Origin of the sequence: Stutzerimonas chloritidismutans AW-1 (assembly GCF_000495915.1) — a bacterium.
In the GTDB taxonomy this organism is placed as follows: Bacteria; Pseudomonadota; Gammaproteobacteria; order Pseudomonadales; family Pseudomonadaceae; genus Stutzerimonas; species Stutzerimonas chloritidismutans.
Genome location: NZ_AOFQ01000056.1, coordinates 57132 through 114300, shown reverse-complemented (window position 1 = coordinate 114300; position 57169 = coordinate 57132). Strand labels below are relative to the sequence as shown.

General features: G+C 62.1%; 49 protein-coding genes, 4 tRNA genes and 2 pseudogenes (2 of these 55 only partly in view). 33 read left to right on the top strand and 22 right to left on the bottom strand.

The annotated features are described in order from the left end of the window. The 12 genes and pseudogenes from F753_RS43070 to F753_RS43015 form a co-directional block, all read right to left on the bottom strand. Window positions 1-723: the 5' portion of a membrane protein gene (locus tag F753_RS43070; RefSeq protein WP_023446374.1), read on the bottom strand. The gene continues 576 nt to the left of window position 1, outside the view; only the first 723 of its 1299 coding nucleotides appear in the window; it begins with the start codon at window positions 721-723; the stop codon falls past the left edge of the window. After that, a complete protein-coding gene (locus F753_RS43065; RefSeq protein WP_023446373.1) occupies window positions 617-1927 on the bottom strand; it encodes a glycosyltransferase family 4 protein in 1311 nt (436 codons plus the stop codon). The genes F753_RS43070 and F753_RS43065 overlap by 107 nt, the downstream gene beginning before the upstream one ends. A 62-nt stretch (window positions 1928-1989) precedes the next feature. After that, on the bottom strand, window positions 1990-2499 hold the full coding sequence (gene rfaH / locus F753_RS43060) for a transcription/translation regulatory transformer protein RfaH (RefSeq protein WP_023446372.1): 510 nt from the start codon (window positions 2497-2499) through the stop codon (window positions 1990-1992). A 55-nt stretch (window positions 2500-2554) separates the two neighbouring features. Further along, a complete protein-coding gene (locus F753_RS43055; protein ID WP_031298148.1) occupies window positions 2555-3298 on the bottom strand; it encodes a WbqC family protein in 744 nt (247 codons plus the stop codon). Window positions 3299-3320: 22 nt separating this feature from the next. Further along, window positions 3321-5535: pseudogene (locus tag F753_RS43050) on the bottom strand (polysaccharide biosynthesis tyrosine autokinase). Between the two features lie 51 nt (window positions 5536-5586). Beyond that, window positions 5587-6519, bottom strand: a complete 933-nt coding sequence (locus F753_RS43045; protein ID WP_031298155.1) for a glycosyltransferase family 2 protein — start codon at window positions 6517-6519, stop codon at window positions 5587-5589. After that, complete coding sequence (locus F753_RS43040) at window positions 6488-8050, bottom strand: lipopolysaccharide biosynthesis protein (protein ID WP_023446367.1); 1563 nt, start codon at window positions 8048-8050, stop codon at window positions 6488-6490. Before F753_RS43040 ends, F753_RS43045 begins: the two co-directional genes overlap by 32 nt. A 3-nt stretch (window positions 8051-8053) precedes the next feature. Next, window positions 8054-9256 (bottom strand): DegT/DnrJ/EryC1/StrS family aminotransferase, encoded by a 1203-nt coding sequence (locus tag F753_RS43035; protein WP_023446366.1) that lies wholly within the window; start codon window positions 9254-9256, stop codon window positions 8054-8056. Window positions 9257-9331: 75 nt separating this feature from the next. Further along, entirely contained in the window at window positions 9332-10105 is a 774-nt protein-coding gene (locus F753_RS43030) for a hypothetical protein (RefSeq protein WP_023446365.1), read from the bottom strand. A gap of 869 nt (window positions 10106-10974) precedes the next feature. Beyond that, window positions 10975-11051, bottom strand: a tRNA-Met gene (locus F753_RS43025). Window positions 11052-11220: 169 nt separating this feature from the next. Beyond that, a tRNA-Met gene (locus F753_RS43020) sits at window positions 11221-11297 on the bottom strand. A 65-nt stretch (window positions 11298-11362) separates the two neighbouring features. Further along, window positions 11363-11545: a hypothetical protein gene (locus tag F753_RS43015; RefSeq protein ID WP_023446364.1), complete on the bottom strand. Its 183-nt coding sequence runs from the start codon at window positions 11543-11545 to the stop codon at window positions 11363-11365. Between the two features lie 151 nt (window positions 11546-11696). Between F753_RS43015 and F753_RS43010 the strand changes: the two genes are divergently transcribed. The 3 genes from F753_RS43010 (at window position 11697) to F753_RS43000 (ending at window position 13400) form a co-directional block, all read left to right on the top strand. Next, window positions 11697-12017, top strand: a complete 321-nt coding sequence (locus F753_RS43010; protein ID WP_031298146.1) for a hypothetical protein — start codon at window positions 11697-11699, stop codon at window positions 12015-12017. Between the two features lie 28 nt (window positions 12018-12045). Continuing rightward, window positions 12046-12345 carry a hypothetical protein gene (locus tag F753_RS43005; protein ID WP_023446362.1) on the top strand — a complete coding sequence of 100 codons (300 nt, stop codon included), beginning with the start codon at window positions 12046-12048 and terminating at the stop codon, window positions 12343-12345. Between the two features lie 80 nt (window positions 12346-12425). Next, window positions 12426-13400, top strand: a complete 975-nt coding sequence (locus tag F753_RS43000; RefSeq protein ID WP_023446361.1) for a tRNA dihydrouridine synthase — start codon at window positions 12426-12428, stop codon at window positions 13398-13400. 5 nt (window positions 13401-13405) lie between these two features. Here F753_RS43000 and F753_RS42995 read toward each other — a convergent pair. Next, window positions 13406-14171, bottom strand: a pseudogene (locus F753_RS42995) (SDR family oxidoreductase). Between the two features lie 129 nt (window positions 14172-14300). Between F753_RS42995 and F753_RS42990 the strand changes: the two are divergent. After that, window positions 14301-14747, top strand: coding sequence for an Hsp20 family protein (locus F753_RS42990; RefSeq protein ID WP_013982514.1), 447 nt, complete (start codon window positions 14301-14303; stop codon window positions 14745-14747). Between the two features lie 57 nt (window positions 14748-14804). Here the strand turns inward: F753_RS42990 and F753_RS42985 are convergent, their stop codons facing one another. Further along, window positions 14805-15680, bottom strand: coding sequence for a LysR family transcriptional regulator (locus F753_RS42985; RefSeq protein ID WP_023446359.1), 876 nt, complete (start codon window positions 15678-15680; stop codon window positions 14805-14807). A gap of 153 nt (window positions 15681-15833) precedes the next feature. On the opposite strand from F753_RS42985, the gene leuC reads away from it, so the two are divergent. The 14 genes from leuC (at window position 15834) to F753_RS42915 (ending at window position 32378) form a co-directional block, all read left to right on the top strand. Then, a complete protein-coding gene (leuC, locus tag F753_RS42980; RefSeq protein WP_023446358.1) occupies window positions 15834-17261 on the top strand; it encodes a 3-isopropylmalate dehydratase large subunit in 1428 nt (475 codons plus the stop codon). An 11-nt stretch (window positions 17262-17272) separates the two neighbouring features. After that, window positions 17273-17920 (top strand): 3-isopropylmalate dehydratase small subunit, encoded by a 648-nt coding sequence (gene leuD / locus F753_RS42975; protein ID WP_003301356.1) that lies wholly within the window; start codon window positions 17273-17275, stop codon window positions 17918-17920. Between the two features lie 96 nt (window positions 17921-18016). Beyond that, window positions 18017-19099 carry a 3-isopropylmalate dehydrogenase gene (leuB, locus tag F753_RS42970; RefSeq protein WP_023446357.1) on the top strand — a complete coding sequence of 361 codons (1083 nt, stop codon included), beginning with the start codon at window positions 18017-18019 and terminating at the stop codon, window positions 19097-19099. 54 nt (window positions 19100-19153) lie between these two features. Then, window positions 19154-20266, top strand: coding sequence for an aspartate-semialdehyde dehydrogenase (gene asd / locus F753_RS42965; RefSeq protein ID WP_003301359.1), 1113 nt, complete (start codon window positions 19154-19156; stop codon window positions 20264-20266). Window positions 20267-20401: 135 nt separating this feature from the next. Continuing rightward, complete coding sequence (locus F753_RS42960; RefSeq protein ID WP_023446356.1) at window positions 20402-21412, top strand: aspartate-semialdehyde dehydrogenase; 1011 nt, start codon at window positions 20402-20404, stop codon at window positions 21410-21412. A gap of 144 nt (window positions 21413-21556) precedes the next feature. After that, entirely contained in the window at window positions 21557-24319 is a 2763-nt protein-coding gene (locus F753_RS42955) for a motility hub landmark protein FimV (protein ID WP_023446355.1), read from the top strand. 2 nt (window positions 24320-24321) lie between these two features. Further along, window positions 24322-25182: a tRNA pseudouridine(38-40) synthase TruA gene (truA, locus tag F753_RS42950; protein ID WP_031298141.1), complete on the top strand. Its 861-nt coding sequence runs from the start codon at window positions 24322-24324 to the stop codon at window positions 25180-25182. A gap of 89 nt (window positions 25183-25271) precedes the next feature. Then, window positions 25272-25895 carry a phosphoribosylanthranilate isomerase gene (locus F753_RS42945; protein WP_031298139.1) on the top strand — a complete coding sequence of 208 codons (624 nt, stop codon included), beginning with the start codon at window positions 25272-25274 and terminating at the stop codon, window positions 25893-25895. 203 nt (window positions 25896-26098) lie between these two features. Continuing rightward, window positions 26099-26992: an acetyl-CoA carboxylase, carboxyltransferase subunit beta gene (gene accD / locus F753_RS42940; protein WP_014820551.1), complete on the top strand. Its 894-nt coding sequence runs from the start codon at window positions 26099-26101 to the stop codon at window positions 26990-26992. Continuing rightward, the gene (folC, locus tag F753_RS42935; RefSeq protein ID WP_023446352.1) at window positions 26989-28293 is read left to right on the top strand and encodes a bifunctional tetrahydrofolate synthase/dihydrofolate synthase; all 1305 of its coding nucleotides are present in this window, start codon (window positions 26989-26991) and stop codon (window positions 28291-28293) included. Before accD ends, folC begins: the two co-directional genes overlap by 4 nt. Then, window positions 28277-28897 carry an SPOR domain-containing protein gene (locus F753_RS42930; RefSeq protein ID WP_023446351.1) on the top strand — a complete coding sequence of 207 codons (621 nt, stop codon included), beginning with the start codon at window positions 28277-28279 and terminating at the stop codon, window positions 28895-28897. The genes folC and F753_RS42930 overlap by 17 nt, the downstream gene beginning before the upstream one ends. A gap of 98 nt (window positions 28898-28995) precedes the next feature. Continuing rightward, window positions 28996-29541 (top strand): CvpA family protein, encoded by a 546-nt coding sequence (locus F753_RS42925; RefSeq protein ID WP_014820548.1) that lies wholly within the window; start codon window positions 28996-28998, stop codon window positions 29539-29541. Between the two features lie 71 nt (window positions 29542-29612). Further along, window positions 29613-31118 (top strand): amidophosphoribosyltransferase, encoded by a 1506-nt coding sequence (gene purF / locus F753_RS42920; RefSeq protein ID WP_023446350.1) that lies wholly within the window; start codon window positions 29613-29615, stop codon window positions 31116-31118. A 48-nt stretch (window positions 31119-31166) separates the two neighbouring features. Continuing rightward, window positions 31167-32378: an O-succinylhomoserine sulfhydrylase gene (locus F753_RS42915; protein WP_023446349.1), complete on the top strand. Its 1212-nt coding sequence runs from the start codon at window positions 31167-31169 to the stop codon at window positions 32376-32378. A gap of 68 nt (window positions 32379-32446) precedes the next feature. Here F753_RS42915 and gspD read toward each other — a convergent pair whose 3' ends face one another. Together gspD and F753_RS42905 are read right to left on the bottom strand one after the other, a co-directional pair. Then, entirely contained in the window at window positions 32447-34384 is a 1938-nt protein-coding gene (gene gspD / locus F753_RS42910) for a type II secretion system secretin GspD (protein WP_014820546.1), read from the bottom strand. Between the two features lie 3 nt (window positions 34385-34387). Continuing rightward, window positions 34388-35032 carry a type II secretion system protein N gene (locus F753_RS42905; RefSeq protein WP_023446348.1) on the bottom strand — a complete coding sequence of 215 codons (645 nt, stop codon included), beginning with the start codon at window positions 35030-35032 and terminating at the stop codon, window positions 34388-34390. Window positions 35033-35289: 257 nt separating this feature from the next. On the opposite strand from F753_RS42905, the gene F753_RS42900 reads away from it, so the two are divergent. The 3 genes from F753_RS42900 to ltrA all read left to right on the top strand — a co-directional run bounded on the left by F753_RS42900 (window position 35290) and on the right by ltrA (window position 37400). Next, a tRNA-Val gene (locus F753_RS42900) sits at window positions 35290-35365 on the top strand. Window positions 35366-35402: 37 nt separating this feature from the next. Beyond that, window positions 35403-35479: transfer RNA gene (locus tag F753_RS42895), tRNA-Asp, on the top strand. Between the two features lie 499 nt (window positions 35480-35978). After that, on the top strand, window positions 35979-37400 hold the full coding sequence (gene ltrA, locus F753_RS42890) for a group II intron reverse transcriptase/maturase (RefSeq protein WP_017517123.1): 1422 nt from the start codon (window positions 35979-35981) through the stop codon (window positions 37398-37400). Between the two features lie 144 nt (window positions 37401-37544). On the opposite strand, the gene F753_RS42885 is transcribed toward ltrA, so the two are convergent. Then, window positions 37545-38381 carry an isocitrate lyase/PEP mutase family protein gene (locus F753_RS42885; protein ID WP_023446347.1) on the bottom strand — a complete coding sequence of 279 codons (837 nt, stop codon included), beginning with the start codon at window positions 38379-38381 and terminating at the stop codon, window positions 37545-37547. Window positions 38382-38734: 353 nt separating this feature from the next. On the opposite strand from F753_RS42885, the gene F753_RS42880 reads away from it, so the two are divergent. Beyond that, window positions 38735-39781, top strand: a complete 1047-nt coding sequence (locus F753_RS42880) for a threonine aldolase family protein (RefSeq protein WP_023446346.1) — start codon at window positions 38735-38737, stop codon at window positions 39779-39781. Window positions 39782-39882: 101 nt separating this feature from the next. Here the strand turns inward: F753_RS42880 and F753_RS42875 are convergent, their stop codons facing one another. After that, complete coding sequence (locus tag F753_RS42875) at window positions 39883-40791, bottom strand: LysR family transcriptional regulator (RefSeq protein WP_031298137.1); 909 nt, start codon at window positions 40789-40791, stop codon at window positions 39883-39885. A gap of 101 nt (window positions 40792-40892) precedes the next feature. Here F753_RS42875 and wrbA point away from each other — a divergent pair, with 101 nt between their 5' ends. From wrbA to F753_RS42860, 3 genes are all read left to right on the top strand, one after another. Then, a complete protein-coding gene (gene wrbA / locus F753_RS42870) occupies window positions 40893-41519 on the top strand; it encodes an NAD(P)H:quinone oxidoreductase (protein ID WP_023446344.1) in 627 nt (208 codons plus the stop codon). Next, window positions 41516-42745, top strand: coding sequence for an MFS transporter (locus tag F753_RS42865; protein WP_023446343.1), 1230 nt, complete (start codon window positions 41516-41518; stop codon window positions 42743-42745). Before wrbA ends, F753_RS42865 begins: the two co-directional genes overlap by 4 nt. 284 nt (window positions 42746-43029) lie before the next feature. Continuing rightward, entirely contained in the window at window positions 43030-45165 is a 2136-nt protein-coding gene (locus F753_RS42860) for a putative bifunctional diguanylate cyclase/phosphodiesterase (protein ID WP_023446342.1), read from the top strand. On the opposite strand, the gene F753_RS42855 is transcribed toward F753_RS42860, so the two are convergent. Beyond that, window positions 45162-45491: a protealysin inhibitor emfourin gene (locus tag F753_RS42855; RefSeq protein ID WP_023446341.1), complete on the bottom strand. Its 330-nt coding sequence runs from the start codon at window positions 45489-45491 to the stop codon at window positions 45162-45164. The genes F753_RS42860 and F753_RS42855 overlap by 4 nt on opposite strands. 9 nt (window positions 45492-45500) lie before the next feature. After that, entirely contained in the window at window positions 45501-46544 is a 1044-nt protein-coding gene (locus F753_RS42850) for a M4 family metallopeptidase (protein WP_023446340.1), read from the bottom strand. Window positions 46545-46744: 200 nt separating this feature from the next. Here F753_RS42850 and F753_RS42845 point away from each other — a divergent pair, with 200 nt between their 5' ends. From F753_RS42845 to F753_RS42835, 3 genes are read left to right on the top strand one after another with little or no spacing between them, the layout of a single operon-like run. Beyond that, complete coding sequence (locus F753_RS42845) at window positions 46745-48184, top strand: cytochrome ubiquinol oxidase subunit I (RefSeq protein WP_003301388.1); 1440 nt, start codon at window positions 46745-46747, stop codon at window positions 48182-48184. Between the two features lie 3 nt (window positions 48185-48187). Next, window positions 48188-49195 (top strand): cytochrome d ubiquinol oxidase subunit II, encoded by a 1008-nt coding sequence (gene cydB / locus F753_RS42840; protein ID WP_003301390.1) that lies wholly within the window; start codon window positions 48188-48190, stop codon window positions 49193-49195. Next, window positions 49195-49359 (top strand): DUF2474 domain-containing protein, encoded by a 165-nt coding sequence (locus tag F753_RS42835; protein ID WP_023446339.1) that lies wholly within the window; start codon window positions 49195-49197, stop codon window positions 49357-49359. The genes cydB and F753_RS42835 overlap by 1 nt, the downstream gene beginning before the upstream one ends. Window positions 49360-49643: 284 nt before the next feature. On the opposite strand, the gene F753_RS42830 is transcribed toward F753_RS42835, so the two are convergent. After that, window positions 49644-50681 (bottom strand): AraC family transcriptional regulator, encoded by a 1038-nt coding sequence (locus F753_RS42830; protein WP_031298135.1) that lies wholly within the window; start codon window positions 50679-50681, stop codon window positions 49644-49646. After that, a complete protein-coding gene (locus tag F753_RS42825; protein ID WP_023446337.1) occupies window positions 50678-51691 on the bottom strand; it encodes a carbon-nitrogen hydrolase family protein in 1014 nt (337 codons plus the stop codon). Before F753_RS42825 ends, F753_RS42830 begins: the two co-directional genes overlap by 4 nt. Window positions 51692-51878: 187 nt before the next feature. Between F753_RS42825 and F753_RS42820 the strand changes: the two genes are divergently transcribed. The 5 genes from F753_RS42820 to F753_RS42800 all read left to right on the top strand — a co-directional run. Continuing rightward, the gene (locus F753_RS42820; RefSeq protein WP_023446336.1) at window positions 51879-53909 is read left to right on the top strand and encodes an NADPH-dependent 2,4-dienoyl-CoA reductase; all 2031 of its coding nucleotides are present in this window, start codon (window positions 51879-51881) and stop codon (window positions 53907-53909) included. A gap of 31 nt (window positions 53910-53940) precedes the next feature. Beyond that, window positions 53941-54363 carry a nuclear transport factor 2 family protein gene (locus F753_RS42815; protein WP_023446335.1) on the top strand — a complete coding sequence of 141 codons (423 nt, stop codon included), beginning with the start codon at window positions 53941-53943 and terminating at the stop codon, window positions 54361-54363. 196 nt (window positions 54364-54559) lie between these two features. Next, window positions 54560-55918 carry a hypothetical protein gene (locus F753_RS42810; protein WP_023446334.1) on the top strand — a complete coding sequence of 453 codons (1359 nt, stop codon included), beginning with the start codon at window positions 54560-54562 and terminating at the stop codon, window positions 55916-55918. A 73-nt stretch (window positions 55919-55991) separates the two neighbouring features. Then, a complete protein-coding gene (locus F753_RS42805) occupies window positions 55992-56888 on the top strand; it encodes a 1-aminocyclopropane-1-carboxylate deaminase/D-cysteine desulfhydrase (RefSeq protein WP_425337522.1) in 897 nt (298 codons plus the stop codon). Window positions 56889-56906: 18 nt separating this feature from the next. Next, window positions 56907-57169, top strand: the start of a protein-coding gene (locus tag F753_RS42800) for a cyclic nucleotide-binding domain-containing protein (protein WP_023446332.1). Its footprint extends 841 nt past the window's final position; 263 of the gene's 1104 nt are visible here — the first part of the coding sequence; it begins with the start codon at window positions 56907-56909; its stop codon lies beyond the right edge, outside the window.

The window sequence follows — 57169 nt, the reverse complement described above, 5'->3', positions numbered from 1 at the left end:
CATCAGCAGGGTCAGCACGTAGGCCGCCGCGGTGGATTTGTTGGTGGTCAGCACGATGCCGATCAGCGCTGCGATGTAGAGCATCAGGCGTAGCACGCGCGGCTGGATGAATGCGGCGATGAACAGACTGTAGATCGCGATCATCACCGACAGCGCGGTGGACATGCGGGCGAAGCCGCCGATGCGGTCGATGTCGTCGAATGCCCACGAGCGGTTGGCGCTCAGTTCCACCTCGCCGACCATGTAGCTGTAGCCCTTCCACGGCACGCTGGTGAGCATGTCCAGGGCAATGCCGACGAAGCAGGCAATCAGGCAGAAGCCGATGATTCGGCGCAGCAGCCCGAGCCGCAACTCCACATGGCGGCCGCAAATCAGGCCGAACAACAGCGGAATGTAGATGAACAGGCTGAAACCGATATTGGCCAGTTCGGCGCCATGCATCAGCGCCAGTTGGCTGGAAGTCACCAGCCCCAGCAGTACCAGCCAGAAGGCCGGCCAACCGCGGTAGCGCAACAGCTCCAGGCCCAGTGCGATCAGGCAGGCAACCTTGGGCAGGTACAGCAGCCAGGAGACTCCGGCCATGTCGAAGTAGTAGCGCAGGGCGCCGGAGAAGGTTTCAGTCAGCAGCAGCGAGGCGACGACCAGCGTCAACAATGTCGGCTTGTCGAAGGCCAACGGATTCGAGTCGCGTCGCCGCGGGGTAATCAGCAGGCTCTGGTTCATGGTGGATTCTCGTTCCCTGAAGTGTTTCACGCAGGATGGTCTGGTATTGATCCAGCATGCGTTCCATATCCAGCAGCGGCAGCACGCTGTCCCGTGCCTGGCTGGCGAGCCGCTGCCGCAGTGCGCCGTCGATGTAGAGCCAGAGCATGGCGATGCCGAGTGAGTCGGGATCATCGGGCGAGCAGAGCAGGCCGTTGCATTCGTCGCGGATGATCTCCGGCAGCCCGCCCATGTTGCTGGCGATCACCGGCAGGTTGTTGGCGCAGCCTTCGACGGCCACCAGGCCGAACGGCTCGCCCCACAGCGACGGCACTACCAGCACATCGATGCTCTGCATGAACTCGTCGCTGTCGCAGTAGCCGAGAAAGCTGACCTTCTTCGGATCGGCCATGGCCTTCAGCCGGGCTTCGTAGTCCAGCTTGCCGCGCCCGGCGATATCCAGACGCGCATCGATATCCAGCCGCTGGAACTGCTCGATCAGCCAGCCGACGCCCTTGTTCTCCGACAGCGTGCCGATATAGCCGAAGCGCAGTGGATGGTTGCTGCGCTGCCTGGGCTTGCTGCCTTGACCGGGGTTGGCCGGCGTGCAGTTGTGCACCACATGCTGGCGCGCGCCACTGAAATAGCCCTGTGCGGTGATGCGCTCGAGCACGAAGCGGCTGACGCCGATCGCCGTGGCCACTTGCGCTGAGGCGCCGGCGTGGCGGAGACGGAACACCGAACACATACCGCACTGGCGCTGGCAGCTCTTGCCGTGGTTGAACATGGTGTCCTTCGGGCAGAGCAGGTACAGGTCGTGCAGCACCTGGACGATCGGCAGGCCGGCGGCGGTGATTTCGTCCCAGGCGGAAATCGACCAGCCGGTGAGGTTGTTGCAGACCACGATATCCGGCTGCTCCCGCGCGATCACCTCGCGCACGTGACAGCGCATGTCGCGGTTGTAGCGGTCCCGGTAGTGCCAGCCGAGGCGGGCGACGCGACTCGGGCGCTGCTGGGTGTAATGCCAGTAGCTGTTCGCCAGGTTGGCGCGATAGACCCGCACACCGTCCTGAATCTGCATGTTCAGCCCGGCATCCGGGCCGGTCGCCAGCACTGCCACCTCACAACCACGCCGCTGCAACCCTTCGGCCAGGTGCCGGAGGATGACTTCTGCGCCGCCGCCGACATGCGGGGTGTAGAACGCATTGAGGAATAGGATCTTCATCGGTTGGCTCGCTGATTGAACCTGTCAGGCTGCTCGCATGGCCCTACGGGCACTCGCCTGGCTCAGGAGTAGCACTGGAGATAACGGGTGGGTACCCGGACCTTCTGCTCACGCTGCAGCAGGTTGAGCAGGATGACGGAGCGTTCTTCGCCGTCGCTGCTGACGAAGATCGCTTCGATGTCGCTGAAGCTGCCCCCGCTGACCTGGACCCGCTCGCCAGGTGAGAACGGCGCCGCCGCCATGGTCTGCGGCTGGGCCAGGCGCTGTCGCAACTGTTCGATCAGCTCGTCGCGTACCGGCGTCGGCTGGCCGCCGAAGGTCACCACGCGGCTGACACCACGGGTAGAGCGGATCGGGTACCAGTTGTCGTGAATGCAATCGAGGCGGATGAACAGGTAGCCCGGAAACAGCGCCTCGCCGGACTTGGCCCCTTGTGAGCCGCGCAAGGGCGCAGGCGCCTTGAGCGGGCGGTAGCACTCGAAGTGCTGGCGCAGCAGGTGCTCCTCGGCGCGGGCTTCCTGGCGTGGCTTGGTCTGTATCAGGTACCAGCGTGCGGTATTGCTCGATGTCATGGGGATGTCCTTCCCTGATTGGCCTGCCCGAATCCCGATGGCAGGCGGAATGTCGTCACGCCAGTGTCAGCGTTGCCCTTTTTTCCTGTCCCTCGACCACGCTGAAGCGTTGCAGCAGCTCCTTGATCTCTTCGCGGCTGTTGAACATCAGTACGTCTATGATCGACAGCGACGGCACGAACGGATGCTTGAGCTGCGTGTAGGTGACCTCATCCATGCGCAGGAAGCGCAACAGCAGACCGTCGGCGCGGAAGCGGGCAGGGCAGTACAGCTCCATGCCGCCGATGGGGTTGAGGTAGAGCTCGCCGTCCATCCGGTGGGTGATCTGGATGACCCGGTCCTGCATGTCCATCTTCGCTGGCAAATCGAGGCTGGAGCCGCGATAGATCGGCGTGCGGATGTTCAGGTAGGCGCAGAGGCAGCGCAGGGAGTTTTCGGTGAACAGCGCCAGATTGCGCTCCGGGCATTGCAGGATGCTGCGAATCAGCGGCAGCACCGCATCGCGCTGGGGTGCCTTGGCGTAGCAACGCTCGAGGGTCAGCATCAGCCCCGCGGCTTCCTTGTCGAAGTCGTCGCAGAGCCAGCGCTGGTTGATGCGCTCGGTCTGATGGCCCTTCTTCAGCGGGAAGCTGATGAGCTTGGGTTGGCCGTTGACGAGAATCCGGTTGCGGTTCATCCAGGAGCCCCTGACGAATTGCAGGTCGTCACCCAGCACGAATACGTCGCTGAGCGCGATCAGCTGAAAGTAGCCCAGGTACGGAAATAGGTAGGGCTGCATCATCGAGACGGTTCTGAGCACGGTGCACCTCCTTGTCTGGCGATCAGGCTTGCTGGGTGTAGGTGTAATAGCCGTAGGCGCCGCTGTCGTACGGCGAGGTCGAGGCCTTGCGCTTAACGGCATTGAGGATCACGCCTTTGAGCAGCACGCCGTTCTGCGCGAGCCGCCGCTTGGATGCATCGATCTGCGAGCTGGTGCTGAGGCCGAAGCGGGCCACCAACAGGTTGGTGCCCGACTGCTGGGCGACCAGTACGGCGTCGGTCACCGCGAGCACCGGCGGCGTATCGATGATGATGAAGTCGTAGAGCTTTTCCGCTTCACGCAGCAGGCGGGAGAAGTTGTCGTGCATCAGCAGTTCGGACGGATTCGGCGCGGAGAACCCGGCGGAGATGAAGTGCAGGTTTTTCTGCTCGGTGCGGTTGGTGATCTCCGCCAGGTTCAGGCCACTGGCCAGTGCATCCGACAGCCCGTGACGCGGTGCCATGCCGAACAGGGTATGCAGGTAGCCGCGGCGCATGTCGGCATCGATCAGCAGCACGCGCTGGCCGGTCTGCGCGATCACCGCAGCAAGGTTGCTGGACACGAACGACTTGCCAACCGAAGGGGTCGGGCTGGTGATCATCAGCACCTTGTTGCGCGCCTCGAGCATGGCGAACTTGAGGCTGGTACGCAGGCTGCGCAGCGATTCGACCGCCAGATCGGTCGGTTCGGTGAGGCTGAGCAGTCGGGTCTTGCCGTCGCGGCTCTTGCGGCTGCGATTGAGCTGATCCTGAGAGGCGCTGTAGGGCAGGCCGGCATAGACCGGTACGCCAAGCTTCTCGATCACGTCCGGGCTTTCCACACCGCGGTAGAAGGCCTGGCGCAGCAGGATGACTGCCGCCGAGACGAGCAGGCCGACGAAGATCGCGATGGCCACCACCAGCGGTTTGACCGGTTTCGACGGCTTCTCGATCATCGAGTAGGCGTTGTCGATGATGCGCACGTTGCCGATGGTGCCGGCGCGCAGGATGTCCTGCTCCTGCGCCTGGTTCATCAGCAGCGTGTAGGTCTGGGTGGTGACTTCCATGTCACGCTGGAGGCGCAGCAACTCCTGCTGCGTCATGGGAAGGGCGTCGACCTTCTTCAGTAGCTGCGCTTTCTGAGCCTGCAGTTCGTTCATCTGCGTGATCAGGGTGCGATAGGTCGGGTGCTCGCGGGTGTAGAGACGGTCGTATTCGACGCGCTTGAGCGACAGTTCAGAGATCTGCGTTTCCAGGGCGACGATTTGGTCGAGCACGCCCTTGGTTTCGATGCTGATATCCACCGACTTGGAGCTGGTCTGGTAGGCATTCAGCGCCGCCTCGGCCTTTTCCAGTTCCTTGCGCACCTGCGGCAGCTGCGAGCGCAAAAAGTCCAGACGCTGGGCTGCTTCCGCCGAGCTTCGCTGGATGTTCTGGCTGACGTACAGCCGACTGATCTCGTCCAGCACCTGATTGGCCAGTTGCGGGTCCGGGTCTTCCAGTGACATGTAGATGATCCCCGAATCCTTGCCGGCCTCACCGACCTTCAGGCGATTCTGGTAGTCCAGCGCGGTGGTCTGCGGACGGTTGCGGACCAGCGCGAACTCGGTGCCCGGACGCGCGTCCAGCTGGGCGATCTGCACCTTGAAACCCTGGTTCTCCACCGCCTGATTGACCTGGCTGGCCACGCAGGATCGGCTCGTGCTCGTCGTCATGCAGGGTGTAGGCCCCGGCGGTGCCGGCGACCAGTGTCAGCTCCACGCCCAGATAGGCTTCGGGCACATCGAGCTGGAACACTTCGAGCTTTTCCCCGCCCCAGGCGTAGCTGCTCAGGCCGAACAGCGGGGCGGCCAGCGCGCCATCGGTCGCCGGGTCGTGCCGGCGCGCTATGAAGGCGCCGAACACCGGGAAATGACGGGGCTGGGCGACGATGTAGAGCTTGAGCTCCTCGACAGCCTTGCCGAGCACCGCGCGGGATTTCAGCAGGGAGATCTCGGTAACCGCCTGGGACACCGAATCCGGCCGGGCCGATACTTCCGGTACGCCGGTGATGGCGGCTTTTTTCGGTTCGATCTGGATCATCGCCGTCGCCTGGTAGATCGGCGTGGCGATCAGGGCGTAGAGCACGCCCAGCGCAGCGAAGAAGCCGGTGATGGTGATGATCAGCGCCTTGTGATCGTAGGCGGTGCGCATTATTCCGGCGAGGTCGATGCGGTTGTCCGCGTCATATTCCAGCGAAGAGCGGGTCAAGGCAGTCATTGGGAATCCTTCCTCATGGTGCGTTTTTGCAAAGAAGCGGGGTCGGGCTGATCAGCTCCTGGCCAGCCGTGGGCTCAACCGGCGCAGCAGATTGAGGCTGATGTTCTGGGCGATGGTCGAGAGCGCCTGGATCTTGCTGAACGGCGAGATCAGCGAGAGGCACTCGCCGAACACCTGGATCAGGAAGTACTCGTAGAGCGCGTTGTTGCCGATGCGGCTGTAGTAGCGCGCCAGCGAGTAGTGGGCGTGCATGGCCATCTGGATGCGTTGCCGGCTCGGCTGCATGGAGAAGATGCCGCCCTCGTGCACGCGGTAGGCGGCCGGGCTGATGGTTTCCAGGAACTTGCCTTTGCCGTAGGCGCCGAGCAGCGACCACCAGCAGATATCCAGCACTTTTACGCCCAGCAGTTCCGGCGGCAGCTCCTGCACCAGATTGCGAAAGCACACGGTGAGCGTCGAGAGCGGGCGACCCTGCATCAGCTCCTGCGCGGTGGCGTCCTTGCGCAGCTTTCCGGTCAGTTGCGGGCTCTGGATGATGCCCTTGCTGTTGAACATGAAGGCATCGTGATAGGTGATCACGTAGTCACGATGCTGCTCGAGGAAGTCCACCTGCTGCTGCAGTTTGGTCGGGTCGGTCCAGTAGTCGTCGCCTTCGCAGTAGGCGATGTACTTGCCCCCGGCGCGGGCGAACAGGCGCGTGCTGAACGGCTCGCCGAGGCTGAACTGGTTCTGCGTCTGATAGATCGGCTTGATGATGCGGGGGTAGCGCGCCGCGTAGTCGGCGATGATCGCGGCGGTGGTGTCGGTCGAGGCGTCGTCGTGGACGATCACCTCGAAAGGGAAATCCGTTTCCTGCTGGAGGAAGCTCTCCAGCGCCTTCCTGATAAAGGATGCGTGGTTGTAGGCCAGGCAGACGACGCTCAGCAGCGGCTCGGTCTTGCCGCCCCAGCGTTCAATCAAGGCTTGCTCGCTCTTCAATTCCATTTTTGGACGCTCGTTTGGTGATGAGTAGGTGAAGCTTGAGTCGCAGTGATTTCGAGGTGGCCGCGACCAGCGCCAGGCAAATGAATCCGCTTACGGCCAGCGCCATCAGCATGTCGAAGCGGTTGTCGCTGGCGATCAGCAGGAACAGCGGCTCGCCCAGCGCCACGCCGATCAGGGTCGCCGCGGTGATGCGCAAGATGTCACGCGTCCAGATGCCCTGCAGGCCGGGCGAGAAACGCCGATGCACCACCGGAGGCCAGATCACGAAGGTCGCCAGGCGCAGGAAGAACCAGGCAAGCGCCGCGCCATAGGCGCCGTGGGTGAGCGCTGCGTAGATCACGATCGGCACGCTGATGGCGGTGGAGACCACGCTGTACCAGATATGCAGGCGCAGCCGGCCATAGGCGTACTGCAGGTAGAACTGAAAGGCACCGACCGCCATCAGCGCGCTGCCCGGCACGTACCAGAACAGCATGCGCTCGCTCCACTGCGCCGCGCCCGCGTCGCCGGTCCAGGCGAGGATCAGGGCATGCCCGTGCCAGGCGATCACCGCGGCCATCGGAAACAGCACGCTGCAGACGAAGCGGGTGGCGTTCAGGTACAGCCGCTCCATTTCGGCGATCCGGCCCTCGGCCACGAGCATGGTCATGCGCGGCAACAGCGTCTGCACCAGGGGGTTGGTCAGGGTCATGATGCCGGTGGTGATCAGCGCCACCAGCGAGAAGTAGCCGTACTCCTTGAGCAGCAGCACCTTAGAAAGCAGCACCTTGTCCAGCTGGGTCAGCACGATCCACAGCAGCGAGGTGAAGAACATGCCGCCGGCGAAGGGCAGCACCGGCCGCACCACGCGCCAGTCGATGCCACTGAGCAGCCTCGGGCTGGACAGCTGTATGTAGGCCTTGCTGGCGAAGGCAAGCGTTTCCACCAGCGCCACGGCGGTTTGAAACAGGAAGAAGTCCAGCGGTTCCTGCGAGACATAGGCGACCAGAAACAGGCCGCCGAGGTAGCGCAAGGTGGCGATCAGGGTGTTCGTTGCGTTCAGCCAGCCGTGCAGTTCGACGCCCTGCAGCCCGCTCTTGTACAGGGTCGCGTAGAGCCTCAGCGCGACCATCAGGCCCATGAGGCTGATGCACTGCATGATGGTGCCGGTGCTCAGTTCCCGCGCCTGCAGCCAGGCCCCGGCGATCCAGCCGCTGCCCAGGTAGATCGCCACGCAGGTCGCCAGGGCGATCGGCAGCAGCAGCAGCTCGAACGAACGCAGCAGCCGCCCTGCAGGACCAGCCGCGGTGCTGAGATCGCCCTGGCCGCGGTAGTGTGCCACCTGCCGCACCAGTGCCGGCGACATCCCGGCATCGAGCAGCTGCAGCCAGGCCTGAAGTACCGCGAAGAAGCCAATCAGCCCGTAGGCTTCGGCGCCCAGATGCTTCAGATAGAACGGCAGGATCAGAATGCCGATCAGCAGGGCGTAGGCCTGGCCGAGGTAGTTCAGGCTGGTGTTGCGGATCACCGATAACCGCTTGGGATCTGACATGAGTTACTGCTGGCCTCCAGTGGTCAGGGGCATGCGCGGGTAATCCGAACCTGGCAGGCGCTCCACGCCGCTGAACAGCCCGAACGCATCGGCAAAGGGCTGGAACAGGGTCCGGTTCGACTGTTCGCTGTGGATCGCTTCCTGGATCAGCGTCTGCATGACCTTTTCCTGCACCTTGCGCGGCAGCCCGGGGTAGATCGGCAGGCACAGCACCTTGCGGCTCAGGGCCCGCGAGCGTGGCTGCGGCACTTGCGGCTGCAGATGATCGAGCGTGTCCAGCGACGGGTAGAAGTAGCGGCGGGGGTTGATGCCGTTCTCGTTCAGTTGCGAGCGGCAGCGCAGGAGCTGGCTTTCGTCGGCGAGGGCAACGGGAAAGTAGCTGTAGTTGCACTGGGATTCCGGCTGCGCCCGTTGCAGATCGAAGTGTTCGCCAAGGCGGCGCTCGTAGCGATGGCCGATCTCTGCCCGGCACTCGAATATCAGCTCGATATCGTCGAGCACGCACATGCCCATCGCGGCGGAGAACTCGTTGAGCTTGGCGTTGATGCCGATGCCTTCGATCTGGTCGGTATCGACGATGCCGAAGTTGCAGAGCAGGCGTATGCGTTCGGCCAGGGCGTCATCGTTGGTGACGATGGCGCCGCCCTCGATGGTGTGGAACAGCTTGGTTGCATGGAAACTCAGCGTGCTGATATCGCCCCAGTCGTAGACCGAGCGACCCTTGTGACGAACGCCAAACGCATGGGCGCCGTCGTAGATGACTTTCAGGTTGTTCTTGCGCGCGATCTGCTCGATGCGTTCCACATCGCAGGGGTTGCCGAACACATGCGTGGCGACGATGGCGGAGGTGTCGGGCTGGATATTTCGCTCGATCTGCTCCGGGTCCAGATTCCAGGTTGCGGGGTCGATGTCGACGAAGAGCGGCTTGATGCCTTCCCACTGCAGCGAGCTGGTGGTGGCAACGAAGCTGAAGGGCGTGGTGATGGCGCTGCCCGTCAGCCCCAGCGCACGATACGCGACCTGCAGTGCGATGGTGCCATTGTTGGTGAGGATGATGTTCCTCACCCCGAGGTAGTCCTTGAGTCGTTGCTCCAGTGCGGTTACCAATGGTCCGTTGTTGGTGAGCCAGCCGGTGTTGTAGATCCTGTCTATGTAAGCCTTGAACTTGTTCTTGCTGCCCAGGTATGACTTGGTCACGTTGATCATGGTGATTTCCTTATCGAAGCTCAGCCGCCCCCGAATGGCATTCGGGGGTTATCGCTGGGTGCTACAGATGCGCGCTCAGACAGGTTGATGCGCGCCGATCGCGCTGGCCCGCCGTGCCCTGCGTTGGTTGTGCCTGAGGATCATTCGGGTCATCAGGCTGCCGGCGTGGGGGTCGCCGTAGTGGAAGATGGCGGTAGCGCGCAGCTGCGCCGGATCACAAGGCTCGTTGGCATGCAGGGATCGGTAGCCCCAGAACAGGTAGAGATTGCCGGGTACCAGCTGCAGGCGCTGAGGCTTGAGCAGTCCGAGGCCTATCGCGCGGCTAATCAGCTTGCGACTCAACTTGTTCTGCAGCAGTGCTTTCTCCACCACGTTGACCAGTACGTACTTGCGAAGCTTGCGCAGATTGGGAAACAGCAGAAGATCGCCGCGCTGGTCGCCTTCCTGCGGGATTTCCACAGGTAGCAATGCCGTTACCAGAGAAGCGTCGTAGTGGAAGCAGTTCGACTCCTTGCGGCCTGTCTGCCCCTGCACGCATCGCATCACCAGGTAGATGCGCTTGCTTGGCGCCTCTTCGCCGGCGCCAAGCTGGTACATGTCGTCCAACAGTGACTGGAATTCCGGTGCGCTGCTCAATGTGGCAAGCAGCGAGCCCGCAATCTGTTCACCGTCGTGATGAGCGAAATATTCCCCGTGATGCTGTCGAGCCTGCTCGTAAACTTGCTCGCGCAGTTGAGTTAGTTGCAGATTGTTCAAGTAGCCGGGTATGCAGGCGTAGCCATTCTGATTGATATCCCGCGCAATCGATGCCTTGTCCTGATCTTCCGTTCCATAAAAGATTGTTGACACGGTAGTTCTCCCTGCACAAAGGCGAGGCGAAACGGTTTGGTCGAGCCGCAGCTACTGCGCGCCGCTGCTGGTCGGCGTTCTGAGTGGAAATAAAAAATTACGGCGTAATGCCTGGGCAGTAGGTTTTAGCCTGTGGCAAAAGTTAATACCGATCTAGAATATTTTTTATTAGACAAAGCTACCGCCATCGACTTGTTTATATGTCGAGTTGAATAACTTATACGTAATTCCCCGTCATCTGCGATCGGCTAGCGTCCGCGTGCGGCTTTGAAAGAATCGGGCATGGCTACCGCACTCCGGGCACTCTGCGAGCCCCGATTCTCTCAATGCTTGTGGCGAACGAGCCTGCATCGCTTTACTAAAAGCGATACTAATCAGGCAGGGGATTTAACTCTTGCGCCGCAAAACTTGACCTGTCCAGTTGGTCTTAAACTGCTCTGCAACGTATTGCTCCCTGTTGCGACTAGATATCCGTCATAACGTGAACCAAGTCAAGCTAGGGAGCCAAAAAAAAGTTGCGGATGGGGATCGCGAGGTGTTTAGGAGAGCCAACTTATTGAGTTGGAAAGAGTTTTGTTTTTGACGCGGGATGGCCTAGGGCTATCATGAATGGTTATAGCGAATGTGGTAATTAGCTCTAAGCTGAATAAACCATCTGCTCCTTTGCTGGCCATAAATGACGTATGCATAAACAAAGGGAATATTATTCCGACTATGCTGAGCAACTATTCGGATAAAGAGTTAATTCTACGGACCCGTTGTTACAAGACGCGGCTGACTGGCCGAAAGAGGGGGCGCGCTTGTCTGTCCGTGACAGAAAAGACGCGCAAACGAAAAAGGCCACTCGTCTGAGTGGCCTTTTCGTGATTTGGTTGCGGGAGCCGGATTTGAACCGACGACCTTCGGGTTATGAGCCCGACGAGCTACCAGACTGCTCCATCCCGCGTCTGTGGGGCGCATTCTACAGCCCGGTTACCCGTTGTCAATCAAAAGGAAGGAAAAAATCGTATTTCATTCAAAAGGTTAGCGAGTCCTGCAAGGTCTGCTGCCAATACGAGCGTCTCAGAGTTATGCGCGCACAAAAAAAGGCCACTCATCTGAGTGGCCTTTTAAATTGGTTGCGGGAGCCGGATTTGAACCGACGACCTTCGGGTTATGAGCCCGACGAGCTACCAGACTGCTCCATCCCGCGACGCGCATTCTACAGCTTTAAACGCGGCTGTCACGGGTTTATTTGACATCAGATGGAAATATCGGTCAGGCGTGCCATGAGGGCAGGGTGCCGGGAGCTGTTGGCTGGTGTGGCAGACACTGTTTGATTGCCGGGCGAGCCTGCGGCAGGTGATGGCGACGAGCGATTCTCATCATGCCCCAGAGCATGGAGAGCGCTACCGACAGCCAACCCAGGATCATCATCAGGAGTATCAGCGCAGGTTCCATCTGGAGCTTCCTCTTTGAATCCAATATTCGTCCTTGTGGTTGTGACCCCGCTCGCTGAAAGCGGTTCCGGCATGCCATCGGTCGCTCGCCGGCGCACTCCTTGGAATCGCCGCTGCCCAAGTATGAAGTGGATGATGCGGAGGTGTCGGACATGCGTATTCAGCTTGGTGTGCTGGTTGCAGCGCTTGCTTCAACAGTCAGCGCGCAGGATCTGGAATTACCGTTCGCTGATATCCCGTTGGCTCAGAACACGGGCGCGGCGGATCGCGGCGCCGCCGGCAATGGCTCGATGGGCATTGGCGGCGGTATCGACTATCTGGAGGATGACCAAGGCCAGTCTGAGGCAGGTGACGCATCCTCCAAGAAGCCAGCGGCGGAGCAGTACGACGACACGGGCGAACCCGGCCATGGTGGCAATGAGACCGACATGGAGCACCGTCGCCGTCCCAAATTGGAAAGACGTAGTGATTAACGCAGTCGTTCATCGATAGGAGGTAGCCATGAATCGGGCACTCACAGTGGTAACAGCATTGCTTCTGGCGGGTTCTGCCGGGGCGTATGCCGGTTCGGCGGAGAACGCCGATGACACTCGTCGTCCGGGAGCTGCAAACGAAAGCTCAGTTGAATCGAGCGAGCGTTCCGACCAGCACAGGGAAAAGTCGGAAGGCCACGACAGTCGGGACCACAAGGCGCAGCAGGGCAGTGACCTGGGTACCATGGGAACGGGTAATACCGGAACCACAGGCGGCATGGGTGCTACCACGGGAACCGACACCATTGGCGGGACCATCGAAGAATAGCCCGCTACCGGCCACGCAACATTCATAAAGCGGTCGGGCATCCGTACAATGCCCAACCTTTCAACATCTATTGGCCTGGTATGCAGATCGCTTTGGCGCCCATGGAGGGGCTGGTCGACGAAATCCTTCGCGACGTTCTGACTCGGATGGGTGGGGTCGACTGGTGCGTCACCGAGTTCATCCGAGTCTCTGATCGTCTGCTGCCGCAAAGCAGCTTTCGCAAACTTGCACCCGAATTGCAGACTGGCGCCATTACTCGCGCCGGAACCCCTGTGCGCGTTCAATTACTGGGCTCCGATCCTGCTTGTCTGGCTGATAACGCTGCCTATGCCTGCTCACTGGGTGCGCCTGCTATCGATCTGAATTTCGGCTGCCCGGCCAAGACGGTAAACAAATCGCGCGGTGGGGCCATCCTGCTCAGGGAGCCTGATTTGCTGCACGCCATCCTCTGTGAGGTACGGCGAACTGTGCCGGCGCACATCCCGGTCACCGCCAAGATGCGCCTGGGTTTCGACAGCCCGGACGGTGCACTCGATTGCGCTCGGGCGCTGGTGGACGGCGGGGCAGAGCAGTTGGTGGTGCATGCGCGAACGAAGGTCGAAGGCTACAAGCCGCCGGCGCATTGGGAATGGGTGGCTCGCGTGCAGGAAGTCGTCGTGGTGCCGGTATACGCCAACGGCGATATCTGGTCGCTGGAAGACTGGCGTCGCTGTCGAGAGGTCAGCGGCGCGGAGAACATCATGTTGGGCCGCGGCCTGGTTTCGCGGCCAGACCTGGCACGGCAGATCGCCGCCGCTGAACAGGGGCAAAGCATCGCCGAGATGAGCTGGGCAGAGTTTCAACCCACGCTGGTGGACTTCTGGCAGCAGGCGCGGGGCAAGATCGCACCACGCTATGCGCCCGGCAGACTGAAGCAGTGGCTGGCCTTGCTTACGCGCAACTACCCCGAGGCGGTGGCGCTGTTCGCCGCACTGCGCCGGGAGAATGATTGCGCGCGGATCGACGCGATGCTCGGCGTCGATACCGTCGGAATTCCGGTGGCGGCGCTGGGTTAGGCCGATCAGCGTCCGCCGCTGACGTCCAGCAACGCGCCGGTGGTATAGCTGGCGTGCTCACTGGCGAGCCAGAGTATGGCTTCGGCAACTTCCTCGGCTTTCCCGCCGCGCCCCATGGGCACGCTTGCCTTGACCCGCTCGATGCGATCCGGCTCGCCACCGCTTGCGTGAATCTCGGTATCGATCACGCCGGGTCGTACCGCATTCACCGGGTCGTCCCGCATTCCCCCGAATGCCTTCGCCGGCCACTTCCCTGGCCAGCCCGACCGTCATGCTGTCGATGGCGCCCTTGGCCGCCGCATAGTCGATGTACTCCCCAGGCGCGCCAAGTCGCGCGGCGATCGAGGACAGGTTGATGATCGAACCACCCTGGCCGCCATGCTGATTGGACATGCGCTTAATCGCCTCGCGTGCACATAGAAAGCTGCCGATGACATTGGCACCGAGCACGCGCGTCCAGCGGGCGGCGTCCATCTGCTCCAGGCGCATCTGCTGTTCGAGCATGCCGGCGTTGTTGACCAGCACATCGAGGCGGCCGAACTCGCGATCAATCATCTCGAACATCTGCACCACCTGACCCTCGTCGGCGACATCAGCCTTGACCGTGATTGCCGATACGCCCGCAGCGTGGACCTGTTCGAGCACCTGTTTCACCGCGTCTTCGCGTTGGTGATAGTTGAGGCACAGTGCGTAGCCCTGGTGGGCCGCCAGCCGGGCAGTGGCGGCGCCGATACCACGACTGGCACCTGTGATCAGCATGACTCTGGACATGGTGTTACCTCTCGTCGGCAGGCTCATTTTCTGTGCCTTGAAATCTGCATAACGGTTCCCATCTAGGGCTCAGCGGGATGCCGAAGTCGGGTCCTGCCAGTTTCAACTCGCTGATTCAGGAGGTTTATCATGAGTTCGTTCCCCATGGCCCCTCTGTTCCGGCAATCCGTGGGCTTCGATCGTTTCAATGACCTGTTCGAGTCCGCGCTGCGCAACGACACCGGCAGCTCGTATCCACCCTATAACATCGAGAAACACGGTGACGACCAGTATCGAATCGTGGTCGCAGCCGCCGGCTTCGAGGAGTCCGACCTCGATCTGCAGGTCGAGCGCAGTGTGCTGACCATCAGTGGCGGGCGGCGCGAAAGCGAGGCCGAGAATGTCACCTATCTGCATCAGGGTATCGCTCAGCGGGCGTTCAAGTTGTCGTTCCGGCTAGCCGACCACATCGAGGTGAAAGGCGCTGCGCTGAACAGTGGCCTGCTCAACATCGACCTGGTGCGCGTGGTGCCGGAAGAGGCCAAGCCCAAGCGCATCCCGATCAATGCCGATCAGCGGCCCGCGCTGGAGGGTTGATCTGCAAGGGAGAGAAGGGCGCCATAGGGCGCCCTTTCTTGTAGTTGTCTCGTCTGGTCAGTCACCGCGTTCAGCATCCAGCAGCGCCATGAAGGCTCTGGCCGCATTGGACAGGGTGCGTTCCCTGTGCACGATGTAGCCAAGTTGCCGGGTCAGCTGAATGCCTGGTAGAGGCAGGCTGACCACCTGTTCGTCGAGCATGCTGCGCGGTAACACGCTCCAGGCAATGCCGATGGAGACCATCATCTTGATGGTCTCCATATAGTTGGTGCTCATGGTGATATTGGGCGTCAGGCCCTCACGCTCGAACAGTCGCTGGGCGATGTGGTGAGTGAAGGTGTTGCCGCCGGGAAAGACGGCAGGATGGCCGGCGACATCGGCCAGACGAATATCCGCCTTGCCCGCCAGCGGGTGCTCGGGCGCGACAACGAAATCCAGCGGGTCGTCCCATACCTTCATTGCCCGGACCGGCTCGGCAGTCTGCGGCGCCAGGGTGATGACCGCCAGTTCGGCGCGGCCATGCAGCACTTCGTCGTAGGCGACTTCCGAATCGAGAAAGCGAATATCCAGGCTGACCTGCGGATAAACGCGGGTGAACGCGCGTAGCAAGGGCGGCAGGCGATGCAGGCCGATGTGATGGCTGGTCGCCAGGCTCAGCCGGCCGCCAATGTCGCCGTTGAGGTTGGTCAAGGCGCGGCGGGTGTCGTCCAGTACATTCAAAATCTGATAGGCCCGCGGCAGCAGGGCTCTTCCTGCCTCGGTCAGGCCAATCTCGCGGCCGAGCCGGTCGAACAGGCGCACGTCCAGCTGCGATTCCAATGCGGCGATGCGTTTGCTGACTGCAGGCTGGGTCAGATGCAGGCGCTCCGCGGCCAAGGAAAAGCTGCCCGTTTCCGCGATGGCGATAAAGGCATTGAGGTTGGCCAGGTCCATGAACGATCTCTATCCGGTGATGATTTGGATTCCTGTAGGGAATGCTTGGGATGAAAAATATGAATTTGAGTAATTGAATGCAAGTCCCTAGCATCGTCCCCATAAGCGCAAGGGCTATTCGCCCCGCATAGAAAGCAGATGAGGAAAAGTCCGATGGCCGGCAAGACGCTCTACGACAAGCTCTGGGAAATGCACGAGGTGAAACGTCGCGACGATGGTTCGTCGCTGATCTACATCGACCGCCACATCCTGCATGAAGTGACTTCGCCACAAGCGTTCGAAGGTCTGCGTCTGGCCAATCGCAAGCCATGGCGCATCGACGCCAATATCGCCACGCCGGACCACAACGTGCCGACCACCAAGGGCGAGCGTCAGGGCGGCCTGGAAGCTATCGCCGACGAGGTCTCGCGCATCCAGGTGCAGACGCTGGACGAGAACTGCGATGACTTCGGCATCCTCGAATTCAAGATGAACGACGTGCGTCAGGGCATCGTCCACGTCATCGGCCCGGAGCAGGGCGCGACACTGCCCGGCATGACCGTGGTTTGCGGTGATTCGCATACCTCCACCCACGGCGCCTTCGGCGCGCTGGCCCACGGCATCGGCACCTCCGAGGTCGAGCATGTGCTCGCCACCCAGTGCCTGGTCGCCAAGAAGATGAAGAACATGCAGGTGCGCGTCGAAGGCAAGCTGCCGTTCGGCGTCACCGCGAAGGACATCGTGCTGGCGGTGATTGGCAAGATCGGCACCGCTGGCGGTAACGGCCATGCCTTGGAATTCGCCGGCAGCGCGATTCGCGATCTGTCCATGGAAGGGCGCATGACCATCTGCAACATGTCCATCGAAGCCGGTGCCCGCGTAGGCATGGTGGCGGTGGATGAAAAGACCATCGCCTACGTCGAAGGGCGTCCGTTCGCGCCGAAGGGCGACGACTGGGACAAGGCGGTCGAGCTGTGGAAAGGCCTGGTCTCCGATGTCGACGCGGTGTTCGACACCGTCGTCGAGCTCAAGGCCGAGGACATCAAGCCGCAGGTCAGCTGGGGCACTTCGCCGGAAATGGTGCTGGCTGTCGATCAGAGCGTGCCGGACCCCGCCGCTGAAGCCGACCCGGTCAAGCGCGATTCCATCGTTCGTGCGCTGAAGTACATGGGCCTGGCGGCCAACCAGCCGATCACCGATATCAAGCTGGATCGCGTGTTCATTGGTTCCTGCACCAACTCGCGGATCGAGGACCTGCGTGCCGCGGCTGAGGTCGCCAAAGGGCGCAAGGTGGCGGCGAACGTCAAGCAGGCCATGGTGGTGCCGGGCTCCGGCCTGGTGAAGCAGCAGGCCGAGGCTGAAGGGTTGGACAAGATCTTCGTCGAGGCTGGCTTCGAGTGGCGCGAACCGGGCTGCTCCATGTGCCTGGCGATGAACCCGGACAAGCTGGGCAGCGGCGAGCATTGCGCCTCGACTTCCAACCGCAACTTCGAGGGGCGTCAGGGCGCTGGTGGCCGCACACACCTGGTCAGCCCGGCCATGGCGGCCGCTGCGGCGGTAACCGGCCATTTCATCGATGTACGCGAACTGGTCCAGGCCTGAGGAGATAACGGATGAAAGCCTTTACCCAACACACCGGCCTGGTCTGTCCGCTGGATCGTGCCAACGTCGATACCGATCAGATCATTCCGAAGCAGTTTCTCAAGTCCATCAAGCGCACCGGCTTTGGCCCTAATCTGTTCGATGAGTGGCGCTACCTGGACGTCGGTCAGCCGAATCAGGATTGCTCGCAGCGTCCGGTGAACAAGGACTTCGTGCTGAACTTCCCGCGCTACCAGGGCGCCAGCGTGCTGCTGGCGCGTGAGAACTTCGGCTGCGGCTCCTCCCGCGAGCACGCGCCGTGGGCCCTGGAGGAGTACGGTTTCCGTACGATCATCGCGCCGAGCTTTGCCGACATTTTCTACAACAACAGCTTCAAGAACGGCCTGCTGCCGATCGTGCTGAAGGAAGAGGAAGTCGATGAGCTGTTCGCACAGGCCGAAGCCAACGAAGGCTACCAGCTGACCGTGGACCTCGCTGCGCAGGTCGTGACACGCCCGGACGGCAAGCAGTACGACTTTGAAGTCGATGCCTTCCGCAAGCACTGCCTGCTCAACGGCCTCGACGATATCGGCCTGACGCTGCAAGACGCGGACGCGATCAAGGCGTTCGAGACCCGTCACCAGCAGAGCCAGCCATGGCTGTTCGGCGCCATCAAGTGAGATAAGGGCAGGGTGGATGATGCGTCATCCATCCACTTGCAGGGTTTCGGTGGATGAACACAACGGCGTCCACCCAAGTGAAAATCGAGGAATGTGATGAGTAAACAGATTCTGGTTCTGCCCGGTGATGGTATCGGCCCGGAGATCATGGCCGAGGCGGTCAAGGTTCTGCAGCTGGCCAATGACAAGTTCCAGCTGGACTTCGAGCTGAGCTATGACGAGTTGGGTGGCGCAGCGGTCGACAAATATGGCGTGCCGCTGGCCGACGAAACCCTTGCGCGTGCACGTGCTGCCGATGCCATTCTGCTTGGCGCGGTGGGAGGCCCGAAGTGGGACAAGATCGATCCGGTCATTCGTCCCGAGCGCGGTCTGCTGAAGATTCGCTCCGAGCTGGGGCTGTTCGGTAACCTGCGTCCTGCACTGCTCTACCCGCAACTGGCCGATGCGTCGTCGCTGAAGCCTGAGATCGTGGCCGGTCTGGATATCCTCATCGTTCGCGAGTTGACCGGCGGCATCTATTTCGGCAAGCCGCGCGAAAGCAAGGTGCTGGAGAACGGTGAGCGCATGGCGTACGACACGCTGCCGTACAGTGAAAGCGAAATCCGTCGCATCGCCAAGGTCGGCTTCGACATGGCGATGGTGCGCAACAAGAAGCTCTGTTCGGTGGACAAGGCCAACGTGCTGGCGTCCAGCCAGCTGTGGCGTGCTGTGGTTGAGGAAGTGGCCAAGGACTATCCCGAGATCGAGCTGAGCCACATGTACGTCGACAATGCGGCAATGCAGCTGGTGCGCGCACCGAAGCAGTTCGACGTGATCGTCACCGACAACATGTTTGGCGACATCCTCTCCGACGAGGCATCGATGCTGACCGGTTCCATTGGCATGCTGCCGTCCGCCTCGCTGGATGCGGGCAACAAGGGCATGTACGAGCCGTGCCACGGTTCAGCGCCGGATATCGCTGGCCAGGGCATTGCCAATCCGTTGGCGACCATCCTGTCCGTTTCGATGATGCTGCGTTACAGCTTCAATCAGGTAGCGGCAGCCGATGCCATCGAGCAGGCGGTGAGTGATGTGCTCGATCAGGGCCTGCGTACCGGTGATATCTGGTCGGAAGGCTGTACCAAGGTCGGTACTCAGGCGATGGGCGATGCAGTAGTCGCGGCCCTCGCGAAGTTGTAATCTTCTGGCCCGCCTTAATCTGCGCGGGCCACTTTTTCTATAGGTGTAGTTGCGATGAAACGTGTAGGTCTGATCGGTTGGCGCGGTATGGTCGGTTCCGTGCTCATGCAGCGGATGCTGGAAGAGCGGGATTTCGACCTGATCGAGCCCGTGTTCTTCACCACTTCCAATGTCGGCGGCCAGGGCCCCGATATTGGCAAGGAAACCGCTGCGCTGAAGGACGCCTACAGCATCGACGAGCTGAAAGGCCTCGATGTGATCCTGACCTGTCAGGGCGGCGACTACACCAATGAAGTCTTCCCCAAGCTGCGTGAAGCGGGCTGGCAGGGCTACTGGATCGACGCGGCGTCCTCGCTGCGTATGCAGGACGATGCGGTGATCGTGCTCGATCCGGTGAATCGTCGCGTGATCGACCAGCAACTGGATGCCGGCACCAAGAACTACATCGGCGGCAACTGCACCGTCAGCCTGGCGCTGATGGGCCTTGGCGGTCTGTTCGAAGCCGGTCTGGTCGAGTGGATGAGCGCGATGACCTATCAGGCAGCCTCCGGCGCCGGCGCGCAGAACATGCGCGAACTGATCAAGCAGATGGGTGCAATCAATGCGGCCGTGGCCGATGACCTGGCCAATCCCGCCAGCGCGATTCTGGATATCGACCGTAAGGTGGCTGAAACCCAGCGCAGCGAAGCATTTCCGGTCGACAATTTCGGCGTGCCGCTTGCCGGCAGCCTAATTCCTTACATTGACAAGGAGTTGCCGAATGGCCAGAGCCGCGAAGAGTGGAAGGCGCAGGCTGAGACCAACAAGATCCTTGGTCGATTCAAGAGTCCGATCCCGGTTGACGGCATCTGCGTGCGCGTGGGTGCCATGCGCTGCCACAGCCAGGCGCTGACCATCAAGCTGAACAAGGATGTGCCGATCTCCGATATCGAAGGGCTGATCAGCCAGCACAATCCCTGGGTCAAACTGGTGCCGAATCATCGTGATGCCAGCATGCAGGAGCTGAGTCCGGCCGCAGTCACCGGAACGCTAAGCGTGCCGGTCGGCCGTCTGCGCAAGCTCAACATGGGCTCGCACTACCTGGGCGCGTTCACCGTGGGCGATCAGCTGCTGTGGGGCGCCGCGGAGCCGCTGCGGCGCATGTTGCGTATCCTGCTGGAGCGTTGATGCGCTCTCGATGAAGTGCCAGACGCCGCGACTTGTTCGCGGCGTTTTCGTTTATGCGATGTGCCGCTCGGCGGCGCTGGTTGCAGTGGTCTGCCATTTCGCTACAGTGCCGGTCCTTAGTGCGTGGAGGTGACGATGCCCACAGGTGTCGGTGTTGCGGTCGTAGGTGCGGTCAGCCTGGTAGGCGAAGCACTGGTCGAGGTGCTCGAGGAGCGTGCGTTTCCGGTTGCCGAGCTGTATCTGTTGGGTGACAGCGAGGATGTCGGGCACACGGTGCCATTCAAGGGCCGGAATCTGCGTGTAGGCGAGGCGGATCGCTTCGACTTCAATCGGGCGCAGCTGGTGTTTCTGGTCGGTGCTTCGGAATTGGTGAGCGAGTGTCACGTCAAGGCAGTAGCGGCAGGCTGCCGAATCGTCGATCTGTCAGGCTCGATTCCCGTCAAGCAGCAGCTTTGCGTGGTGCCAGAGGTTAACGGCGGGCTGCTCGATTCACTGCCCGATCAGCGCGCCATTGCCAGTCCACTGCCTGAAGCGGTCGCTCTGGCCATTGCATTGAAGCCGATCCGGCAACAGCTGGATTTGCATCGCGTGACTGTTACGGCTTGTCTGCCAGTGTCCAGCCGTGGCTCGGCAGGTGTGAAGGAGCTTGCCCGGCAGACATCTGAATTGCTCAATGCGCGACCTTTGGAGCCCCGAATATTCGGCCGGCAGATGGCTTTCAATATGCTCGCACAAGCCGAGGCGGTCGACGCGCAAGGATATGGAGCGCAGGAACGGCGTCTGGTTGAAGAGCTTCGTCAGCTTCTGGATATGCCTGAACTCGCCGTCTCTGTTACGTTCGTTCAAGCTCCGGTGTTCTTTGGAGAGAGCCTCATCGTCTCGTTGCAGGGTGGCGTCGAGGCCGATATGCCAGCGCTGTCTGCGGCTCTCGACGCGGCGCAAGGGGTTGAGCTGGTGGAGTCGGACGACTATCCGACGGCGGTTGGTGACGCAGTCGGGCAGGAGGCGATCTATGTTGGAAGACTTCGCAGAGGCATCTGTGATCCACGGGAAGTCAATTTGTGGATTGTGTCTGATAACGTGCGAAAAGGCGCGGCACTAAACGCTGTGCAGTCTGGTGAGTTGTTGATAAAAGACTATCTGTAAAAGATACTTACTGGTAATTCAAAGAATATTTCTAGCCGATGCGCTGAACGGCTTATCGCTGATGGGGAGCCACCGCCAGGTGGCGCGGGCAGTGACATAAGACCCTCTCGTAGTTCGAGAAAAAGATAAACAAGGGATTAAATAATGGTTCGGGTTCGCAATCTGGTGCTGGCAATCGCGGCTGCTACCGCGCTGACTACAGAAATGGCCCACGCGCTTGGGTTGGGAGAGGTCACGCTTCAGTCGTCATTGAATCAACCGCTGATCGCGGAAATCGAGCTGCTGGATGCAAACAGCCTGGCGCCCGGGGAGGTGATCCCGGTATTGGCCTCGCTCGAAGAATTCAATCGCGCCGGTATTGATCGCCAGTACTTTCTGACGGACCTGAAATTCACTCCAGTGCTGCGTCCGAACGGAAAGAGCGTCATTCAGGTTTCGTCCAGCAAGCCGGTACGCGAACCCTATCTCAATTTTCTCGTAGAGGTGCTCTGGCCCAGTGGGCGCCTGCTCCGTGAGTACACCCTGCTGCTCGATCCGCCACTCTATTCACCGGAAACCGCAGCGGCCGCAGCACCGCAGTTGCCCATTTCCGCTCCGTCCCGAACAGTAGAGCCAGTACGCTCTGCGCCAGCTCGTCCGTCTACAACGCGCTCGACCGCAGTTCAGCCGGTAAGCGCGCCGCAGAGCGGCGGTAGCGAGTACAAGACTTCTGCGCGCGACACTCTCTGGGAGATCGCGGAGCGCAATCGTCGCAATGGAACGGTTCATCAGGCGATGCTGGCTATTCAGGATCTCAATCCTGATGCTTTCATTGGCGGCAATATCAACCGGATGAAGAGCGGGCAGGTACTTCGTCTGCCGGATGCCGAGCAGATATCGACTCGCTCTCAGGCCGAAGCGATCGCTCAGGTCGCGGAGCAGAACGCGGCATGGCGACAGGGTAGTGGTGGCGCGGTTGCAGGCGCTCGCCAACTGGACGCGACCCGTCGTACTGAAGCTGGAGCAGCACCGTCGCGTAGCGAGTCTCGTGACAGCCTCCGCCTGGTGGCGGCTGATGCGGGCAAGGAAACTGCCGGCTCCGACACCGGGTCTGCCGAAGGCGGCCAGGCCTTGCGTGACAAGCTGGCGGTGACCCAGGAGAGTCTGGACTCCAGCCGTCGTGAGAACGACGACCTCAAGGATCGTCTGAATGATCTACAGGGGCAGCTGGAAAAGCTGCAACGGCTTATGCAGCTCAAGGATGACCAGCTTGCCAAGCTGCAGGCCCAGGTCGGTGCCGAAGGCCAGGCCCCGGCGCTGGACGCCAACGCCAACGCCAACGCCAGCCAGCCTGCTGCCGCAAAAACAGAGCCCCAGGTAACTGAAGGTAGCACGCAAGAGCCGGCCCGCGCTGACGGTGACACCCAGGCTGATTCTGCTGTTGATACCCGGCAGGAACCTGCTCCAGTCGTAGCTCCGGCACCGGCCGAGCAGTCTGCGGCGTCCAAGCCTGCTGCAAAGCCAGCCAGCCCAGCGAAACCGGTCGCACCTGTTGTTGAGCCTGAGCCCAAGAGCCTGATTGACGATCTGCTGTCCAACACTTTGCTGCTCGGTGTCGTCGGCGGTAGTGCCCTGTTGCTGTTACTGCTGGGTCTGATGGCTCTTTCGCGCCGCAATGCGATGAAAGAGGCGGAGCTGCAGGAAAGTCTGATGGCGGATGACACGGTCGACGATCTGCGAGTGGAATCGCCAGCGTACGTCGATTTGGGACAGGAGCATCAACTTGAACCGACTTCCTTCCATGCCGACGCTCCGGCTGCGTCGGATGAGCTGACTTCCACTACAGGTGATGCATTGGCCGAGGCGGACATCTACATCGCTTACGGCCGCTTCAATCAGGCTGCAGAACTGCTACAAAACGCCCTTAATGACGAGCCTCAGCGGAGCGATCTCCGGCTGAAGCTGATGGAAGTGTATGCGGAGTTAGGCAATCGCGATGGCTTCGCCCGTGAAGAAGCTGAGCTACGTGAAATCGGCGGCGCTACCACCGAAGTCGAGCAGCTGAAGTACAAGTATCCCGCCATGGCCGCGGCGATCGGAGGCTCGGCAGCTGTCGCCGCCACTCATATGGACATGGACCGCCTCGACCTTGATGATCTGCAGCTCGACGAGCCGGCCGCGCCGGCGGCAGGGCAGGATCTGGACGATGCATTCGACCTCAGCCTGGATGATCTGGACATCGATCTGAACGAGGAGCGTCCGGCTGCACCTGCGGACGACTCTTTGGACTTCGACGACCTGACGCTGGATGAGCCGGTTACCGAGCGTGAGACCTCGCCTGCAGCCAGCGATTTCTCCTTCGATCTCGCAGAAGATAAGTCTGCGCAAGACGCCGAGCAGGACGATCTTTCCGATTTCTCGTTCGATCTGGACAGCGACAAAGGAACGGAGCAAGCCCCTACAGAGTTTTCGCTCAATCTCGACGAGGAGCCGGTTGAAGGTCCTGCTGCGTTTGAAAGTGATGATCTCGATTTCGAACTGTCGGAGCCTGTAGCGAATCCGAGCGACGATTTGCCCGAAGGGTTCGATATTTCGCTGGATGAGCCCGAGTTTGAGGCGCAACCGGAAACCTTTGCCGACAAGCTGAACGAGGTGGAGGCTGATCTGGATGATCTGTCCAAGGAACTGGAGGAGCCGGCCACTGCTCCTGCTGACAACTTGGCTACGACTGACGCCGACGGCGGTGGGGAGGACGACTTCGATTTCTTCTCCGACACCGACGAAACTACCACCAAGCTGGATCTCGCCAGAGCCTATATCGACATGGGCGACGCTGAAGGTGCACGCGACATCCTGGATGAAGTGATTTCCGAGGGTAGCGATGTCCAGCAGCAAGAGGCGCGAGAAATGCTCGCCAAACTAGCCTGATCATGACCCAAGCAGTACCCCAAACGGCAGCCGAAATGGCTGCCGTCGGCGTTTCCAGGATCGCGCTTGGCGTCGAATACAAGGGATCGCGCTATCGCGGATTTCAGCGTCAGCGCGCCGGTGTGCCATCCATTCAGGAATCACTCGAAACTGCGTTGACCAAAGTGGCGGGTGGTCACTCCGTCACGCTGAGCTGTGCAGGTCGCACAGACGCATTGGTCCATGCCAGCGGGCAGGTCGTGCACTTCGACACGCCGGTCTCGCGAACCATGCACGCATGGGTGATGGGCGCGAACATGAACCTCCCATCCGACATCAGCGTCACCTGGGCGAAGGAGATGCCGCGTCATTTCGATGCGCGCTTCAGCGCGATGGCTCGTCGTTATCGCTATGTGATCTACAACGATCAGATACGGCCGGCGCACATGGCCGAAGAGGTTACCTGGAACCATCGCCCACTCGATATCGAGCGTATGCGTGCCGCTGCCACGACGTTCGTGGGAACACATGATTTCAGTGCCTTCCGGGCCAGGCAGTGTCAGGCCAAGTCGCCGATCAAAACCATTCATCACCTGGAGCTGCTGGAGCACGGCCGGCTGATCGTCATAGATGTTCGGGCCAATGCCTTTCTGCATCATATGGTGCGCAACTTCGCTGGCGTTCTGATGACCATTGGTGCGGGTGAGCGGCCAGTGGAATGGGCTGCGCAAGTGCTGGAGTCTCGTGTGCGCCGAACGGGCGGAGTGACAGCGCACCCGTACGGGCTCTATCTCATCGAGGTCGATTATCCCGAAGAGTTCGAGCTGCCGAAGCGCTATCTCGGTCCACACTTCCTGTCGGGTTTGCCGGACGTTCGGCGCTAATGAATTAGGCGGGAGCCGTTTTGCCTATTCGCTTGCAGGTGGCAGGTCTTTTGTTACCATCCGGTTTCCTTTTTGGCAGGTAGCATCCGTTGTCAGTCGTTCGCAGCAAAATATGCGGGATCACTCGCGTCGACGACGCCTTGACAGCAGCCAAGGCGGGCGCCGATGCCATCGGCCTGGTTTTCTATGCCAAGAGTCCGCGTGCCGTCGATGTGCGGCAGGCGCGTGAGATCGTCGCGGCATTGCCACCGTTTGTCACGACGGTAGGCCTGTTCGTAAACGCCAGCCGCTGCGAGATCAACGAGATACTCGACGCCGTTCCGTTGGACATGCTGCAGTTTCACGGCGATGAAACACCGGCGCAGTGCGAGGGGTTTCATCGGCCGTGGTTCAAGGCGCTACGGGTAGGGAACGGCGAGGATATCGAGGCTCAAGTCGCGCGTTATGCAAATGCCAGCGGCATCCTTCTGGATACTTTCGTGGCAGGGGTGCCGGGTGGGACGGGCGAACGCTTCGATTGGTCGCTGATCCCGGCGGCGCTGGCCAAGCCGCTGATTCTGGCAGGTGGACTGACCTCCGAGAACGTTCAGCAAGCCATTGCCCAGGTTCGTCCGTACGCAGTGGATGTCAGCGGCGGGGTGGAGGCGAGCAAGGGCGTCAAGGATGCTTCCAAGGTGATGGCCTTTGTCGGTCGGGTTCGATCGGCTATGTGACGCCTGGGCAGCCTTTGCCGTCCAGTAACGAGTCGCTGGTGAGACCAGTAGCGTGATTCCTTGCCTGAAGGAGTCGGAGTTTCGCGGCTGCGCCGATAGGCGCATCGCTCACGCGACCAAGAGCGCCTGATACGCGTGGTCGCAACAATGAATCTGCCTGCAGCGCGAGTGCGCTCGGGACTGAAGCTTTGGAGAACAAGAGCATGAGCAACTGGCTGGTAGACAAACTGATCCCTTCGATCATGCGGTCGGAGACGCAAAAGAGCTCGGTCCCCGAAGGCCTTTGGCACAAGTGCCCCTCTTGCGAGGCGGTTCTATACCGCCCTGAGCTGGAAAAGACGCTCGATGTTTGCCCCAAGTGCCAGCATCACATGCGCATCGATGCCCGTAGCCGGCTCGATATCTTCCTCGATGCCGAGGGCCGCGAAGAGATCGCTGCCGAGCTGGAGCCGGTCGACCGCCTGAAGTTCCGTGATAGCAAGAAGTACAAGGATCGCCTCTCTGCAGCACAGAAGCAGACCGGCGAGAAAGATGCGCTGATCGCAATGAGCGGAAAGGTCGTCAACATCCCGGTCGTGGCTTGTGCATTCGAATTCTCGTTCATGGGTGGCTCCATGGGAGCAATCGTTGGCGAGCGTTTCGTGCGGGCCGCCAATGTTGCTCTTGAAAAGCGTTGTCCGCTGGTGTGCTTCTCCGCGTCAGGCGGTGCCCGGATGCAGGAGGCTCTGATCTCCCTGATGCAGATGGCAAAGACTTCCGCCGTGCTGGCCCGCATGCGTGAAGAGGGCCTGCCGTTTATCTCCGTACTGACCGATCCGGTCTACGGAGGTGTGTCTGCGAGTCTGGCGATGCTTGGTGATGTGATCGTCGCCGAGCCCAAGGCATTGATCGGCTTCGCCGGCCCGCGAGTGATTGAGCAGACCGTACGAGAAAAACTGCCGGAAGGCTTCCAGCGCAGCGAGTTCCTGCTGGACCATGGTGCTATCGATCTGATCATTCATCGCTCCGAACTGCGTACTCGCTTGTCGCGCTTGCTGGCCCAGATGCAGAAATTGCCAAGCCCGGTGGAACCCGCCCAGGTAACGGCTACTGCATGACCGGTCGGAGTCTGGCCGACTGGCTCGCCTATCTTGAGCAGCTGCATCCCACTGCCATAGACATGGGCCTGGACAGGGTCCGAGCGGTGGTGGGGCGGCTTGGTCTGACACGGCCGGCTCCGCTGGTGATTACCGTCACGGGTACGAATGGCAAAGGCTCTACCTGCGCGTTCATCGCTGCTCTGTTGAGCAGTCAGGGATACAAGGTCGGTAGCTACAGCTCGCCGCATCTTCTGCGTTACAACGAGCGCGTTCAGTTCGACGGGCACCAGGCCAGCGATGACCAGCTTTGCCAGGCCTTTTCCGCGGTGGAGGCGGCGCGAGGCGAGGTTTCGCTGACCTATTTCGAAATGGGCACACTTGCAGCCTTCTGGCTGTTCGAGCGGAGCGGGCTCGACGCCGTGGTACTGGAAGTCGGTCTTGGTGGTCGTCTCGATGCCGTCAACGTCATTGACGCGGATCTGGCTGTGATCACCAATATCGGACTCGATCATGCCGATTGGCTGGGTGATACCCGCGACAGCGTTGCGTATGAAAAGGCCGGGATCATGCGCGACGGAGTCCCCGCGCTTTGTGGCGATCTGGATGTTCCGGGGCCATTGTTTGAGCACGCAGAGTCCCTGAAATCACCGCTGTTTCTGCGCGGAAGAGATTTCGACCTGGCGCTTGATCCCCACTCCTGGCATTGGCGGGGCGTCGGGCCTGGCGGCGAGCCGTTGGAGCTGCATGACCTGCCGCTGCTGTCATTGCCGATGGAGAACGCTGCACTTGCCCTGCAAGCCTATGCCACGCTTGCCTTGCCATGGGAGCCGGCGGCGTTGTCCGCGGCGCTTCAGCGGACACGCGTTGTAGGGCGCCTCGATAGTCGGCAGATCAGCTGGCGCGGCCGCGAGATCTCGCTGCTGCTGGACGTTGGACATAATCCTCATGCTGCAAGCTACCTCGCGCAACGCCTTGAGCAGCGGCCAGTAGATGGTCGTCGCTTGGCTGTTTTTGGTCTGCTGGCGGATAAGGATCTCAACGGTGTGCTCGAAGCGATGTCCTCCTGCATCGCTGATTGGGCCGTCGCTCCACTGCCTACGCCGCGAACGCAATCAGCTACACAATTGGCTGCAGCGCTGCTTGAGCGGGGCGCGTCGGTCAGCCAGTATGCGAGCTTCGAGCAGGCGCTCGATGCTCAATGCGCGAAGGCCGAAGCCGATGATGAAGTAGTGGTTTTCGGATCGTTCTACTGCGTGGCGGCGGCGCTTGACTGGCTGGAACAACGGGGCGGGGGAGAGTTGAATGGCGATGCTGGATAAGGGATTGCTGCAGCGTATGGTTGGCGCTCTGGTGTTGATTGCGCTGGCGGTCATATTCGTGCCGATGCTGTTCAATCGTGAGGACGATCTGCGCCACGTCACCGTCGATGCGCCCACCATCCCTGCTGCACCGGCACCGGCTGAAATCGAGATGCAGGAGGTCGAAGTGCCAGAGCCGGCGTCGGAGCCTGAAGGTTTCGAGATCATCGAGGAAGGTGCCGAGGCAGAAGCGGCATCACCCGTCGGTGAGCAGGCTTCGGAGCCGATCGTGCCGGTCGCTCCGAGCGAGCCTGCGCCAGCTGCGCAGCCGCCGGTGGAACAACCGCAGGCGGCGAAAGACGAGCCACGGCTTGATAACGACAACCTGCCGGTCAGCTGGTCGATCCAACTCGCCAGCCTGTCCAATCGCGCCAGCGCCGAAAGCCTGCAGCAGACCTTGCGTTCGCAGGGCTACAACGCCTACATCCGCACTGCGGATGGTATGAATCGCGTCTTCGTCGGACCGCTGGTGGAGCGCAGCGAAGCGAATCGGCTTCGCGATGTGTTGCAGCGCCAGCAGAAACTCGATGGCTTCGTCGTTCGTTTCAAGCCGGAAGGAAGCTGAATCGTTGAAGCGCTGGCCGGGGTACTGACGACAGGCCCGGGCTGCGGAGTTGCCGTCGGGTAGTCAGCGCGTATTCCTGGCGCTCCTGCTCTGCTAAAATGCGCCGCCTTTTCCCCATTGCAGAAGACATCGTGGCATTCACCTGGGTCGATTGGGCCATCATCGCCGTCATTGCAGTATCGAGCCTGATCAGCTTGAAGCGTGGTTTCGTGAAAGAAGCGCTTTCGCTGGTTACCTGGATCGTTGCCGGTGTGGTCGCATGGATGTTCGGTGGTGCGTTGTCCCACCATCTCGCGGAGTACATCAGCACGCCGTCGGCGCAAGTCATCGCAGCCTGCGCGTTGCTGTTCGTGGCTACCTTGCTGGTAGGAGCACTGGTTAATTTTCTGATTGGCGAGCTGATCAGAGTGACGGGGTTGTCCGGCACCGATCGCTTTCTCGGCATGGTGTTCGGTGCGGCACGGGGTGGTCTATTGGTGGTGGTGCTTGCAGGGTTGCTGAGCCTGGCTCCGGTCGAGCAGGACCTCTGGTGGCGCGAGTCGACGTTATTGCCGCACTTTCTCCTGATCGCCGACTGGTCAAAGAACCTCATTCTAGGGTTCAGCGGCCAGTGGTTCGCCGGATCACTCAACCCGCCCGGTTGAGTCCCTTTTTCTACGGATGCTCGGCCTGCCGTCGTATCCGGTCTGCCTGTAATAACTGAGAGGTTCCTTGCATGTGTGGCATTGTCGGCATCGTCGGTAAGTCGAACGTCAATCAGGCGCTGTATGACGCGCTTACCGTACTGCAGCACCGCGGCCAGGATGCAGCCGGTATCGTCACGAGCCATGACGGCCGGCTGTTTCTGCGCAAGGATAACGGCCTGGTACGCGACGTCTTTCAGCAGCGCCATATGCAGCGCCTGGTCGGCAACATGGGGATCGGCCACATCCGTTACCCCACCGCGGGTAGCTCCAGTTCCGCCGAGGCACAGCCGTTCTACGTCAACTCGCCTTACGGCATTACCCTGGCGCACAACGGCAACCTGACCAATGTCGATCAGCTGACCAAGGAGATCTACGAGTCGGATCTGCGCCATGTGAATACCAGCTCCGACTCGGAAGTGCTGCTCAACGTGTTCGCCCACGAACTTGCCGTGCGCGGCAAGCTGCAGCCGACCGAGGAGGACGTCTTCGCCGCGGTGAGCAAGGTTCACGAGCGCTGCCGCGGTGGCTACGCGGTAGTGGCGATGGTCACCGGTTACGGCATCGTCGGCTTCCGCGACCCCAATGCGATTCGCCCGATCGTGTTCGGCCAGCGCCATACCGACGAAGGCGTCGAGTACATGATCGCCTCCGAAAGCGTATCGCTCGACGTGCTCGGCTTTACCCTGATTCGCGACCTGGCGCCGGGCGAAGCGGTTTACATCACGGCTGACGGCAAGCTCTTCACCCGCCAGTGCGCGGATGCGCCGAAACTTGCACCCTGCATCTTCGAGTACGTTTACCTGGCGCGTTCCGACTCCCTGATGGATGGTGTCTCGGTTTACAAGGCTCGGCTGCGCATGGGTGAGAAGCTGGCGGACAAGATCCTGCGCGAGTGTCCAGAGCACGATATCGACGTGGTCATCCCGATTCCCGACACCAGCCGTACCGCTGCGCTGGAGCTGGCCAATCGCCTCGGTGTGAAGTTCCGCGAAGGCTTCGTCAAGAACCGCTACATCGGTCGTACTTTCATCATGCCCGGCCAGGCCGCGCGGAAGAAATCGGTACGGCAGAAGCTCAATGCCATCGATCTCGAGTTCCGTGGCAAGAACGTGATGCTGGTGGATGACTCCATCGTGCGCGGCACCACCTGCAAGCAGATCATTCAGATGGCGCGCGAGGCAGGGGCGAAGAACGTCTACTTCTGTTCCGCTGCGCCGGCGGTCCGCTATCCGAACGTGTATGGCATCGACATGCCCAGTGCCCACGAGCTGATCGCGCACAACCGCACCACCGAAGAGGTCGCCGAGCTGATCGGTGCCGACTGGCTGATCTACCAGGATCTGGAAGACCTCGTCGACGCCGTTGGTGGCGGCAAAGTCAAGATCGACAACTTTGACTGTGCAGTTTTCGACGGCAATTACATCACCGGTGATATCGACGAAGCCTATCTGCACAAGATCGAGCAGGCGCGCAATGATCTGAGCAAGGTCAAGACGAACGCGGTCAGCGCCATCATCGATCTCTACAACAACTGATTCATGCCGGCGTGGCAGCCTCGGCTGCCCGCGGCCGAGGTAAGAGCTATGACGACTGAATGGGATGCCGGACGGCTGGACAGCGATCTTCAAGGCGTCGGGCTCGATACGCTTGCGGTACGCGCCGGGCAACGGCGCACACCGGAAGCCGAACACGGTGAGCCGCTGTTCTTCACTTCCAGTTACGTGTTTCGCAGTGCCGCCGATGCTGCGGCGCGTTTCGCCGGTGACGTGCCGGGCAATGTCTATTCGCGTTACACCAATCCCACCGTCCGTGCGTTCGAGGAGCGTATGGCGGCGCTCGAGGGCGCAGAGCAGGCGGTCGCCACGGCATCCGGCATGGCGGCCATCCTCGCCACCGTGATGAGCCTGTGCTCGGCAGGCGATCACGTGCTGGTCTCGCGCAGCGTATTCGGCGCCACCGTTTCCTTGTTCGAGAAGTACTTCAAGCGTTTCGGTGTGCAGGTCGACTATGTGCCGCTCACCGATTTTGCCGCCTGGGAGTCCGCGTTCAAGGAGAACACCAAGCTGGTGTTCGTCGAATCGCCATCCAATCCCTTGGCAGAGTTGGTGGACATTGCCGCACTGGCGCAGCTTTGCCACGCCAAGGGCGCGATGTTGGCCGTCGACAACTGCTTCTGCACACCGGTATTGCAGCAGCCGCTGGCACAGGGTGCCGATATCGTCATTCATTCCGCGACCAAGTACATCGATGGCCAGGGCCGTTGCCTGGGCGGTGTGATTGCAGGTCGCAGCGAGCAGATGAAGGAACTGGTCGGATTTCTGCGTACCGCCGGCCCGACGCTCAGTCCGTTCAATGCCTGGGTCTTCCTCAAGGGATTGGAAACGTTGCGGCTGCGCATGCAGGCGCACTGTGCCAGCGCTCAGGAGCTTGCCGAATGGCTCGAGGAGCAACCCGGTATCCAGCGCGTCTACTATGCGGGTTTGTCCAGCCATCCACAGCACGAGCTGGCCAAGCGTCAGCAGAAGGGGTTCGGTGCGGTGGTGAGCTTCGAGGTTGCTGGAGGCAAGGAGGCCGCCTGGCGCTTCATCGATGCGACTCGACTGATCTCGATTACGGCCAATTTGGGCGATAGCAAGACCACCATTACCCATCCAGGCTCGACCACACATGGTCGGCTGTCCGCCGAGGATCGCGCGACCGCAGGCATTTCGGACAGTCTGATTCGGGTAGCGGTGGGGCTGGAAGATGTCGCTGACCTCAAGGCCGATCTGGCTCGCGGTCTCGCAGCGCTCTAGATCAACTCATCAGGATGCCGTGCCCGGCCTGCCCAAGCAGGTCGGGCACGAACGCTTGTGTCCTTTTTTCACTGACGCAGATCGATAGCCGGTGCGGGCTCGCCCCGTCCGTCGAACAGCTGCGCGGGATTCGCCGGCAGGATGCTCGGGCTGGCCGAATCCGTTTCGATGACCCGAATATCGCTGTATTTCTTCCCGGAAAGAGCCGCCAGGCCGGCACGGTCGCGAATGACCGTAGGTCGCAGAAACACCATCAGGTTGCGTTTGACGTGGGTTTCCTGAGTCGAGCGGAATAGGGCACCCAGAAACGGAATGTCTCCGAGTAGCGGCACCTTGGCGTTGGTGCGGGTGACGTCGTCCTGAATCAGGCCGCCAAGCACGATGACCTGGCCATCTTCGGCAAGGATGGTACTTTTGATGGCGCGCTTGTTGGTCACCAGGTCCACCGCCTGGGCCGTCAGGCTGGCGCTGGGCGCTATCGAGGAGATCTCCTGCTCGATCTGCAGGCGTAGCGTGGCGCCTTCGTTGATGTGCGGAGTCACCTTGAGGGTCACCCCGATGTCCTGGCGCTCGATGGTGGTGAAGGGGTTGTTCGCGCCCGCCGCATCGGTGGTGTAGGAGCCCGTCTGGAACGGGACGTTCTGGCCGACAAGAATCTCAGCTTCCTGGTTATCCAGCGTCAGCAGGCTCGGCGTCGACAGCAGATTGCTCTTGCTGTTGGACGACAGTGCGGTAATCAGCGCGCCGAAACTGCGAGTTCCAACGCCTATGATCGCGCCGTCGGGCAGGTTCTCCGGGATCTCGTTCTCGTTGATGGCATTGAGCACGCTGCCGACCGAAATACCGGTGTTGCCAAAGCTGACGCCACCGGCTCCACCAGTGCCTCCGCGCGCGTCGACCGCCCATTGCACGCCGAGGGCGTCGGTGATGTCGCCGGAAACCTCGACGATAGCCGCTTCGACCATGACCTGTGCGCGGGGAACATCCAGCTGGCGAACGATGCTTTCCAGAGTGCCGATCAGCTCTGGATCAGCGAGAAGGACTAGCGCGTTCAGGCTTTCGTCGGCGCGGATGAGGATGTTTTGCGGTCGGGCAGTGGTGGCGGATTCGCCGCTTTCGGGGTTTTTCAGACCTTCGGAAATATCACCCAGGGTCTCGGCCAGGGATTTCGCATCGTTGTGGCGCAAACGGATAACGCGCGTGTTGGCCGAACGCGTGGTTGGCGTGTCGAGCGATTGGGCTAGTGCCGCGAGCTTGCCTCGGGCCTCGCTGGGGCCAATGAAGATCAATCGGTTGGTGCGTGAATCGGCGATGATCTGCACGCCGGAGGTGGTTTTCGCATCACCACGCATCAGCGAGTTGCGCAGCACTTCAGCGATATCCATCGCCCAGCCGTGCTGCAGATTGAGCACGGCGTAATCGTTGCTCTCAGCGCGATCGAGCTGGCGCACCAGGTCCTCAATGCGCGCGATATTGGCGCTGCGATCACTGATGATCAGTGCATTGGCCGACGACACCGCAGCAAGATGGCCGAACTGTGGGACAAGCGGGCGGATCAGGGGTATCAGTTCGGCCGCGGAAGTGTGCTGCACCTGGATCACCCGTGTTTCCAATTGGTCGCCGCCGGTAGGCCCGCTGCCGGCTTCGGCCTTGGCCTCTGCATTCGGAACTACTCGGGCGACATCGCCTTGGGTCAGCACGCTGAACCCGTGCGTCGCCATGACCGAGAGGAACAGCTGATACACCTCGCTCAGCGACAGCGTGGCATTGGATACCACGCTGACTTGCCCCTTCACTCGCGGATCGACGATGAACGTCTGTCCGCTGAGCTGGCTGATCTGATCGATGAAGGCGCGGATATCCGCGTCCTTGAGATTGATGGTCCAGCCGTCCTGTTGATTGGGGCTTGGCTCGATACCGGGTTCGACGGCAAGCAAAGGCAGAGGGGCGGCCAGCAGGCCGGTGGCGAGCAGGGCAAGCAACGGGCGCGAAAAAGGCTTCGGCATCGGTCAATTGTCTTCCGTGGGCTGATCGTTGGCGGGGGCGGCATCGGGTTGGTTGACGGCTTCTTCCAGCTGCTGACGCAAGGCGTCCATCTGCTGCTGCATCAGCTGAGTCTCCTCGTCCGGTGGCTCGGCATAGGGTGGTTGATCCTGATAGGGCGCTTCGGTCATCTCCTCGGGAATGTAGCTGGGCGAGCGTACCTGAGGAAAATGCAGCACTTCGACGGCGCCGTTGCGCGCCAGCTCCACGCGATCAGGGTATACCTGATGCAGACTGACGCCACTGGCCAGCTCTTCGCCCTGCCAGTAGAGCCGTGGCGGCTGCCCGTCGACTTGAACAATGGCGCTGGAGCGCTGCGGATCCATGTGCACGAAGCTGCCGCGCAGGGTAAAGCCGCTGGCAGCCGCGGTGGGCGCGTAGGAGTCAGAAGGGGCCGCCGAGCCGAACAGTATTTCCAGCCGCTGCATATCGGGCTGACCCAGATTGCCGGCTTGTTGTTCATAGACGTCGGTGGGGGTAGGGGCGCGAGACAGGTTCATCCATTGCTCGATCTGCATCGCGAGGTAGAGCGCGAACACGCAGAGCAGCACAGTACTGATGATGAGTGGGACGTAGCGGCGGTAGTTGTCCAGTTTTCCCGGCAGTGGCAAGCGAAATACTCCGTGGCGCTTTTGTTGTTCGGTTCCCTAGTACGCGGGTTGCCTCTGTCAGGCGATACAGCACTTTTAGAACACTTTCGCGGACGCCGCAGCGAATTTACAGGTGCTCTTGGCGAATCGATGGTGCAGGACCAAGGTTACAAAGTGACGCGGCAGCTCCTGTTGACCACGGTTCCATAAAAAAAATTCAATGTTATTGTTGACTTAGCGTAGGGGGCTGAGTAAATTGCGCGCCTCGCAAGGCGATCGGCTGATTAGCTCAGCTGGGAGAGCACCTGCATCACACGCAGGGGGTCGGCGGTTCGATCCCGTCATCAGCCACCAACCTTTGTGAGATTTCGGACGAAAGTCCGGCCGACGCGCAGCGGTAGTTCAGTCGGTTAGAATACCGGCCTGTCACGCCGGGGGTCGCGGGTTCGAGTCCCGTCCGCTGCGCCATATCCCTCCGCTCACTTCCTTTAGAAGTGATGAGACAAGAGAAGCTGCCCAAGGGCAGCTTTTTTTGTGGTGCGCCAGGCATGGCGCGTAGCGCCGTGACTGGCGCTGTCGGGTTCACTGTGGTGGTGAGCCTGGCGACTTGGAGGTGAAAGTCCTCTACACACCCGGCAAGGGGAAGTGTTAGCTGAAGGCAAGGGTGTCGCGGGCGACTGCGAATCTGAAGGAAGCCCGAGGCAAAATGCTGGCCTGACGAACAGGAAGCGGATGAGGCGGCGCAGCGGGGTGAGGTGGCCATAATCGCCAAAGCCCGATACTTGCACGGAACGCTGCGACGTAGATCCGACAGGCATAAGCAGGAAGGTCGCGCGAATTACCCTGGGAGATCTGTACGCTTGCCATTGTGCTACCGATTGTCGAGAGGCGACGGGATGGGCGTGCAGAAGTCAGCCGAGGCCGTAGTAAGTGGCGGTCAACCACGCCATCAAGGGCCGAACAGGTCATGCCGCCAGTAGGCGTCAGCGTCTCGTCGATAACCGAAATGCAGAAATTTCTCCAAGAGAAGACTGTCACCCCGAGTCCCGGCCAGAGGCCGAGGATGACGCCTGACAGCGCAGAGGTATCGGCGGCGTCGGTGACGTGGATGAACGCGGAGCCGGACACGCTGATGGAGCGGGTGCTTGCACCGGCGAATCTCAAGCGTGCGTATCAGCGCGTGGTCAGCAACAAGGGGGCGCCGGGTGCCGATGGCATGACGGTCGCCGACTTGGCAGGCTACGTGAAACAGTATTGGCCCATCCTGAAGGTCAGGCTGCTGGCAGGTGAATACCATCCCCAGGCAGTGCGGGCGGTCGAAATTCCCAAACCGCAGGGCGGTATGCGGCAACTGGGCATTCCCAGTGTCGTGGATCGCCTGATCCAGCAAGCCCTGCTGCAACAGCTCACGCCGATCTTCGATCCGCTGTTCTCGGACTATAGCTACGGCTTCCGTCCGGGCAGAAGCGCTCACCAGGCTGTCGAGATGGCCCGCACCCATGTGGCGGCGGGTCATAGGTGTTGCGTGGAACTCGATCTGGAGAAGTTCTTTGATCGGGTCAACCACGACATCCTGATGTTCTGTGTTGAGCGCCATGTCGAAGACAAACAGGTGCTCAGACTCATCCGCCGTTACCTCGAAGCGGGCGTCATGTCGGACGGGGTTGTCAGCCATCGGCAGGAGGGGGCGCCGCAAGGCGGCCCGCTTTCGCCGCTGCTGTCGAACATCCTGCTCGATGAACTCGACCGTGAGTTGGAGCGGCGAGGCCATCGCTTCGTGCGCTATGCCGATGACGCGAACATTTATGTCCGTAGTCCGCGTGCTGGCGAACGAGTGCTGGCCAGTGTCGAGCGGTTCCTGAATCACCGTCTGAAACTGAGACTGAATCGGGACAAGAGTCGCGTGGCTGGGTCGTGGAAATGCGACTACCTGGGGTATGGGATGAGTTGGCACTCGCTGCCTAGACTGCGAGTGGCAACCATGAGCCTGCGCCGTGTGCGCGACCGTCTCAGGGAACTGCTGCGAGGGGTGCGGGGCCACAAGATGGCGAATGTCATCGAGCGGGTAAACCCGGTGCTGCGAGGCTGGGCAGGCTACTTCAAGCTCAGCCAGAGCAAGCGTCCACTGGAAGAGCTGGATGGCTGGGTCAGGCACAAACTTCGCTGTGTCATCTGGCGGCAATGGAAGCAGCCCTCTACGAGGGCGCGCAACCTGATGCGCCTGGGATTGAGCGAGGAGCGTGCCTGCAAGTCGGCCTTCAATGGCCGAGGCCCGTGGTGGAACTCAGGAGCGCCGCATATGAATCAGGCGCTGCCGAAGAAGCTATGGGACAGACTTGGACTGGTCTCGATACTGGATACGATCAATCGGCTTAACCGCATGGCCTGAACCGCCGTGTACGGAACCGTACGCACGGTGGTGTGGGAGGACGGCGGCCGTGAGGCCGCCTCCTACCCGATCCTGTCGAATAGCGATGTGATTGGTGAACCCTGCACTATCCAATCCCCGTCGGCGACCCGTTTCGGCGGAATCCTATGGCCTCTCGCATTTGCCAAACAGCGCGTCGAGCTCCGCTCCAGAGGCTGCGTTGGCAAAACCATCGAATCGTCCATGCTCGGCGATGGACCGTGCCGCCTGCAGAAAACCGGCCCACGCCGCTCTGGCCAATGCGCCGCCGACGCTGATGCGTCTGACGCCTAGGTCGGCGAGGTCCTGCACGGTCAGGTCGCTGTTCCAGCCAATCAGCACATTGACCGGCTTTGGCGAGGCTGCCGCGATGACGGCGCTGATCTGCTCGCGGGTTCTCAGGCCTGGTGCGTACAGGCAGTCGGCGCCTGCATCGGCATAGGCTTTCAGGCGTGCAAGGGTGTCGTCGAGATCAGGCCGATCGACGAAGAAGTTCTCGGCGCGGCCAATCAGCAGTGTTTCGCCTCCGGTAGCGTCGATCGCCTCACGCGCGGCGCACATTCGTTCGGTGGCCTCGGCAAGCTCGCGCAACGGCTCGCGCGGGTCACCTGTGGAGTCCTCGATGGAAATACCCGCGACGCCGGTTCCGACCGCCATGTGCACGCTTTCGGCCACGCCGTCGGGCGTATCGGCGTAGCCACTCTCGAAATCGGCGATCACCGGCAGATGGGTGGCTTGGACCATGTAGCGCATATGGGCCAGGACCTCGTCCCGCGGCATCTGACCGTCGGCGCGGGCACACGACCAGGCGTAGCCGGAGCTGGTCGTAGCCAGCGCCTTGAAACCGAGGCCTGCGAGGACGCTCGCGCTGCCGGCGTCCCATGGGTTGGGCAGGACAAAGCAGCCGGACTGGTGCAGCGCACGAAAGGCAGCACGTTTTTGCGACACACTGGGATGGACCATGAACCCTCCTGGTTGGTGAGATGGGTGGGGCACGACGCTTTTCGATTCGCCGCAGCGCGTCGTCAAAGACTAGATGGGATTCAGCGTGCCGTGGTTTTCAGAACACGCGCTGCAGGGTGCCACAGCGTTACTGAATTTCCCTGTGGGCGACCGTGAAATGTGCCGCCGTGATATCCGCGCTGGGCGCTTCGCTGTGCTAAGACGTTGCGTGGAGGCTGACGAGGGCGGGGCGGGGCGGCGCCGGCATCACCCCGTACATGCTCGCCTGACACTCCGTTTGCGCTCGCGTGTCCGGGCTTCTACAACGTAACGTGCAGCCACCAACCGCCCGGCAATGCCATAACGAGGATTTGATGACGACCGACAAGCAGCAATTTGCCAGCGACAACTATTCCGGCATCTGCCCTGAAGCCTGGGAAGCCATGGCGAGGGCGAACCAAGGCCACGACAGGGCGTACGGCGACGACCAATGGACAGCCCGCGCGGCTGATCACTTCCGCGCACTGTTCGAGACCGACTGCGAGGTGTTCTTCGCCTTCAACGGTACAGCGGCCAATTCCCTGGCGTTGTCGTCCCTTTGCCAGAGCTACCACAGCGTGATCTGCGCCGACATCGCCCACGTCGAGACGGACGAATGCGGCGCGCCGGAGTTCTTCTCCAACGGCTCCAAGCTGCTGCTCGGCAGGACCGAGCAGGGCAAGCTGACGCCTGCTGCCATTCGCGAGATCGCGCTGAAGCGCAAGGACATCCATTACCCCAAGCCACGCGTGGTCAGCCTGACCCAGGCCACGGAAGTCGGTACCGTCTACCAGCCCGCCGAGCTGCGTGCCATCAGCGACACCTGCAAGGACCTCGGGCTGCACCTGCACATGGACGGCGCGCGCTTTGCCAATGCCTGCGCTCACCTGGGCATGTCGCCCGCCGAACTGAGCTGGAAAGCCGGCGTCGATGTGCTCTGTTTCGGTGGCACCAAGAACGGCATGGCGGTCGGCGAGGCCATCCTGTTCTTCAATCGCGAACTGGCCACCGATTTCGAGTACCGCTGCAAGCAGGCTGGCCAGCTTGCCTCCAAGATGCGATTTCTGTCGGCACCGTGGGTCGGGCTTCTGGAAAACGGCGCCTGGCTGAGATACGCCGAACACGCCAACCGTTGTGCCCAGCTGCTGGCCGAGTCGATTCAACCGTTGCCTGGGGTCGAGCTGATGTTTCCGGTGCAGGCCAATGGTGTCTTCGTCAGCCTGCCGCCATCGGCACTGGAGGCGCTCAGGAACCGCGGCTGGATGTTCTACACCTTCATCGGCGTCGGCGGTGCGCGCTTCATGTGCTCATGGGACACCAGCGAAGCGCGGGTACGCCAGCTGGCCGATGACATACGTGCGGCCGTAACCGACGTCCTGTAGCTGCCGACGATGTGCCCGCTCGCGAAGGGGCCTCGGCAATACGCGGGCAGCGGCTACTGAGCGCTGCTCGTCTGGATAAAATTGCCAGCGCTCTCGTGAGGCTAGATGCCGGCTTGCTCGAGCAAGGCGCGGCGGAACGCCTGTGCCACAGGCCCGAGTGGCTCATCCAGGCGGTGCGCGAGGTAGGCTTCGGATTGCACCTCGCTGTTTCTGCCAAGGTCGGGAATGGCGACGCGCGCCAGCCGCCCTGAAGTCAGATCCTCCTCAACCAGCCATGCCGGGAGCCGTCCCCAGCCGAGTCCGGCGCGGATCAGTGCGACCTTCGCTTCCTGGGTATTCACCCGACAGGTGAAGGGCGACAGAACGCCGAATGAGCGGCCCTCGGAGAGTGGCGTGGGATCGGCAAGCACGATCTGCAGATGGCCGGCGAGATCCGGCACGCCGAGTGGCTCACGGCTGCCGAGTTCGGCCAGCGGATGATCGCTGCGTACGACGGCAATCTGCGCAATCGAGCCAATCGCCTCCAGCGCCAGCCGGGGATTGCGAAAATCCTCGCCGACGATGATCGCGAGCGTGCAGCGCCTCTCATCCAGCGCTGCGATGGGGCCACCCAGGGCCTGTGACTCCAGGCGAAAGCTGGTGGAAGGAAAGTCGACGCTGGCCCGGGTAATGGCGAGCGCCACCGATTCGATCGGAAACAGCGTATCCACCACCAGGGTCAGTTCCAGCTCGACACCCGCACCCAGCGCCCGCGCCCGAGCACGCATGGCATCGGCGCGCAGCAGGATGTCGCGTGCGTGGGCCAGCAGTGCCTGACCTTCCTGAGTGAGGACGGGGCGGTAGCCGCTGCGATCGAACAGCTGCAGGCCCAGCTCTGTCTCCAGGTTCGCGATGGCATGGCTGATGGCCGATTGCACGCGCAGCAGCCGTGCCGCGCCGGATCGAAAGCTGCCGCTGTCGGCCACAGTTACGAACGTACGAATCTGATCCAGTGTCATGCCATCGAGCATGATCTGCTCCATAGATCGAGTTGATCGAAATTTAATCACTCCGCGAGAGCGTTTTTAGTCATTAGCCTGGCTCCAGTCAATGCCATCGGAGGACTGCAGCAATGACGAACGTACTGGTGCTCTATTACTCATCCTATGGGCATGTCGAAGCACTTGCCGATGCCGTCGCCGAGGGCGCACGCGAAGCGGGCGCGTTGGCAGACGTCAAACGGGTGCCCGAACTCGTTCCGCACGAGGTCGCGCAGAATGCGGGGTACAAGATGGACCAGCCCGCGGATACGGCGACCGTGGCGGAACTGCCGAACTACGACGCCATCGTGATCGGCACGCCGACGCGTTTCGGCAACATGGCCGCGCAGATGAAGAACTTCCTCGATCGATGTGGCGGGCTGTGGGCCGAGGACCGGCTGGTCGGCAAGGTGGGCAGCGTGTTCACCTCGACTGGCAGCCAGCACGGGGGCCAGGAGAGCACGATTCTGGCGACGCACACCGTACTGCTTCATCTGGGGATGGTTGTGGTCGGGCTGCCGTACAGCTTCAAGGGGCAGCTGCGGATGGATGCCATAACCGGTGGCACGCCCTATGGCGCCTCGACACTGGCCGATGACGGCAGCGGCGGTGACCGCCAGCCGAGCGAAAATGAACTGCAGGGCGCCCGTTACCAGGGCTGGCACGTCGCTCGCGTGGCCGCCGCACTCGCCGCCAATCCGGTCGGGGTGCCGGAATGAATGTCGCCCGGCAGCTCCGCGCGAGGCTGGTCGTCTGGGTCGTGCTCGGCTGCGGAGTCGTGGCGGCTCTGCATTTGGGCAAGGCTGCCATTGCCACACCGTTGCTACAGGCGGACCTTGGGGTCGATCTCGCCGGAGCCGGCTGGCTGACCGGCATATTCGCGGTGCTCGGCTTGCTCGGGGGAGCGGCGGCCGGTGCGGTGGTGGCGGCAGTCGGAGATCGGCGGGCCCTGCTGTTGGGGCTCGGGGTAACCGCGGTTGCCGGCGTCGCGGGCGCCGCCGCGCCGTCATTCGCGCTGCTGCTGATTTCCCGGCTGCTGGAAGGACTCGGATTCCTGCTCATCATCGTCGCCGGGCCGGCGATTCTGGAACGCCTGACGACCGGCGCTGCGCGGGACAGCGCCTACTCGCTGTGGAGTTGCTTCATGCCGAGCGGGATGGCGCTGGCCATGGTCGCCGGGCCGCTGTTCCAGACATGGCAGGGGTTGTGGTGGTCGGGTTCGGCGCTGGCGGTAATCGCCGCGGTGGCGGTGGGCTGCTGCATACCCGCTGGCGTTTCGTCTGGCATACCCGGACGGCTACTGGGAAATATTCGGCGCGTGCTGTTTTCCCGAGCCAGCGTTTTGCTGGCGGTTGGTTTCGCGCTGTACAGCCTGATGTTCTTCGCCCTGTTCAGCTTTCTGCCGGTTCTGCTGATGGAGCGTATGGATATTTCATATCGGAGTGCGGGGCTGTTGAGCGCACTGGCCAGTGTGGTCAATGTCAGCGGCAACCTTGCTGCTGGCTATCTGCTCACGCGCGGCGCCGGGCGTGGTTCGCTGATCCTGTTTGCCAGCGGCGTCATGGGGGCGTCCGGGATAGGCATATTCCTGGGCTGGTTCGAACCGCAGGCGACCTTCCTGCTGTGCCTGCTGTTTTCAGCCGTGGGTGGGTTGATCCCGGCCACGCTGCTGGCATCCGCACCGTTGGCTGCGCGGGAGACCTTCCTCGTTCCAATTGCTGTCGGCCTGATGATGCAGGGCAGCAATCTGGGACAACTGCTGGGCCCGGTAGTGGTCGGCGGCGTGACCGCGGCTTTCGGTTGGAACGCCGCCGGCCCCGTCGTGTTGCTTGCGGCGCTGGCCGCTGGCGTGACTGCGCTTCTTTTGCCAGCAGCACTGCAGCGCAGCGAGCCGGCGAAGGAGGGCAGTTCTGGGCGTTCCAGAAGCGGCGACGTGCAGTACTGATCCGATATGCGCGGCGAGCTGTCCCTAATAGCGGGCACCATGGCAGAGCGGTATGAAGCGATACGGTGCCCTGAAATGGGGCTCGGCTGTGACCGGTACGTCACATTATGGTGCGCGGTTCCTGGCCGGAGGCGGGACGAGGGCTCGACGGGTGGCCATGTGCCATCAATGGAGCGTTTCTTGCTGCGCATCGGTTTTCTGCCTTTCCTGCAGACCTCCGGGCGACAGCCTCAACATTGTCGCGGCTCCGGGTCATGCAGGATAACCACTTCAAGCCCAGATCAATGACCCAAGAACTCTCTGCCAGAACCAACCGCCGGAGCAGTCTGCTCACCTGTGAGGTGCTGGACCGCTCGCGTGTGCTCGACACGCTGGTCAACAACCTCGAAGGCATGGCCTACCGCTGCCGCAACGACGCGCCCTGGACGATGATCTTCGTCAGTCAGGGCTCGCAAGGCTTGTGCGGCTACAGTGCTGCGGATCTGGTCGACGACAACGGCATCTCATGGGACCGGATCACCCATCCGGATGACCGGCTTCGCGTCCGCCGCTGCATCGATAATGCTGTCGCCGGAATGGGGCGATTCACCGTGCATTACCGGATCCGCACCGCTGCGGGGAACCTCAAGTGGGTCATCGAGCGGGGCGTCGCGGTGCCCGATGAGCAGGGCGAGATCGTGGTGGAGGGCTTCATCGAGGACATCACCGCCCAGAAGGCCGTGCTCGAAGCGCTGGAGCAGGCCGAACTGCGTTATCGCAGCATCTTCGAGAACGCTTCGGAGGGCATTTTCCAGTCCACCCGCGATGGCCGCTATCTGGCCGCGAATCCTGCGTTGGCGCGCATTTACGGATACGACAGTGCGTCCGAGCTGGTGGCCGATCTCGCTGACATAGAGCGTCGCCTGTACGTCGAGGGTGGGCGTCGCGAAGTGTTCTGCCAGCTGATGGAGCAGCAGGGCGAGGTGCTCAACTTCGAGTCCGAGGTCTATCGGCGCGACGGCACACGCATCTGGATATCCGAGAACGCGCACGTGGTGCGAGGCGCTAGCGGCGAGTTCATCTGCTACGAAGGCACCGTGCAGGACATCTCCGAGCGCAAGCATTATCAACAGCAGCTCGAACGTCAGGCCAACCATGATCTGCTGACCGGCCTGCCCAATCGCATCCTGCTCAACGACCGCATCGAGCAGGGCCTGGCCCGTGCGGCTCGCCTGGGCTACTACCTGACGCTGGTATTCATCGACCTGGACAACTTCAAGTTCATCAACGACGGCCTCGGGCATGTCGCTGGTGACGAGCTGCTCAAGAGTATTGCGGCGCGGCTGGCCGGTAGCCTGCGCAGCTCCGACACCGTGGCGCGGGTCGGTGGGGATGAATTCGTGCTGGTGCTCAGCGATCACTACCGCATCAGCACAGTGATCTCGCTATTGGAGCGTGTGCTGAACGAAATCCGCCGGCCGGTCATGCTCGCCGGTCGCGAGTTTCAGGTCGGGGCCAGCCTGGGTGTGGCGATGTTCCCCGACGACGGCGAGGATGCGCAAAGCTTGCTCAAACACGCCGATATCGCCATGTACGCGGCGAAGAAGCGTGGGCGCAACAATTTCCAGTTCTTCACCCACGATCTCAACCGGATCGCCGATGAGCGTCTGAATCTCGAAGCCGCCATGCGCGTGGCGCTGGAGCGCAACGAGTTGTCGGTGCACTACCAGCCGAAGGTCGATGCGACGCGGCGGATTGTCGGTGTCGAGGCGCTGGCGCGTTGGACCCACGCGGAGCTGGGGGTCATAGGGCCGGATCGTTTCATCCCGGTGGCCGAAGAGAGCGGGCTGATCATGCCGCTGACCCTGGCCATCCTGCGCCGCGCCTTCACCGATGCTCGGCAGTGGAACGAGGGGCGTGCCACACCGCTGCTGATTGCGGTGAACCTGTCACCGCTGCTGTTTCTTGGCGACGATGTGGTCGAACGCATCCTCGCGGTGCTCGACGAAATAGGGCTGCCGCCGACCCAGGTGGAGCTGGAAATCACCGAAACGGTATTCCTTGGAGACGGCACCCGTGCGGTTTCCATCCTGGCCGAGTTCAAGGCGCGGGGCTTTCGCTTGGCGATGGACGATTTCGGTACCGGCTACTCGGCGCTCAGCTATCTGCGGCGTTTTCCGCTGGACATCATCAAGATCGATCGATCGCTGGTCACCGGGCTCGAACAGGAGGAGGAAGTGGCGATGATCGCTCGTGCCGCCATTTCGCTGGGCAAGAGCCTGCACAAGACAGTGGTGGCCGAAGGGGTCGAGAACGCCGCGCAGTTCGATTTCCTGCGTCGCAACGGTTGCGACGAGTTCCAGGGCTACCTGCTCTCACGCCCGCTGCCGGCGGCGCAGATCACCGCATTGCTTGCGGACGGCGGCGTGATCCGCTTCTAGCTGTCGCCGGGGATGGCGCCGTTCTGCCAGAACTGCATCAGTTCCTGTGGCGCTCGGTCCTCGGCGATCTGCAGGATCAGTTCGGCGTCGGTGCCCTCGCGTCGGTAGTGCAGTTCGACCCGGAAGAAGCGCTGATCGCCGGCACCGACGTTCTTGCTGGCGACCGGCAGGCAGCGTTCGACCACCGAGCAGAGGCCGCGGCGCTGCTCGGCATCGCAGTCGGCGAATTCGATCTGCCGGGGTCGCGCCAGGCTTGGCGCCGCGACGAAACCGCCTTGGCGCGATACGCGCAACGAGGTTTCGGGTCCCAGTGCTGGCATCTTCATCCTGTCTCCTCAGCGCAGTGCTACGCCCACTGACGTCCAGGCTTCATACAGCGCCTGAACCTGAGGCGACTGACGACCGAACAGCTGCGCCGCGTGGTTCAGCGTCACACCGGCGAAGGTTGCGAAGTCCGCATCATTGGGCAGTTGTGGATCACAGATGGTGGCGTACCAGATTCGTCCGGCCTGCTCCCAGGCGTAACCACCCAGCGCCATGGCCGCGAGGTAGAAGGCGCGGTTGGGAATGCCGGAGTTGAGATGCACGCCACCGTTGTCGTCGCGGGTCTCGATGAAGTCGCGCATGTGCGCAGGCTGCGGGTCGCGACCGAGCAGCGGGTCGTCATAGGCGCTGCCCGGGTTGGCCATGGAACGCAGGGCGACGCCGTTGACCTTGTCGGTGAGCAGTTCGGCGCCGACCAGCCAGTCGGCCTCCGCCGCAGTCTGGCCGAGCGCATGCTGTTTGGTCAGCGCGCCGAACACGTCCGACACCGATTCGTTGAGCGCCCCTGGCTGGTTGAAATAGACCAGCCCGGCTTCGCTCTCGATCAGGCCGTGGGTCAGTTCGTGGGCGACCACGTCCAGCGAGCGGGTGAAGCGCTGGAACAGCTCACCGTCGCCATCGCCGAACACCATCTGCTCGCCGTTCCAGAAGGCGTTCTCGTAGCCCTGACCGTAGTGCACGGTGCCGATCAACGGCATCCCCAGGTCATCGATCGAGTCGCGCTGGAAAACCTGCCAGAAGAATGTGTAGGTCGCGCCGAGCGCGTCGTAGGCTTCGTCCACCGCGGCGTCGCCGGAGGCCGGCTGACCTTCGCGACGTCGCAGGGTGCCCGGCAGCTGCATCTGCTGCTCGGCGTCATGGATTCGTCGTTGTGCGTGGCCGGGCGTGCGCAGCTCGCCAAGCTCGGCGATGGCTGTGGGTCGTGGCGGGCCGGGGTTGGGCAGCAGGCTCTGCACGTGGTGCAGCGTCTGTTGAGCGCAGCCGCGCTGGTAGGGCGAGCCGCGGTCGATGATGCGGTCGAGAATGTATGGCGGGATGAAGGTGTGAATCGGCACCGGCGGTACTCCAAGGCTGACGCGGCTACGACCAGCATAGACCGCTGGAACGCGATGGTTCGACCGCCGATCCAGAGGGCGCGACGAGATGGCGCGGCTCCCGCGGCGCACCCTTGGCGCGTTCTGCTGTCACTTGTGCTGGACCCCGTTTTTACCGTCATCGACGACGCGGGCGCTCATTTGACGAGGAGTTGTTGCCCATGTTCGGATTGGAAGCACTAGAGCTGGCGCGCGTCCAGTTCGCTTTCACCATCACCTTTCACATCATCTTCCCGGCGATCACCATCGGGCTCGCCAGCTTTCTCGCCGTGCTCGAGGGGCTCTGGCTGAAGACCCGGCAGGAGGTCTATCGCGACCTCTATCACTTCTGGCTGAAGATATTCGCGGTCAATTTCGGCATGGGTGTGGTGTCGGGAATCGTCATGGCGTACCAGTTCGGCACCAACTGGAGTGCCTACTCCGAGTTCGCCGGCAGTGTCACCGGGCCGCTGCTGGCCTATGAGGTGCTGACCGCGTTCTTCCTGGAGGCGGGTTTCCTTGGGGTCATGCTGTTCGGCTGGAATCGGGTTGGCGAACGCCTGCATTTCTTTTCCACGCTCATGGTGGCCGTGGGCACGCTGATCTCGACCTTCTGGATTCTGGCGTCCAACAGCTGGATGCACACGCCGCAGGGGCACGAGATCATCGACGGCATCGTGGTGCCGGTGGACTGGCTGGCGATCATCTTCAACCCGTCGTTCCCTTATCGACTGGCGCACATGGCGGTCGCCGCGTTCCTCGCCACGGCGTTCTTCGTCGGCGCGTCGGCGGCCTGGCAGCTGTTGCGCGGCAAGGACAACCCGGCGATCCGCAAGATGCTCTCGATGGCCATGTGGATGGCCCTCCTGGTGGCACCGGTGCAGGCGGTGATCGGCGATTTCCATGGGCTGAACACCCTCGAATATCAGCCGGCGAAGATCGCCGCGATGGAAGGGCACTGGGACAACTCCGAAGGCGGGCCGACGCCGCTGTTGCTGTTCGGCTGGCCGGACATGGAGGCCGAGGAAACGCGCTACAAGATCGAGATTCCCTATCTCGCCAGCCTGATCCTCAATCACAGCCTGACCGAACCGATTCCGGCGCTGAAGGACTTCCCGCCCGAGGACCGGCCGAACTCGACGATCGTGTTCTGGACGTTCCGGATCATGGTCGCGCTCGGCCTGCTGATGATAGTCACCGGTATCTGGAGTCTGCTGTTGCGGCGGGGCGACCGGATGTACAGCTCTCGCGCGTTCCTGCGGCTGGTGTTGCTGATGGGGCCTTCCGGGCTGATCGCCATCTTGGCTGGCTGGTACACCACCGAGATCGGGCGTCAGCCCTGGGTGATCTATGGCCTGATGCGCACCGCCGACGCCGTATCCAATCACGGCGCCGGCCAGCTGGGGCTCACTCTGGCGATGTTCGTGGTGGTCTACTTCGCCGTGTTCGGGGTGGGCATGGTGTACGTCCTGCGCCTGGTGCGCAAAGGTCCGGTGATCAGCGAAGGGCGCGAGAAAGGTACCGGTGGGCCCGGCGAGGCGCGCACGCCGATGCGACCGATCTCCGCGGCGGACGAAGCCCTTCCCGAGGGACAAAGCGATCAACTGGGCGAGAGGAACTGAGCCATGGGTATCGATCTTTCACTGATCTGGGCGGTGATCATCATCTTCGGCATCATGATGTACGTGGTGATGGACGGTTTCGATCTCGGCGTCGGCATCCTCTTTCCCTTCGTGCAGGACGCCTCGGAGCGCGACGTGATGATGAACACCGTCGCGCCGATCTGGGACGGCAACGAGACGTGGCTGGTACTCGGCGGTGCCGGGCTGTTCGCCGCGTTTCCGCTGGCCTATTCGGTGGTGCTGTCCGCGCTCTATCTGCCGATCATCTTCATGCTGATGGGGCTGATCTTCCGCGGCGTGGCGTTCGAGTTCCGCTTCAAGGTGGTCCGCGAGCGCCAGCATGTCTGGGACAAGGCCTTTATCGGCGGCTCGCTGGTCGCAACCTTCTTCCAGGGCGTGGTGCTTGGTGCATTCATCAGCGGGTTGCCGGTCGAGGATCGGGCCTATGCCGGCGGGGCGCTGGACTGGTTGACGCCGTTCTCGCTGTTCTGCGGACTGGCACTGATCGTTGCCTATGCGCTGCTCGGCTGTACCTGGCTGATGATGCGCACCGCCGGCGACCTGCAACGGCGCATGCACGACATCGGCATTCCGCTGGTGTGGGCGGTGCTGGTGGTTACCGGCATCGTCAGCCTGTGGACGCCGCTGACCCATCCGGATATCGCCGAGCGCTGGTTCAGCATGCCCAACCTGCTGTATTTCATGCCGGTTCCGGTGCTGGTGCTGCTCTGCGCATTCGGACTGCTGCGCTCGATTCAGCGCTACGCCAACTACACGCCATTCCTGCTGACGCTGGCGCTGATCTTCCTCGGCTATAGCGGTCTGGGCATCAGCCTCTGGCCAAACATCATTCCGCCGTCGGTGAGCATCTGGGAGGCGGCCGCACCGCCTCAGAGTCAGGGCTTCACGCTGGTCGGAGCACTGCTCATTCTGCCGCTGATCCTGATGTACACGGCCTGGAGCTACTACGTGTTCCGCGGCAAGGTCAGTGCCGAGGATGGGTATCACTGATGGCTGATCTGGATAACAAGCCGCCCGCGCAACCTGAGCAGCGACCGCTCTGGCAGCGCATGAGCTGGCTGGTGCTGATCTGGAGTGGCAGCGTGCTGGCGCTCGGCATCGTCGCCTGGCTGCTGCGCCTGGCGATGAATGCGGCGGGCCTGTCTTCACCCTGAAGGCGCGCCCCGGTTTGGGGCGTGTTACTCGCGCGTGCCCCGTGATCTGGCCGCCCGCGAGGCTCAAGGCACGTCACGATTCCTTCATTTGCCGGTTGTAGCCTGCTGGCATGAACCTTGATGCACAGACAGGCATCAAGCCTTGGGCAACCGCCGACGACTGAGGAATCTAGCGATGGACGACTACCAGGACGAACTACTGGAATGGCATGCCGCCGAGCAGGATCACCCGGACTGTGCGGAGGATGCGGTCGAACTCTGATCGCCGCTCGCGTATGCGCCGTTTACGCGCCGCGCCGCTGCGCCCGGCGATAGTCTCCTGGCGTCTGCCCGCTCCAGCGCTTGAAGGCACGCTGAAACGCTTCGGCTGAGGAAAAACCAAGCAGCCAGGCGATCTCGCCGAAAGCGGATTCGGTGTCGCGAATGTAGGCCATCGCCAGGTCGCGGCGGGGGTCGTTGAGGATCGCGCGATAGCTGCTGTTTTCCTCGGCCAGCTTGCGTCGCAGTGTCCAGGCCGGCATTTGCAGACGTGCAGCGATCTGTTGCAGGTCCGGCTCCTGGCCCTTGAGCATCGGCCCGAGAATCTGTGCGACCCGCTCGCGCAGACTGCGGGTGCGGGTGCGCCGTTCCAGTTCGGCTTCACACAGCTCCAGCAGATGCCGCCAGGTGCCGGGGCAATGATCCGGGTTGCGCAACGCCAGGCTGCGCTGATCCAGCTGCAACTGATTCGCTTCGGCGCCGAAGATTACCGGCCGGCCGAACTGCTCGTCGTAGCGCGAGGCGTAGTCAGGGGCTTCGAACTCGATGTGGATCGCCATCGGCACCAGCGGCTGACCGCTCAAGCGGCCGAGCTGCGAGATCCAGCTGGCGAGCACGGTATCGACGACGAAGCGGTTGTAGGCGTTGTAAGGGCTGATGGAATAAAAGCGCAGCCAGGCGCCTGACGCATCTTCATGAAAACTCGAACTGCCGCGGTAGTTGGATGCATACAGCGCCTCGTAGCGGATCAGCGCCCTTGCCGCTTCGCGCACGGTGGGCGCCTGAGCGGCGGTCAGCCCGGCGAGGCCGAGGTGCCCGGGCTTGCGCAGGCGGCCCATCTCCAGGCCCAGAGCGGGATCGCCAGCCAGCTGGATGGCCGCATGCCCGAGCCGCATGTAACGGGGGATCGAGAGGCGGGCATGCGGCTCAGCGAGCCGCTCGCCATCCAGTCCGTAGGCCAGCAAAAGCGGCTGAGGGTCATGGCCGTACAGCTGCAACGCATCGTTGAGGCTGTGCAGAAAACCGACCGACAGATCACCCAGGCGCACCCGTTGCGCATTCATGGGGTGCTGCCGAGCCATTGATTGCGTACCTGGACCGGGACGCCGTGGCCCGGGGGCGCCGGGCGGCGCGGCGAGCCGAGCAGATTCCAGGGCAGGGCGAGGGTACGCACGGCCATGTGCGGTCTTGCGCTGAGCGCGTCGGAATGTGTACTGCCACAGCTCGCCTGCGGATCTGCCAGCGCGCCGGGTACAGCCAGCAGTTTCGCTTCGGCAGGCGGTTGCTCGAGGTAGGCATCGCAGCCCAGCAGCACTGCCAGCGAGCCCGCCGGTGTTTCAATCAGCCGTCGACGCTCGGGGATGGGGGCAACGCTGTAGCGGCGTTCGTAACGGCTCAACGCCTGCTTGTACTGCAGCGTTCCGAGGGGCTTGCCGCGACCGTCAAAGGTCAGGCTTACCTGGCGCAGCGGGCCATCGCCGATCATCAGCTGATCGTTCTCCAGATAGGGCTCCGGCAGCACGATCGAGCCAGCCACCAAGGTAACGCCGAACTCTCTGGCGAGGCCGCCGAAGACGTTCTGGTATTCCTCTGCCATCTGTCGGGCCTTGAGTCGCAACACCGCACCGGTACGCCGATCGTCGCCCTGATTATCCGGCAGTGCGCGCAGATAGCTGCCGGGATTGCTGAGCGCCATCCACTGCATCGCATCGCGCAGGGTGCGGGCTTGCTGCACTTCCGGCTTTTCGCCCAGGGCGAACAGGCCAGTGCCAACGTGTTCGGGGAGCACCACGACGGTTCGCTCGCTGAGCATTCCGGCTTCGGCCGCCTGCTTGAGGTAGGTGCGAAACTTGAGTTGCAGCCGCTCGCGGCTCTGATAGTCGGCTGGCTGCAGCCGGGTCTCGATGCCCAGCAGGTTGCCTGCGCTTCCGGCCTGCCCGTGGTTTTCGATGGGTAGCGTACGCAGATCGGACAGCAGTGGGCCGCTACGACGGTCTTGCGTCCAGTCGAGGTAGACGGCAAATGAGGCTGCTCCGAGGACGAGCAACAGCACGATATTGATTGAGGTGCGCATGTGAGGCAGGGCAGTGAGGGATTGCGTCAGCGTAGGTAACGCGGCGCCTGTTGCCAAGCTTTTTGCGCAGAAGGATCAAAAAGTTGTCACTTTGGATCATTGAGTACGGCACCTTCGCTGTTTATCGTCGCTGCATACCGACCGTAGCCCCATGAGGCTCGGCACTTGTCATGATGAGGATGCTTCGATGACCGCTTTCCCGAAACTGCTGGCTCCGCTCGATCTGGGCTTTACCACCTTGCGCAACCGTACCCTGATGGGATCCATGCACACGGGCCTGGAGGAAATGCCCAACGGCTTCGAGCGGATGGCGGCATTCTTCGCCGAGCGCGCTCGCGGCGGCGTCGGCCTGATCGTCACCGGTGGCGTTGGCCCCAATGAGGAAGGCTCGGTGCGCGCCGGGGCGGCCAAGCTGTCCACGCCGGAGGAGGCCGAAGAGCACAAGATCGTTACCCAGGCGGTTCACGAAGCTGGCGGCAAGATCTGCATGCAGATCCTGCATGCCGGGCGTTACGCCTACAGCCCGCAGCTGGTGGCGCCGAGCGCTATCCAGGCGCCGATCAATCCGTTCACCCCGCGCGAACTGGACGAGGAGGGCATCGAGAAGCAGATCCGCGACTTCGTCAACTGCGCAAGCCTGGCCCAGCAAGCCGGTTATGACGGCGTCGAGATCATGGGTTCGGAAGGCTACTTCATCAATCAGTTCCTGGTGGCGCACACCAACCACCGCACCGATCGCTGGGGTGGCAGCTACGAGAATCGCATGCGCTTGCCGGTGGAGATCGTGCGCCGCGTGCGCGAAGCGGTGGGCAGCGACTTCATCATCATCTATCGCCTGTCGATGCTCGACCTCATCGAAGGCGGCAGTGTCTGGGAAGAGGTGGTGCAGCTGGCCAAGGCCATCGAGCAGGCGGGCGCCACGCTGATCAATACCGGCATCGGTTGGCACGAGGCGCGGATTCCGACCATCGCCACCAAGGTGCCACGCGCCGCGTTCACCAAGGTGACCGCGAAGCTGCGTGGCGAGGTGAGCATTCCGCTGATCACTACCAACCGGATCAATACCCCGGAGGTCGCCGAACAGGTGCTGACCGAGGGCGATGCGGACATGGTCTCCATGGCGCGTCCGTTCCTCGCCGATCCGGAGTTCGTCAACAAGGCCGCCGCCGGTCACAGCGAGCGCATCAACACCTGCATCGGCTGCAACCAGGCCTGTCTGGACCACACCTTCAGCGGCAAGCTGACCACCTGCCTGGTCAATCCGCGTGCCTGCTACGAAACCGAGCTGAACTACATCCCCACTACCGCGGTGAAGAAGATCGCCGTCGTCGGTGCCGGGCCTGCGGGGCTCGCCGCTGCGACCATCGCAGCCGAGCGCGGTCATGAGGTGACGCTGTTCGATTCGTCCGCCGAAATCGGCGGGCAATTCAATGTTGCCAAGCGGGTGCCGGGCAAGGAGGAGTTCTACGAAACCCTGCGCTACTTCAAGAACCGCCTCGAAGAAACCGGAGTCGAGGTTCGTCTGAACACCCGCGCGACGGTGGAAGCGCTGCTGGCCGGTGGCTTCGACGAGATCATCCTGGCAACCGGGATCGCGCCGCGAGTGCCGGCAATTCCCGGGGTCGACCATCCGAAGGTGATTGGCTACCTAGATGCGATTCTGGAGCGCAAGCCGGTCGGCCAGCGCGTCGCGGTGATCGGCGCAGGCGGTATCGGCTTCGACGTGTCGGAATACATCACTCACGACGGCGAATCCACCAGCCTGGATCGTGAAGCCTTCTGGAAGGAGTGGGGTATCGATCTCGGGCTGTCGGTGCGCGGCGGTATCGCCGGCATCCAGCCGGCTCCGCATGCGCCCAAGCGTCAGGTCTATCTGCTGCAGCGCAAGAAGTCCAAGGTGGGTAACGGGCTGGGCAAGACCACTGGCTGGATCCACCGTACCGGGCTTAAGAACAAGCACGTGCAGATGCTCAATTCGGTGGAGTACCTGCAGATCGATGACGCCGGTCTGCACATCCGCGTGGGCGAAGGCGAGTCGCAGGTACTGCCGGTGGATACGGTGATTCTCTGCGCCGGGCAGGAGCCGTTGCGTGAGCTGCAGGAAGGCCTTGAGGCCGCTGGCGCGCGGGTGCATCTGATTGGTGGCGCCGACGTCGCCGCCGAACTGGACGCCAAGCGCGCGATCAATCAGGGCTGTCGCCTGGCAGCGGCGCTCTAGGCCACCGGCACATCCGCAAAGAGGATCACGCATGGAAACTGCAATCGCGCTGCAACCGGGGGCTGCCAATAGCCTGCAGGCCTGGCACCGAATGATCGTTGAGCGAGACCTGAGCCGGCTGCCGGAGCTGCTGCATCCGCAGGCGGTGTTTCGCTCGCCGATGGCTCACACGCCGTATGAGGGGGCAGCGACGGTGAGCCTGATCCTCAACACCGTGCTGCAGGTTTTCGAGGATTTCCGCTACCACCGTGAGCTGGCCAGCGCCCAGGGTGCGGATGTAGTCCTCGAGTTCAGCGCCCGGGTGGGTGACCGTGAGCTCAAGGGCATCGACATGATCCGCTTCGATGACGAAGGGAAGATTGTCGAATTCGAGGTCATGATCCGGCCCATGAGTGGCTTGCAGGCCCTGGGCGACGAGATGAAGCGACGCCTCGCTGCCTACCGCGGCAAGTGATTTAGCTAAGCTCATCGCAAATCCGCTGGGCGCCTGGTCGAACGGCGTCCGATGCGGCGACTCCCTGCCAACCCAGTCACATTGCCTGCGCGAACATTTCCCCTAAACTTGCGGCACCAACGGGACGACGGCATCGGATGGCCGCTCGTTCCGCTAATCGCTGGCTCGCAGTTGCGGGCGATAAAGGAAATCGAGCATGCAGAACAAACCGCAGATGGTCGAAGCCGTCCTGTTCTTCAATGAGGGCTCCATCTGTAAGGAAATGCTGTATCCCGAATTCGAAGCGGTGCTGGATGGGGTGGTCGCGCTACCCGAGTTCGCAGACCGCCAGATGCATGCTGTCTACGTAATGATCAATCCGCGGCTGCAGGTGCGCGCCGCGGTGTTTTTCTGTCTCGACTTCAATGACGACGGCTCTGCCGACGCCGGTTGGAACATTCCCCTGCGTCAGTTGGCCGAGCGTACCGGGCGTGGTCCGGACATGGGGGCCGGACCGATTCGCCTGGCCTGCCGCAGCCAGTGCCCGGTCTCCTGGCACCAGATGCACATGTGGGACCCCAAGGTCGGTCCCGAACGCAATGATCTGGTTGTGTTGCGCGAGACCATCAAGCGCAACCAGCTCGGTCTGCTGGTCGAAGAGGAGACGCCTCAGGCCGTACCTGCGGAACGTCTGCAGATGGTCGCCGAAGACACCTGGTATGCAGCCGAGGCCGGCAAGGACGCAGCTGCGAAACGTTCCGAAAGCCATGAGCGTGAACAGCGGCAGAAGGCTGCGCTGCTGATCAAGCAACAGCGCCAACGCATTACCAACCTCGAGCGTCTGCGCGAAGAAGACGCGCTCAAGCTCACGGCTGCCGCGGAGAAGGAACGCAAGGCACTGCAGGAGGAGATCCGCACGCTGCAGCAGAAATTGCAACAGCAGACCGAGCTGAGCGCCAGCCTGCATGCGCAGATGACCGCCCAGGGCGAGAGTTTCCAGAAAGCGCGTGAGGAAATGAGCAAGCAGCTGCGTACGCTGGAGGTCAGCGGTCGGGTTGAGATCGGCGCCGCCCGGGAGCAGTTCGAGCATGAAGCCCAGGCCCGTATCGCGGCGGCGATTGCGGAGTACAAGGAGCAGGTGGCGATCCGCGATGTCGAGCTGGCCTACCGCAACGAACTGGATGCACAGCTGGAAGAGGAAATCCAGCGGCTCAAGACCGAGTGCGAAACGCTGCGCCACAGCGGTGACCGGGTGCTGGAGGAACTGTCTCGACAAGGGGTCGTGTTCATGGCCTACCACCCGGGTGCCGGGCATCTGACGATCGCATTGCAGGACCTGGCCCGCTACCGCGCCAATCCTCTGGCTTATGCCGCTGCCAAGTGCTTTGTCTCCGAGGAGCAGTACCGACAGTGGCTGGAGCATTATCAGAAGCCGGCCTGCGTCGCGGCGCTTTCCAGCGGTGAGCGTTGCGCGATGCCCCTGGACAAGATCGATGCGCCGAGTCGCTTCGTGATCGGCGAATCCAACTGCTGCGCCCGGCACCGCAAGGAAGACCGGCAGCGCACCGGCAGCTGAGCGGTTTGTCCTCCGTTCAATCCGATCTCGGCTTCGATGCTCCGTTGATCCTGCAGCCGCTGTCATTGGACCGCTGTCATTGGACTGGCTCGCGCGCAGCGGGGTCGAGGTTGCGGTGCTGCGGCTCGATCTGCTGGATCCCGAGCTGTCCGGCAACAAGTGGTTCAAATTGGTAAAGCATCTCGATGCAGCGCGTTCTGTCGCTGCGCCGGGGCTGATCAGTCTCGGCGGCCCGCACTCCAATCATCTGCATGCGCTGGCTGCAGCCGGCCGCCGACTCGGCCTGCCTACTGTCGGCCTGCTGCGCGGCCATGAGCAGGTAACGCCGACGGTCGCCGATCTACGTGCCTGGGGCATGCAGCTGCATTGGCTCGGCTACGCTGGGTACCGGGAGCGCAATCTGCCTACCTTCTGGACGCCATGGCGAGCGCGATATACAGGTTTCTACTGCATCCCTGAAGGTGGCGGCGGTTTGCCCGGCGCCCTGGGGTGCGCCGGACTCGTTCCGAGAGTGGAGTCCGCGCTCGCGTCGCTCGGCTGGAACGACTACGACGCACTCTGGCTGGCCGCTGGTACTGGAACGACGCTGGCGGGTCTGGTCATCGGTGAGGCAGGTAGGCATCGGGTGTTCGGCGCACTGGCAGGGCCGCCTTCCCACGCTGTCGATGCCGGCGTGGCCAACTTGCTCGCGCAAGCCGGCGTGGCGTCCAGCGGCTATGAACTGCTGGACGCCAGTCGTGGCGGATTTGGTCGCTTCGACAGGGAGTTGGCGCAGTTCATTCTCGATACCGAGCGCCAGGGTGGCGTGCCGCTCGATCCGATATACACTGCAAAGACCATGATGGCATTGCGCCTTTATGTCGAGCGCGGTTATTTTCCCGCCGGCACGCGGCTGATATTCGTCCATACCGGTGGACTGCAAGGGCGCCGTGCTGCTCAGGGCCAGCTGCAGAAGCTGATTGACGGATAGACGTTTGGATTTTGTCGGATGAACAAACCGCTGCACCCCGATCAGCTGCGTAATCTGGTCCCGCTCAATGGCTTGTCGCCACGCCAGTTGTGGGAGCTTCGCGTGCGCATAGTGCCGCTCGCGCTTGCGCCTGGGCAGTTGCTCGACCTTGTTGATGAGCTGAGTTCGAAACGTCATTACCTGATGTCGGGCAGCCTGCTGTTGACCGATCACGACGGGCAGCAAACGCGGCTGGTGGCGGGCACATCGGCTGCTCTACACAGCCTTGCTGCGGGCCGCCT

Coding starts and splice junctions, on each gene's coding strand:
- F753_RS43065 (WP_023446373.1), bottom strand. CDS start 1,927: ATGAAGATCCTATTCCTCAATGCGTTCTACACCCCGCATGTCGGCGGC.
- rfaH (WP_023446372.1), bottom strand. CDS start 2,499: ATGACATCGAGCAATACCGCACGCTGGTACCTGATACAGACCAAGCCA.
- F753_RS43045 (WP_031298155.1), bottom strand. CDS start 6,519: ATGGAATTGAAGAGCGAGCAAGCCTTGATTGAACGCTGGGGCGGCAAG.
- F753_RS43040 (WP_023446367.1), bottom strand. CDS start 8,050: ATGTCAGATCCCAAGCGGTTATCGGTGATCCGCAACACCAGCCTGAAC.
- F753_RS43035 (WP_023446366.1), bottom strand. CDS start 9,256: ATGATCAACGTGACCAAGTCATACCTGGGCAGCAAGAACAAGTTCAAG.
- F753_RS43015 (WP_023446364.1), bottom strand. CDS start 11,545: ATGGAACCTGCGCTGATACTCCTGATGATGATCCTGGGTTGGCTGTCG.
- F753_RS43010 (WP_031298146.1), top strand. CDS start 11,697: ATGCGTATTCAGCTTGGTGTGCTGGTTGCAGCGCTTGCTTCAACAGTC.
- F753_RS43005 (WP_023446362.1), top strand. CDS start 12,046: ATGAATCGGGCACTCACAGTGGTAACAGCATTGCTTCTGGCGGGTTCT.
- F753_RS43000 (WP_023446361.1), top strand. CDS start 12,426: ATGCAGATCGCTTTGGCGCCCATGGAGGGGCTGGTCGACGAAATCCTT.
- F753_RS42990 (WP_013982514.1), top strand. CDS start 14,301: ATGAGTTCGTTCCCCATGGCCCCTCTGTTCCGGCAATCCGTGGGCTTC.
- F753_RS42985 (WP_023446359.1), bottom strand. CDS start 15,680: ATGGACCTGGCCAACCTCAATGCCTTTATCGCCATCGCGGAAACGGGC.
- leuC (WP_023446358.1), top strand. CDS start 15,834: ATGGCCGGCAAGACGCTCTACGACAAGCTCTGGGAAATGCACGAGGTG.
- leuD (WP_003301356.1), top strand. CDS start 17,273: ATGAAAGCCTTTACCCAACACACCGGCCTGGTCTGTCCGCTGGATCGT.
- leuB (WP_023446357.1), top strand. CDS start 18,017: ATGAGTAAACAGATTCTGGTTCTGCCCGGTGATGGTATCGGCCCGGAG.
- asd (WP_003301359.1), top strand. CDS start 19,154: ATGAAACGTGTAGGTCTGATCGGTTGGCGCGGTATGGTCGGTTCCGTG.
- F753_RS42960 (WP_023446356.1), top strand. CDS start 20,402: ATGCCCACAGGTGTCGGTGTTGCGGTCGTAGGTGCGGTCAGCCTGGTA.
- F753_RS42955 (WP_023446355.1), top strand. CDS start 21,557: ATGGTTCGGGTTCGCAATCTGGTGCTGGCAATCGCGGCTGCTACCGCG.
- truA (WP_031298141.1), top strand. CDS start 24,322: ATGACCCAAGCAGTACCCCAAACGGCAGCCGAAATGGCTGCCGTCGGC.
- accD (WP_014820551.1), top strand. CDS start 26,099: ATGAGCAACTGGCTGGTAGACAAACTGATCCCTTCGATCATGCGGTCG.
- folC (WP_023446352.1), top strand. CDS start 26,989: ATGACCGGTCGGAGTCTGGCCGACTGGCTCGCCTATCTTGAGCAGCTG.
- F753_RS42930 (WP_023446351.1), top strand. CDS start 28,277: ATGGCGATGCTGGATAAGGGATTGCTGCAGCGTATGGTTGGCGCTCTG.
- F753_RS42925 (WP_014820548.1), top strand. CDS start 28,996: ATGCGCCGCCTTTTCCCCATTGCAGAAGACATCGTGGCATTCACCTGG.
- purF (WP_023446350.1), top strand. CDS start 29,613: ATGTGTGGCATTGTCGGCATCGTCGGTAAGTCGAACGTCAATCAGGCG.
- F753_RS42915 (WP_023446349.1), top strand. CDS start 31,167: ATGACGACTGAATGGGATGCCGGACGGCTGGACAGCGATCTTCAAGGC.
- gspD (WP_014820546.1), bottom strand. CDS start 34,384: ATGCCGAAGCCTTTTTCGCGCCCGTTGCTTGCCCTGCTCGCCACCGGC.
- ltrA (WP_017517123.1), top strand. CDS start 35,979: ATGCCGCCAGTAGGCGTCAGCGTCTCGTCGATAACCGAAATGCAGAAA.
- F753_RS42885 (WP_023446347.1), bottom strand. CDS start 38,381: ATGGTCCATCCCAGTGTGTCGCAAAAACGTGCTGCCTTTCGTGCGCTG.
- F753_RS42880 (WP_023446346.1), top strand. CDS start 38,735: ATGACGACCGACAAGCAGCAATTTGCCAGCGACAACTATTCCGGCATC.
- F753_RS42875 (WP_031298137.1), bottom strand. CDS start 40,791: ATGCTCGATGGCATGACACTGGATCAGATTCGTACGTTCGTAACTGTG.
- wrbA (WP_023446344.1), top strand. CDS start 40,893: ATGACGAACGTACTGGTGCTCTATTACTCATCCTATGGGCATGTCGAA.
- F753_RS42865 (WP_023446343.1), top strand. CDS start 41,516: ATGAATGTCGCCCGGCAGCTCCGCGCGAGGCTGGTCGTCTGGGTCGTG.
- F753_RS42860 (WP_023446342.1), top strand. CDS start 43,030: ATGACCCAAGAACTCTCTGCCAGAACCAACCGCCGGAGCAGTCTGCTC.
- F753_RS42855 (WP_023446341.1), bottom strand. CDS start 45,491: ATGAAGATGCCAGCACTGGGACCCGAAACCTCGTTGCGCGTATCGCGC.
- F753_RS42845 (WP_003301388.1), top strand. CDS start 46,745: ATGTTCGGATTGGAAGCACTAGAGCTGGCGCGCGTCCAGTTCGCTTTC.
- cydB (WP_003301390.1), top strand. CDS start 48,188: ATGGGTATCGATCTTTCACTGATCTGGGCGGTGATCATCATCTTCGGC.
- F753_RS42835 (WP_023446339.1), top strand. CDS start 49,195: ATGGCTGATCTGGATAACAAGCCGCCCGCGCAACCTGAGCAGCGACCG.
- F753_RS42830 (WP_031298135.1), bottom strand. CDS start 50,681: ATGAATGCGCAACGGGTGCGCCTGGGTGATCTGTCGGTCGGTTTTCTG.
- F753_RS42825 (WP_023446337.1), bottom strand. CDS start 51,691: ATGCGCACCTCAATCAATATCGTGCTGTTGCTCGTCCTCGGAGCAGCC.
- F753_RS42820 (WP_023446336.1), top strand. CDS start 51,879: ATGACCGCTTTCCCGAAACTGCTGGCTCCGCTCGATCTGGGCTTTACC.
- F753_RS42815 (WP_023446335.1), top strand. CDS start 53,941: ATGGAAACTGCAATCGCGCTGCAACCGGGGGCTGCCAATAGCCTGCAG.
- F753_RS42810 (WP_023446334.1), top strand. CDS start 54,560: ATGCAGAACAAACCGCAGATGGTCGAAGCCGTCCTGTTCTTCAATGAG.